This window comes from Laceyella sediminis (genome assembly GCF_003003125.1).
Taxonomy (GTDB): Bacteria; Bacillota; Bacilli; order Thermoactinomycetales; family Thermoactinomycetaceae; genus Laceyella; species Laceyella tengchongensis.
Genome location: NZ_PVTZ01000013.1, coordinates 1 through 57671, shown reverse-complemented (window position 1 = coordinate 57671; position 57671 = coordinate 1). Strand labels below are relative to the sequence as shown.

The window sequence follows — 57671 nt, the reverse complement described above, 5'->3', positions numbered from 1 at the left end:
CTGACACCCATCACCGGCGTCCCCAACGGTGGTCGTGCATCGGCTGGAGCTTGACCGGTCAACACCTGATACAAACCCATGCCGATCATAATCATCAGAGACAGCACAAACAAATAGACAGGATAAGCTAGAACCGAAGCCGATTCAGTCAATCCCCTCAGATTCAACAACGTGAGCAACGCCACCAAGCCAACGGCAATCACCACATTATGGGGGTGTAGCGCCGGAAAAGCGGATGTGATGGCATCAGTGCCCGCTGACACGCTAACGGACACAGTCAAAATATAATCGATCAGCAAAGAGCCTCCGGCCACCAAACCATAGTGTTTCCCCAGATTCTCTTTAGCCACCATATAGGCGCCCCCACCCTGGGGATAAGCGTAAATGATTTGCCGATAGGACAAGATCAAGGCACCCAACAGAACTAACACCCCGACTGCGATCGGCAAGGAATACCAGTAAGCCAGCATGCCGACCGCCGCCAAAACGATCAAAATTTGCTCCGGACCATAGGCGACCGATGACAAGGCATCAGACGAAAGAATGGCCAATGCCTTCACATTGCTTAATTTTTGACTATGCAACTCATTGGACCTGAGTGGTTTTCCAATTAATATGCGTTTAAACTGACTTATCATGCGGTTATTTCCTCCATTCACATGAAAACAAATCCTCTAACTCGACTCAGCATTAACCTGCCCCAGGCAAAAAGAAAAAACCACGAAAAAGAGAAACTCTTTTTCGTGGCTTGAATGCACGAAGTTTCCCTCCTCTCATTTGCGCTTACGAGGTTAGCTGACGGATTCGGGTCATGAGAGTAACCCTACCCAAGCATTGCCTGGGATTCACCCCTGTAGATTGGTTCCCCCGCTCACTAGGATTCAGCGACGATGAGTATATTATGGAATTAATCGTATATTACTCCCATCAACTAGCGTTGTAAAGAGGCAAGTTAGTTAGTGCCATAGCGATCTCTGCCCTTTCATCCCCTAGGACATCTAGGCTTGGCGATCGGTGCCAAAAAGAAAAGGCCCGCTTGGGCCTGAGAGGCTGGTTACCTATGATTTTTTGGCGACTCTCAACACCTATGAGACAGGCGGTAAGCCATTCAAGTGGCCATTCCAATCACATATAGCCGACCGTTCAAGGCAAACGAAGCGCGCCCGGTTTCTTCGGACACCACAATCACAATCGCATCGCTCAATTCGCTCAATCCCAAGGCGGCCCGATGCCGGGTGCCCAATTTTTGGTCATCCTCTACCTCTTTGTTTGACAAAGGTAGCACGTGAGCGGCGGAAACGATCTTGTCATCTTGAATCAACACCGCGCCATCATGCAAGGGGCTGCCCGGATAAAAAATCGACTCCAAAAGCGAGCTGGAAAACTTCGCCTGAATCATCGTCCCATGGGCAAGCAATGAAGATAACGGGTCTTGGCGTTGCACCACGATCAACGCTCCGTGCTTCCGCTCCGACAGATGGGCGATACTTTGTAGCAAGCCTACATATTGGTTGGTGAAAGGCGATAGATAGCATTGCAAGTAAAAAGATGAAGCCAACGCTTCACTCATCACGATTTGATTTCTTATGCTTCTAAACTCGCCCAGCAAGCATTTGTCCTCATCATCTACCACTTCCAAAAAGCGGTTGATCTGATCGGCAACAGCCAACAAATTCTGGACAAGCTGCTTTTTCAAAACCGACGTATCGCAATCGTTCACACTCATGTCTACACCTCAAACATAACAGATGGGAGGGGATGCACCTGATCCACTCATCAACCAGCGTTCCCCCGCTCCTCCCACCTTATCCACGAGTGGCAGATCTTCACCGCGACTAAGCTTCTGACAGGGTCTTAACCATCAGCACATGGGGAATACCGTCTTCCATGAACACGGCTGACGCAGTAGTGTAGCCCAACTTTTTGTAAAAGCCTTCCGCATGCGTTTGCGCATGCAATTTGGCAGAGGTGGCGCCTTGTTCCCGCGCCACTTCCTCCAACGCGCGGATGATCACTTTGCCCAATCCGTGTTTGCGGTACGCGGGCAAAATGCAGATACGTTCCAGCTTGGCAACGCCTTCCACCATTCGCACCCTACCCGTTCCAACCGGTTGCCCCTCGGCATGCACGAGGATGTGCACGGCTTGTTCCTCATGCTCATCAAATTCGTCTTCCAACAGCACGCCTTGCTCTTCAACAAACACGGTCCGCCTAATCCGAAATGCCGCCTCCAATTCCTCTTTTCCGACTACCCGTTTCGCTTCCATCATTGCACCATCCCTTTCTGCCATAGGCATGCCCGCAACTTACCACTTCAGTATAATCCATACCCATATTTTTGAGAACGTGACTGCCAGCTGCTCGCCAACCTTTGACACGTATAAAACGCGCCTGCATCGAGCGGGCGCGTTTCACCTAACCATTCCTTTATACTTTAGTGGGGCTCTCATTGTTCGCATGGGCGCGCAACACATACTTCAACACCTTGCCCATGCTGTTTTTTGGCAACTCATTGATAAATTCCACATCGATCAACTTATAATCGGCCAGATGGCGCCGCGCATGGGTCATAACGTCATCCTCTGTCAACGAAGCACCGTCGGCTTTAACCACATATGCCCGGGGGAGCTCACCCCATACAGGGTCTTTGACCCCTACCACCGCCACTTCCGCAACGCCGTCCAGTTGATGGATTACGTCTTCCACTTGGGCGGGGAACACTTTCTCTCCCCCGCAGATCACCATGTCCCGCAGGCGGTCGATCACATACAAGTAGCCGTCTTCATCCAATTTCCCCACATCTTTGGTATAGTACCAGCCGTTTTTCAGCACCTTGTCCGTTTCCTCTTGATTGTTCCAATAACCTGCGAACACCGAGTCGCCGCGCACCACAATCTCCCCGATTTCCCCCGTCGGGCATTCTTGGCCTGTCAGCGGATCAAGGATTTTGATTTGGGTCAGATACAGCCCCTTGCCGGCCGAATGGCATCGATTCAAGTCCATCTCCGGCAAGAAGTACGTAATCGCGCCCGTGTATTCCGTCGCGCCGTACACCTGGATGATAGAGAAGCCAAGATCGTCAAACTCCCTGATAAGCCGTTCGGGCACCCGGGACCCGCCGCAGACGATTCCCCGCAGGCTGAACAAATCCTTGTCGATCGTTTTCAACATTTCCAACATAAACGGCAACATCGCCGGCACCGACATCATGTTGTTGATCTTCTCTTCGTCAATCAGCTCCCACAATTGGGAAGGGGTGAAGTTGGGCGCCATCACCAACGTGATACCGCGAATCAAAGCGTTGACGATAAACACCATCCCACTGACGTGAAACAGTGGCGTCACAAACAAAAAGCGATCAGCAAAACGCAAATCAAGCGTGTTGACATTGGCTACTCCCGCCGCGTACACATTGGCATGAGTACACATCACGCCTTTGGGCTGGCCGGTGGTACCAGAGGTATAAATGATCATGGCAGTATCCCATTCAGTGACCGTCGCGGCCGGCTCCTTAGTGGAGGCGATTTCAAAGATGCTCTTGAAATGCTCGTCCATCTCTTCTCCCACCGCTGCGCGGATCACTTTTTCGACACATGGAGGAAGCGAGGTCAGTGCCTCCCTGAACTCTTCATCGTAAAACAGGATTTTCGCTTGGCAGTCCTCAACGATGTATCGAACCTCGGCCGGTTTCAACCGTGTGTTGATCGGCACGGCAATGGCACCGATCTTGGCCGCAGCCAAATATATGATAGGAAAAGCGTATGTATTTTTGCAAATAAATGCAACGCGGTCACCAGGTTCCACGTGCAAATCCAATAGATAGTTAGCCAATTGATTAACCTTTTCTTTATATTCCTGGAACGTGATCCGTTCACCGTGACTCACCAAGGCTTCCAGTCCTGGTGATAATGCGGCACGCGCATCTAACAATTTTCCAATCGTTGTCATGTTGTTAACCTCCCCCAAGATGCATGTCCGATATAAATGATAATAATACCTATCCAAATAATATACAAACCAGAATCTTTCCGTTCGATGGACTGAAATCTATCACGATCATCTATACATACAAAAAAGTCCTTTTTCCGAAACTTCTCGAAAAAAGGACTTTTCGTTTAGGGGTATAGTTGATAAAAACGCATTTCCATTTACTTCACGCCTGATGAAGCACGCGCCCACTTGTTTTGCCAGACAGTCCTAGAGTCTTCCTTGGTAATAAGGTGATCGCTCCTTAAAATTGCAGGCACAGATAGCTCAATGTTCCCAAGTCATAACTACGGTGTAGCACTTTGGCTTCCGCCTGCGGACTTCCGCTACCCATGGCGATGAAAAGCGGGACAAAGTGTTCCGGTCTGGGGACGGCCATGCCGGCATAAGGGGCCAACTCTGCGTATCGGAACAAGTTGTCCCAATCCTTGGCTTGCACCTTTTCCACCAGCCAATCGTCAAAGGAGACGGCCCAAGGTTCAGAGGTGGTCTGTTCCCACTTGAGCTCCCGCAAATTATGCACGGTCACACCGCTTCCGATCACCAAGATCCCTTGGTCTCCGATTCCGCGCAAACATGCCCCTATATTGAACTGTGTCTCAGGAGGCAAAAAAGGATGGACAGAAAGCTGGATTACCGGTATATCGGCTTGTGGGTACATACGATGCAACAGCGTCCATGAACCATGATCCAATCCCCGTGAGCGGTCTTTACGAACCTCGATCCCACCATCAGCAAACATCTCAGCCAACCGTTCGGCTAACTGTACCGATCCTTTGGCCGGATAGCGAATGGCGTATAGCTCTTCTGGAAAACCATAAAAATCATGAATCGTTTCATACACGCCATCAGTGGAGGAAATGCTTTGCACTTCACTTTCCCAATGCGCTGAAAAAATGACAATCGCTTTTGGTTTAAACGTTTGGCCGAGCCGCTCAAGAAACTGCGTGTAATCTGTCTGTTCGATAGCCAACATCGGCGATCCATGTGCCAAAAATAAGGCGGGAAGCATGAAAACCCCTCCGAACGTACGATGATTTAAAATTACTTTATGTTAGTTACTTTATATAAATAAACCATCTGCGTCAAGAAAGAGCGCTTCACAGCTTCCCTCTATTGTGCCCAAAACGAACCAGAGATGAGCAAAGAGATTTTCCCGATCAACCCAATCATGGCTGAATAACGCCACAGGCAACCCGTTTTCCCGAATTTCCCGCAGGATCGGTTTTCAAATCATCTGGTCCTTCATGAATTACCAAGGACGTCCCCCCGCTTTTAAACAACGAATGCGGCTGGCCTTTGGCCAGAGTGACTCCCTTGGCCACTTGCTCGCTGTGCACATTGCCCTTTGCATCAGCGACGATATTATCCAAATCGCCGGCATGGGCGCCGTTGGGGTTCAACTTTCCATGCGCTTTGTGATGAGGATTAAAATGTCCGCCCGCCGATTTGAAATCGGGCGGTGTGCATTGACCCGTTTCATGAATGTGGAAGCCATGTGGCCCTGGAGAAAGCTTGCTCGCCTTGAGCTGGATTTTCACCCCTTCTCCGGCCTTCTCTTCTGTTAACACCGCGGTGCCGATCTTGACTCCTTGCGAATTCAACAGGTTGACGGTGACAGACGGCTTGTCATCGCTAACAGGTACATCGCTGGCACAACCCGTCACGGCTAAGCAAGCCCAAACAAGACAACCCCATTTAATATGCAAACTCCCCAACCCCCTTGACTTTTCCATTTATTCATTATTTTAACAATATTGATCGCGTGTCAAGCGGGAGTTGGGAAATCACTCTCACTACAAAGCAGCTGTCCAGACCTTTTACCAAGATTATTTTCTATAAAATAATATTTCTAAAATTGACAAGCCACGTTATTTCTTCTTTTCGTATAATAAAAAGAGAAGCTGCAAAGGAGGCGCCACATGGATCTGCACATCATTTTTTGGGGGTGTCTAGCCGGCGGATTCCTGTTCGCCATTGTCATGCTTTTGATTGGAGACGGCCTCATGGATGTCGACATCGGCATCCCAGCTATTCATCCGGTCACCCTGGTTGGGGCGATCACCGTGTTCGGCGGAGCTGGATTAATTCTAAGCCAAGCCACCTCGCTCTCCAGCATTGCCAGTCTAGCCGGGGCGCTAATCTCCGCCGTGCTTTCCTCCATTCTGTTGTACATCGGGATTGTGCGGCCAAGTAAATTAACGGAAAATTCCACTGGGTTTCGCTTGGCCGATTTGCGGGGTAAAAAAGGAGAAGTGACCGTCACCATTCCCAGCCATGGTTTTGGAGAAGTCATGATTCTTACCGCCGCTGGCCAAACCAATCAAATTGCCGCAAGCTACGAGCAAACAGAAATTCCCATGGGTTCCACCGTAATCGTCATCGACGTGAAAGACCAAGTTTTATATGTATCTTCACGCTAGCTATCGAAATTGAAAGGAGATTGATGCATTTGGCAACATTCGAAATTATTTTGGTCGTATTCGCTGCATTGGTTTTTCTTGGGATAGCCTTTTGGGCCCGTTACAAAACCGTAGGCGCAGATGAAGCCATGATTGTCACCGGAAGCATGTTGGGAAGCAAAAATGTATTGACCGATGACGCTAACAAGAAAATCAAAATCATTCGCGGCGGTGGCGCTTTTATCGTTCCCATCTTCCAACGGGCCGAAAAATTGAGCCTACTGTCCCATAAGTTGACTGTTTCCACCCCTGAAGTCTACACCGAACAAGGCGTGCCGATCATGGTGGACGGCGTCGCCATCATCAAGATCGGCGGGGCTTTGGAAGATGTGGCGACAGCAGCTGAGCAGTTCATGGGCAAAAGTGATGACGTATTGAACGACGAAGCCCGTGAAGTGCTGGAAGGGCATCTGCGCGCCATTCTTGGCACGATGACAGTAGAAGAAGTGTACAAAAACCGGGAGAAATTCGCCCAAGAAGTGCAAACCGTCGCCGCACGCGACCTGAAGAAAATGGGCTTGCAGATCGTGTCGTTCACCATCAAAGACGTGCGCGACAAAAACGGCTACCTCGAAGCACTCGGCCGGCCCCGCATCGCCATGGTGCGCCGCGACGCCGACATCGCCGAAGCCAACGCCATCCGCGACACAGAAATCCAAACCGCCAAAGCGCGTGAAGAAGGAACCAAAGCTTCTCTCATTTCTGAAACCAACATCGCTGAAGCGCAAAAGAACAAAGAACTGCGCATCTCCGAATTTAAAATCGAACAGGATATGAAACGGGCGGAAGCAGACCAAGCTTACCATTTGCAAGAGAACCGTTTTAAACAACAAGTGGTTCGCGAACAGATGGAAATCGAACTGGTCAAAAAGCAAAAAATGATCGAATTGGAAGAAAAAGAAATTACACGCCGTGAAAAACAATACGATGCCGAAGTACGCAAAAAAGCAGACGCCGACCGCTACGCCAAAGAACAGGAAGCCAAGGCTCTCCGCTTTGAACAGGAAGCCCGCGCCCTAGCAGAAGCCTCTACGATCAAGGCCAAAGGGAATGCCGAAGCGGAAGCAGTCAAAGCCAAAGGATTGGCTAAAGCGGAAGTAGAGAAATTGGAAGGGATTGCCCAAGCAGAAGTCATCCGTGCCAAAGGGTTGGCAGAAGCAGAAGCCAAACAAAAGCTGGCGGAAGCGTTTGAAAGTTACGGGCAAGCCGCTGTGCTTGATCTCATCGCCAAAATGCTGCCTGAACTAGCTAAACAAGTCGCTCAACCGCTGAGCAACATCGATAAGTTGACCGTGGTTGACGCTTCTGGCGAAAACGGCCAAGGTGCCGCCAAAGTGAGCAATTATGTCACCAATTTGATGGCGCAAACTCCGGAAATGCTAAAAAGCGTCTCCGGCATCGACTTGAATCAAATCATCCAAGGGTTGACCCAAACCAACCATATTCCGGTCAAATCGGCGGAACCGACTGCGAAATTAACAGAGAAAGAATAACAAAAAACTCCAGGCACGCTACAGTGCCTGGAGTTTTTTCATCTATTGTGCGGCTTAAGCGGCTTGTTTGTCTTCCCGTTGCTCACTTAAGCGGATTCGTTTTAAAAACAGTGTGAACACAGCTCCTACCACAACAAAGATCAATCCATACAAAAACACTTGATGAAGAGAAGAGACAAGGGCGTCCTTCAGAATGGGGACGATCATGTCTGCCACCTGCGCCGGCATTTGCCGCAACATGTCAGGGTTTAACAAGCCAGAGTACAACCCTTGCGGGTCCGTCTCCACCATCTTTTTGAAGTGAGCCGTCAACTGGCTCGCCCCCGCCGGCAACTTCTCCAAATGGGGCAACAACTGGTCACTCAGCGTTTTAGTAGAGTGATGGTTCATAATCGCCCCCAACACCGTCATGCCAAAGGTGCCGCCAATCTGACGGAAAAACTGGCTAGACGAGGTGACTACCCCCAACTGGTTTTTGGGAAAGCTCTCTTGCAACGCCAGGGTAATGGTTGGCATGACCAGACCCATCCCCAATCCCACCACCATCATGTACAAAGTGGCCACCAGCTGTGTAGTGGTTTCGGTCATGGTCGTCATGAAACCAAAGCCGATGGCGATGATAATCATGCCCGCGACGATCTGCGCCTTGACGCCGATTTTATAAACAATGCGGCCGCCAATGATGCTGGACACAATCATCGTAATCATCATGGGTGTCATGATCGTCCCTGATTCGGTCGCGCTCACACCCACCACGCCTTGCATGAATAACGGAACAAACATGATGGCCCCAAACATGCCCACGCTCATGAAAAAGCCGATTCCGTTGAGCAAGGTGAAAATCTTGTTTTTAAACAAGTGCATCGGCAAGATCGGTTCTTCCACTTTTGATTCGATCACCACAAATGCACTGAGGGAAACAAACGCCACAGCGAACATCCCTAGAATTTGCCAAGAATCCCAATCATAATCGACTCCACCCAGCGTCAGAGCCAACAACAAGCTGACTACCCCGATCACCATGGTGAAGATACCGCCCACATCGATCTTGACTGGGCCAGTTGCCTTATGCGATTTCAAACCCTTGGCGATCAAGATTGTCGCCACAATGCCGACAGGCAAATTAATATAAAACACCCAATGCCAATCCCAATAATCCACAATCCAACCGCCCACTTGCGGCCCGATCACGGAAGAAATCCCATACAGCGCGCCAAAAACACCCTGCCATTTAGCGCGTTCTTTACCGACAAATAGATCCCCGATGATAATCATGGCCATGGGCATCATGATCCCACCACCAAGGCCTTGGAACGCACGGAAAATGATCAGTTGTGTCATATCCTGCGCCAGTCCGCACAAAGCGGAGCCGATCATAAATACCACCAAACCGGTGATATAAATCGCCTTTCTCCCCATCAAATCCGCCAATTTACCGGCGATGGGCACAATCGTGGTCGATGTCAGCATATAAGCGGTGGTCAGCCAGGTCATCAAGCTCAAGCCGCCCAGATCTCCGACGATCCGCGGCATCGCCGTTCCCACAATCGTGCCTTCCAATGCTGCGAACAGCATGGCGATAATCAGTCCCGCAATCAACCAACCGCGGTTGGCCTCGTTCGATTGCGGCGACTCAATCGTGGCTTGCTGCTGAGAAATTTCTGCCATATGAGTACCTCATTTCAAATATATAATTTTGACAAACGATGATTTCTAATCGTTCGCGGATGAGAAAAAACATCTTGTTTTGCTCTTCCTCTTGCGAACTCCTTTCTATTCAGGCGTAATGCCCGCGATTTTTTCACACAAGTCCGTAAGCATCCGAATCTCCGCCTCGGACAGATGCGTCAACTGCTCTTTGAGAATGTTTAAGCGCTTGCTCTTGATCCCTTCCAATCGTTCCTTTCCACCCTCGGTCAAGCGGATGCGGACAATTCTGCGATCCGCCTCGTCATGTTCCCGTGAGACAAACCCATGGTGCACCAGTCGGTCGATAATCGTCGTCACCGCACTGGGTTTCACCTCCATCCACTTGGCCAGGTCGGACACTTTGCTTCCCCCGTTCTTCAGCAGATAGAGCAAAATGTAAAATTGGGTCGAAGTCACTCCTTCCTCTTCCAAGCTCTTTTTCAACCCAGGCTTCATCTGCTCCATCGCCAGCATGATTGCACGGAACAATCGGTTGATGTAGGAGTCCATATTTTGAATGATCATCACCCCAAATATTAAACCGCACAATTAATTATATGACATGAATATAACACAAACCTAAATATTAATGTCAGTTAACCTTTTTGTCAAGAAAATAACTTCTCTCCACACAGAAAAACCCCGCGCGGCAAAAGCCAGCACGGGGAGTGCTCATCGATTAGGGGGATTTTCGCAATAGATGCCAGATGATCCCAGAGAAAACGGCGAATGGAATTAATTTGAGAACCACTTTGACAACAAACACTAATTTGAGATCCAATAACACCCGATAGACGATGTCCACCACCGCCACCTGCCGCCTGAAAGTATATTTCCGATAACCCATGGCGTAAAACCACAAGATCAGGATGGAAATGACCGCGGTAATATTCCACATGGTCAAGCCATCGAACTGCTTCAAGAGCCACCCGCCAAGAATCGGGCCCACGCACAAACCCAGCTGTGCGAAATTGGCCGCCCCATAATAAGCACCGCGGTATCTCTCATCTGCCAATTGATCCGTCAGTTGGTTGGTGACGGGAAAGATAAACATCTCGCCAAAGGTGAGAAATGACATACCCGCTATAAACATGAATGGATTTTCATTCACTGAAAAACAGTAAAAGCCCAGTGTATACAAACAAGAACCCAACACGATGCTACTGAGCGGATGTTTCTTTTCTGACCATTTGGAGATCAGCCGTTGCATTAAAATCACCAGGCCCGCATTAATCACGAGCAAAATGGGATAAATCTTGCTGCCGTCCGGAATTTCATTGGACAAGTAGATGGGCAAATTGGATTCCATTTGGGAGTAAACCATAAAAAACAGCGTGCCTCCCAAGATATAATAACCCAATGCCCGATCTCGGGTAATAACCCGCAGGCAGTTGACCAAATGCGCCCGCCGTTCGGCTGGAGGCTTGTTCAACCGGTGACGGTAGCGGGAAAGCCGAGACCGGAGCATCACGCTATACAAGGCAAAAATGGCTCCCGCGACGGCAAAGGTTTGAATGCCAAGCCAGTGAAACAAATACGCCCCTAGCATGGGACCCGTCACCATCCCCACATTCAGAGCCACATAACGGTAACTAAATACCTGCAACCGCTTTTCTTCTGACGTCAAATCTGACATGCATGCTTGAGAAATCGGGTCAAAAAATGACCGGAACAATCCATGCAAAAAACTCAACACAATAAAATGCACATACTCCGACGCAAACAAATACATGAAAAAAATGCTTGTCCAACCGATCATGGTCAGGTTTAATATACGCCTACGCCCGAACAGATCGGACAATCCTCCGCCAATGATCCCCCCGATCGCCCCTCCAAGGCCGGACATACCGATAACAACCCCTGTTTGAAAGGAGTTAAAATGGAATGTCGACGTCAAGTAAAAGGCTAAAAACGGCAAACTCATAAAAGCGGCAACACGGATAAGCGCCGTTCCAAAAAGGAGAAAGATAACAAGCGGATGCAAGTGATTTTGTAAATATCTGTCTGCGCGCGATGGGTATGATTTCGTTTCAATCATTACAAATATCACCCCGCAGCCCCTATTTCAATTTTAATGTTTCAATAAAAAATATCGCCGATGATTTTTTCATTATTTGTGAACAGTAAAATGAAATTCGATGACAGAGAAACTTTTTCCCCCTTTTCTCACAGCGAAAAAAACCGCGCTTCGTCCAAAACTCTTCTTGTCAATGAAACGAAAAGAACACCCAACCGCCAGGGGATTGGATGTTCTTTTCAGTTCATTTTGAATCTAGCATGCGGTCGATGTAGCGGATGACCGCATCGGGATTTCCCAATAGAGAACGGGCACGTTCTTCATCTTTTGCCAATTTGTCCAACGCTTTTTGCAATACCTCCTGTTCTGACGCGCGCGGAATCACGATCACCCCATCCGCATCACCCACGATCATGTCCCCCGGATGGATCGGAGCCCCTCCGCAGGAAATGGGCACACCCGTTTGTCCCGCCCCCGCTTTGCCGCTGGCGGCCACAGTCGTCCCCCGACAAAAGACGGGGAACCCCAACGCCTTGATGTCGACCGAATCGCGAATGACACCATCCACAACCAGCCCGCCCAACCCCATCGTTTGGGCCATGCCCACCACAAAATCACCGGCTATGGCATTATTCATGTAGCCTTTGGCATCAATGACCACAATATCGCCAGGCTTTGCCTCTCTGATCGCCTTCAGGACGGCCAAGTTGTCGTTCGCCGGCAGATTAACCGTATACGCCCGGCCAGCGATCTTATACTCTTCTTGTAGCGGTTTGATGGCAGGATCAAGGCTGTTCATCCCTTTCATCGCATCAGAGATGCAAGTGGTGGGAATTTCTTTAAATTGGTTGACGATCGGCTCCATCTCGCTTCCTCCTTGTCTAGTTCGTGATGAGAAGTCGGTTGATCACAACCGCAACGGTTTCTCTATTATAACATTTTTCAGAAAATATATTTTATTTTGCCTAACATGACTTTCTTGATGTCAAAAGAAAATTCACCGATCAAGGTGTTAATTTGCGGTAGACTACGATACGTACCCTATTTGCAAACAGGTCTATGTATGAAATATTTTTCAGCAAAGGAATGAAACCATGCGAGTGTTGATAGCAGATGACGAAAAGCCGATGCAATTGATTTTAAAAGCTTATTTTGAAAAAGAAGGATATGAGGTGATGACAGCGGGAGACGGCGAGACCGCCATGCGCCTGTTTTATAGCAAGCCGATCGACCTGGCCATTTTAGATTGGATGATGCCCAACGGCTCTGGGATTCAGGTGTGCCAGGAAATGAAAAAAATCAGGGAAACCAAAGTGTTGCTGTTAACTGCCAAGAGTGAAGTGGAAGATGAACTGTTGGCTTTGGAAGCGGGGGCAGATGATTACCTCCGCAAACCCTTTGATCCGCGCATCTTGTTGGCTAGGGCCAAACGGCTTCTCGGCGCCGATCAGCGATTATGCTATGGAGCACTCATGATCGATTTGGGGGCAAATAAAATTTACCGCGACGGGGTTGACGTAATGGCGACCAAAACCGAATTTGAACTGGTAAAATGCTTGGCCACCCATCCGGGACAAATCTTCGGGCGCAAGCAACTGCTGGACACGGTGTGGGGACTTGATTACATCGGGGAAGAGCGAACCGTAGACACGCACATCCGCCGTGTCCGCGAAAAGATCGGAGCAGGCTGGATCAAAACACATCGCGGCTTGGGATATAGTTGGGAAACGACCAATGAATAAGCTGGGTGCAAAGATCGCCATTAGCGTGTCAGCGGTCATCTTAAGTTTGCTGGTGTGCTTGTTGCTGGTCTCCCATTTCTTCCTTCGTCCCTATTACCTGCATCAGACCAAACAACGATTATTGCAAATCTCGCAAGAACTAGCAGATACGTCCACAGAAAATCTGCCCCGTAAAATCGAATCGCTCAACCAACAAAGTGACGTGGCCATCGTCGCCGTTCCCCGGTCACAGTCACTTGACGCATTAAATGAATATGCGTCCCACTTGCTCGCACGGCAGGGAGTTTCCCTCAATCGGTTTTGGATCACGGCCGAAGTGATCAGTCAACTTGATTCAAGACACTCCGTCAACAAAATTTATGACCAAAAGAAACAAAAATCCAGCTTTTATGTGCGATATATAACAAAAGGAAATGACATCATCTTGATCGGCATTCCCTTGGCACACATGAATGAAATCATTCAGATGATAAATCAATTCAACGGGTTGTTGTTCACCTTGGCGCTTGTCATCGCGTTGATTTGGGTGTGGGCCTTCTCTCGGCGCATCAGCAAGCCGTTGGATCAGCTTAAACGGGCAGCGCAGGAGATCGCGGACCTGAAATTCCAACAAGTGGCCATCCAAACCAACGATGAAATCGAAGAGCTAGCCCACTCCATCAATCAGATGAGCCAGAAGCTACAACAGGCGCATCAGGAGTTGACCCAGAAAAACCAAGACTTGAAGCGCCTGACAGCAGATGTGACGCATGAATTGAAGACCCCCTTGGCTTTGATCCAAGCCTACTCCATGGGCATCAAAGATGATCTGGATGACGGCACCTATCTCGACACGATCGTTTCCCAGGCCGAACGGATGTCCAGCTTAATCGATCAGTTATTAAGCTATGCGAAGTTGGAGCAAGACCCGCTTCACTTGACCCTTTGTCACCCGGTGGCGCTATGGGAATCCTGCCTGGCCCAGCATCGGGTCATCTTCGAAACAGAGAAAATCACCTGCCGTTATGCTGAGCCGTCTCAGCCGGACCAATGGCAAATTCGGGCCGACCCGGAAAAATTGAAAATGGTTTTTCACAACTTGCTTCGCAACGCAACAAAATACACGGATAACGGACAGATTAAGATTCACTGGTCTGCCGGAGAACAACACCTTTTCCTGCATATTGCCAATGGGCTGGCGCAGGAAACGAAACACTTGAACCATATTTGGAAACCGTTTTTCGTCTTAGACGAAGCAAGGGACAAAGGACGCTCCGGAACCGGTCTCGGCCTAGCAGTAGTGAAAACCATTTTGGAACGCCATGGCTATAGCTACAACGTCGAGCAACACGGTGGTTGGATCACGTTTACAATCGGCATGACCCTGGTGCCTCTCACTGACCAAAATTGATCCGGCGAATGCCAAACTGATGTAACATTCACCGCTTAAAGTGGTCTGGCAGGAGGTGCTGAAATGAAAAAGTTGATTTCTGCATGTCTGAGCGGTGCGCTGGTTACAGCCCTGCTCAGCGGATGCCAGAGCGTTGACACAATCAATCCAAAAACAGAGGTGCATGATTACGATTTTACATTTCAGGTTCAGCCTGAAACCTTTGACATCACACTCACCCGGAACGGCGTGAAAGAAAAAGTGTCCAAGCCACTCACCCCGATGCGCGTCACCCGGTTTGAACAGAACCAGACGCAGGCGTCTTGGGAATACCCTGATCAAAAAATCCGCGTAAACCTGACCAAGCAAAAGACTTATTTAGATGTACGCATTCAATCAACCGGCGCGTCAAAATTTGAATGGCCCGTGTTGAGCGGGAAAAGCTACACCCTCCCTTTGTGGGAAGGGAAACAGATTCCCAGCCGAGACCCCCATTGGCAGGCGTACCTCGGTGGCGAAACCTATCACTTCAGCGAAGATTTCTCCATGCGGTTTTTGGCGGCCAATCTAAACCGACATGCCGTTGTGTTCATCGCTGATGACATTTTCAACGATCAAGTGACGTTCCAAAACAACCCGAACCTGGAACTTCATTTTTCACATGAGTTTCCGACCATCAACAAGAAAAAGACGTATGGTTTCCGCCTATATCTGACAGATCAAGACCCGACTCAAATCGTCAAAATCTATCGCCGGCACATTCAGGAGCTTGGCGAGTTCAAAAGCCTTGTCCAAAAAGCAAAAGAAAACCGCAACGTGGCGAAGCTATTTGGCGCTCCCCACATCTATCTGTGGAACGATGGGATACTGACCGACTCCGATTTGCGCTGGCAGAAACTCGATCCACTCTTGAAAGGCCCCACCTTCGGTCGGATGGTGGAAGTGTTGAATGCTAACGCTTCTGACAGCGGACAAGAACTGGCCCAAGTTATAAAAAGTCATACCCCAGGGGCTTGGGATCGTTACCAAAAGCAAGTCATCGTGAGAGCGTTAAACACCGCCCTGAAACTGAAGACATTATACGAACCCAAACACTTCCCACATCCCGATAAAGAGGCCCGCGCCCTTTTGTCCAAAGGGATCGACAAGTTAAGCGAGCAAGAGCTGTATACGTTAAACAAGCACTTGCTAAAAAGCGCTTTGGGGGAAAGTGTGACAGATGTCCAGACATGGGGGGAAGGCATTTCTAATCTCATTCGTGAGATGTCCCGCTCGGGGCTGAACCGAGCATGGATCGGGCTGCCCAACTGGGCTGACGGGCTTATGAATCCGGTTGCCGTGAACACCGCCAATAAAACAGGTTATCTAATTGGCCCTTACGATTCTTACCATTCGATTCATAAAGAGCAGAACATGGATTGGAACACAGCCAGTTTCAAAGACCCCATTCTGTACGAACGAGCTACCATCACGGATGTGAACGGTCAAAAAGTGAAAGGATTCCTGGGCCGGGGTCGCAAGTTGAACCCCACCCTCTCCCTGCCCGCCGTAAACCAACGCGTCCGTGACATCCTCAAAAACGGCATCGCCTTCAACTCTTGGTTTGTGGATTGTGACGCCACTGGTGAGATATATGATGATTACACACCCGAACATCTCACCACACAAGCGCAAGATCTACAGGCGAGATTGAAGCGGATGAATGTCATCGCCACACGCTATCGCATGGTGGTTGGTTCGGAAGGTGGAAACGACTTCGCCAGCCGGGTCATCGCCTTCGCGCATGGAATCGAAACACCCGTGATCGCCTGGAGTGACAAAGATATGCGCCAACACAAACAAAGCCCGTATTATATCGGCGCATATTGGTCTCAGCAAGGCGGAACCCCCGATCGGTTTGGCAAACCCGTTCCCATCAAGGAACGTTATCAGCACATCTACCTTGATCCCGTCTACTCCATTCCACTGTATAAGTTGGTGTACAACGACTCCGTGATCACGACGCACCATTGGGAATGGGGAAGCCTGAAGATTAAAGGAGAAGTCTCTGACCGCATGTTAAAGGAACTACTCTACAATGTCCCGCCCCTTTATCATGTGGATGAACGATCTTGGCAGAAAGACAAAGAGCTGATTAGCGCCTTCATCAAAGTGTGGTCTCCCTTTCACCGAGAAGCCGTGCAACGCGAGTTGACCTCTTTCAACACATTGAGCCCGGACCGTCTCGTACAAGAAACTCGCTTCGGCAAGGACATGCGAGTCATCGCCAATTTTTCCACCCATGCCTACTCTTATCAGGGTGAAACCATCCCTGCCAAATCGGCAGTGATTTACACCGGAACACAAAAACAAATCTTCAACGCCGCCCAATTTGACAACTGATAATCTTCACCCCCATGGTCCATGTCGATCATGGGGGTTTTCACATGGCAATGCAACCGTTTTTTCTCTTGATCTTGTTTATACCGACCATTACAATCATATATGAACATATGCTCATATATTAAAATATAGGAGATGAAGGAGTGTGCATCATGAAAAAAGAGGAGCATAAGACGCTGGCAGCACGATCGGTGGAAGACGCTGTCATGATCTTTAAAGCGCTTGCAGATCCCACTCGCATCCGGATCTTGCATCTACTGTCCGAAGAGGAGTGCTCCGTCAGCCACATCGCCGAAGTGTTAGGTCTTTCCCACTCAGCCATCTCCCATCAACTCAGCTTCTTGCGTTCCTTGCGCTTGGTCAAAACACGCCGCGAAGGACGCATCATTTTCTACAGTTGTGACGATGAGCATGTGGTTGACCTGTTGCGGCAAACGATTAGCCATGTTGAACATTTATAAAGGAGAGATGGCCGATGCACCACCATCACCACCATCACCACCATCACCACCATCATCACCATGCCCACGGGCACGATCACGGTCATACCCACACCCGCAATGCCAATCGAAAAGGGCTGACCATCGCCTTGGCCATTACAGCCGGCATCATGCTGTTGGAGTTTGTTGGCGGACTGTGGACCAACAGCTTGGCTCTCTTGTCCGATTCAGGGCACATGTTGAGCGACGCCGGCTCACTCGCCCTCAGTCTTGCCGCCATGTGGTTCGCCGTTCGCCCTCCTTCCGCCCGCAAAACATACGGCTATTACCGCTTTGAAATTTTGGCCGCCCTCTTCAACGGCCTATCACTGTTTGCCATTGCCGGAGTGATCATGTGGGAAGCATTCCACCGCCTGCTGGAGCCTCCGCGCGTGGCCAGTGGCTCCATGATGGCTATCGCCGCCGTCGGTTTGATCGCTAACTTGCTGAGCGCCTGGGCCTTAATGAAGGGAGACACGGAGGGCAATGTCAACGTGCGCAGCGCTTACCTCCACGTGCTAGGCGACGCCTTGGGCTCGGTCGGAGCCATCTTCGCCGGCTTGTTGATGCACTACTTTTCCTGGTATATGGCCGATCCGCTGATTAGCGCGGTGGTGGCCGTCTTAATTTTGAAAGGAGCCTGGGGTGTGATCGCCCACTCTGTGCACATCCTGATGGAAGGCACGCCCATCACCGTAGATCGCAAAAAAGTAGAAGAGATCTTGATGCGCATTCCCGGAGTTGTTAATGTCCATGATTTGCACATCTGGACTATCACATCCGGCTTTGATTCCTTGTCTTGCCATCTTCTCATCCAAGACACCGCCGACAGTCAAACCGTTTTGCGACAATCCATCCAACAAATCGAAACGCATTTCCTCATCCGGCACACCACCATCCAAGTAGAAACTTCCGACTTCCACCAAGCGTGCCAACATGACGTTTGCGGACAGCGCGCGAGCACCTGACTGCTTTGCGCCAACAAGCCCACTTTCGCCTTAAAGGAAAGTGGGCTTGTTGCGTTGTAGCCATTTTCGCTTACATGCTCGTCCACAAATAAAAGAACGCCAACCGGGCAACGATAAAGGATGATCATTCGTCGCGAGGGGGTGACCGGCATCCGAAGACCGAGAAAAAACAAACAGGAAACGGCTGAACCGCCATCCACTTGGGCTGAACCTTTTTGGGAACGCGGTGATTTCACCCATACCCATCATGCGAATGCAACTCATCCGTACTGGATTACACACATCACCTCGTTGGTGGACACGGAAGTGTTGCACCGGGACATCTTGCCTTACTTAAACAAACTATCTTTTCCGACCTTGCAAGAAGTCGAATCCGTGCTTCCCATCGAGGAGAAAGAGATCACCGATGATCCTGAAAAGATCAAAGACTTGTTGTTGCGCGGGTACGTATGGATTCGATTTAGTGACCGGGTTCTGGAAGGAGTGTTGGCGCGCGCCGAATTGGACAAATCACGGGCCGTCTCCATCCCCCAAGAAGAATTTTCCGTTGTCGGCCCGAAGGAGTCGTTTGTCGAGTCATTGACAACCAATTTGAATATGGTTCGCAAACGCTTGCCCATCAAAGAGTTGCAGTTACAAGAGCTCACCGTCGGCACTTATTCCAAAACCAAAGTGGCGGTTTTATATATCGACGGAGTGGCCAATGAAGAAAATGTCAACACGGTATTGCAACGGATCAAAGCGATCAAGTTCTACCAAATCCTTGACAGCTCCTACATTTCCCAACTTATCACGGACAACAGCAACTCTATTTTTCCACAGATGTTGGACACTGAACGGCCTGAACGCGTGGCCGCTGTTTTGGCCGAAGGGAGCATCGTCATCATGGTGGACGGTTCCCCCCATGCCCTGATCGCTCCTACCACGCTAGTCGAATTTTTCTCAGCGTTTGAAGATTACTTCATTAATTGGCAAATGGCGTCCTTCTTCCGGATTGTCCGTTTGTTTTCCGTCTTGTTTTCCATCCTGATCACCCCCATTTATGTAGCGGTGGTCACTTACCATTACGCACTGATTCCAACTGATTTAATGGTCACCTTGGTGACGTCACGGAGCATCGTCCCGTTTCCCCCGATATTGGAAGCGATGATATTGGAATTGACGATCGAATTGTTGCGTGAAGCGGGAGCCCGTTTGCCGACGAAAGTAGGCCAAACCATCGGTATCGTCGGCGGGATCGTCATCGGAACCGCCTCCGTGCAAGCAGGCCTCACCAGCAATGTGCTGTTGATTTTCGTCGCGCTGGCGGCGTTGGCATCCTTTACAACACCGGTTTATCGCATGGGCAACGCCATTCGCCTGCTCCGGTTTCCGTTTCTTTTGTTTGCCCAGTTATGGGGATTGATAGGGGTGGCGATTGCGTTCATCTTTGTGATGGGTCATCTGCTGAGGCTGACTTCTTTGGGGCGCCCTTATCTGGAGCCCATTTATCCTCTCCGCTTGAAAGACTTGCGCGACTCTTTCATTCGGTTACCTTTCAATACACAATCTCATTGCCCTGCATATCTCCAGACGCAGGACAAACAGCGCTTCACACCCCCATGGAGGCAGAAACCGCGGGACATAGATGAATGATTCCGCAAGAAGGAAGGCTGATCCTATGCAAGCGCATGTGAATCGACAATATCGCGTTTCACCCTACCTAGCGTTTTTCTTGATATACAAAACGCAATTCGGCGTGGGGGTGTTGGGATTCCAACGCTATATCTCAAAAGCCTCCGGGCATGACGCATGGATCGCCGTCATCCTGTCCGGGCTCATCATCCATTTGCTGTTATGGATGATGTACCAAATACTAAACAAAGAACAAAACGACTTGATCTCCATTCATCAAACCGTCTTTGGCAAATGGATCGGCAACCTGCTTAGCTTTCTGTTCATCCTCCAAGTATTTATCTCCGGGACGACGGTGTTGCGGACTTTCATTGAAGTGATTCAGGTGTGGGTGTTCCCCCTGTTCAAGACATGGCCGTTCGCCCTGGTTTTTTTGACCTCCGCCTACTATATCGTGAGCAACGGATTTCGCACCGTTGCGGGAGTTTGCTATTTTGGGTCCATCATCCCGCTCATTTTGATACCCACTTTTTTGGCCCCTTTGGAATTCGCCAATTTCCGGAATTTGCTACCGGTTATGGATCACTCCATTACAGACTTGATTAAGTCCGTGGAAGAAATGACATTTACCATTTTGGGCTTCGAGTTGTTGCTGCTCTATTACCCTTATTTCATCGAACCAGAGAAATCGCAAAAATGGACGCATTACGGCAATCTGTTCACTACATTGATCTATGCGGGAGTCGCCATCGTCACCTTTGCCTATTACGGCGAAGATCATTTGCAAGTTGAAATATGGCCCACCCTGACCATGTGGAAAGTCATAAAGTTGCCGGTGCTCGAGCGGATTGAGTATGTCGCCATTTCCGCGTGGACCATCATCATCCTACCCAATATTTGCACCGCGTTCTGGGCTGCTAGCCGCGGGGTGAAACGGATTTTCCAAATCACTCAACGCAGCGCCTTGCTCATTTTGCTTGCAGGGAGCTTCATCATCACCTGCCTGTTGAACAACCGGATGCAGATTGACCATCTCAATTCCTTCGTCTCCATGATCGGCATCTATCTTTTGTACGCTTACATCCCCATTCTGTTCATCATCTACCACATCCGACACAAAATGAGGAAGAGATCATGAAGAAGTGGATCAAATGGATGAAACCCATCACATTGGTTGTTATCGCGATCTGTATTATCATTTTCGGCAATGTGAGAAAAAACGTATTGGATGAGATTCAACTGGTCACCGCCGTCGGCTATGATTATATCGATGAACAAACGGCAACAATGACCGCAGTAACACCCGTATTTAGATCCGATGCCTCGATCGAAAACAAAACGCTTTCCATCACCGCCAACTTAGGGAAAGAAGCCTTGATTGCATTGAACAGAGAAAGTAGCGCCAACCTGGCCAACGCAAAATTGGAAGTCGCCCTATTCAACAAGGAAATGGCCAAGCGCGGGATCCTCCACATGATCGACACCTTGCATCGCGATCCCAACATCGGAACCAGCCTCAGCTTGGCCGTGACGGAGGGAGTCACCAAAGAAATACTGAACCAATCGTTCGGCACGCGCGACACGGGCCATTACATCGCGTCCTTGCTTGAACACAACACCCAAAACGGCTCGATCCCCAACAACAGTCTGCATTATTTCTTGTCTGCGTATTACACCAAGGGCAAGGACCCCTTCTTGCCGTTATTGAAATTAACTGATAGGGAAATCACGCTGACAGGGTTGGCCTTATTTAAAAAAGACCGCATGGTCTTCGAACTGGACCGTAGTCACCTGTTCACCTTCAACACCCTTTACGGTAAAAATCGATTTCCCGGTATGAAAGTGCAAATCGGGGATAAATTCGTCGCGATGCGGGTGATTACCTCAAACCGAAGGATCTCCATCCGCAACACGCAAACCACTCCCGAAATCACCATCTACTTAAACATCAGAGCTTCAATCAGCGAGTTTTCCGGGAAACACTTGAAACCCCAACATGTGAGCCAGACAGAACATGCATTGAAAAAGCAGGTTTCACAACAAGGACACCAGCTGATCCGCAAGTTTCAACAATTGGGGATCGATCCCCTGGGACTCGGGGATCACGTGCGTAGCCACACCCGAAATTGGGACTTCAAAACATGGCAAAAACAGTATCCGCGAGTCAAAGTGCGAATTGTTCCCCGGGTGAACATCGTTGAGATCGGGGTGGTCGACGGATTGGATTAACCCAAAAATACGACAAATCGCCTGTTCAAGTCTTCACTTGAACAGGCGATGCTTATGAACCTGTTCCCAGATGGGAAGGGAAAAGAGCTCGTTGTGTTAGTGAATATCTTTCTTTTTAAATCTTCCGCCTTGCACATCATGAATATGGCCGATCGCCAGAAAGGCTTGGGGATCCACATCTTCTACAATCAACTTCAGTTTGGCTTCTTCCAAACGGGTCACGACGCAAAAAATCACTTTTTTGGAGTCACCGGTGTAAGCACCTTCACCATTTAAGTAAGTAACGCCCCGACCCAGACGTTGCAATATGCAATTCCCCAGCTCTTCCGGTTTGTCACTGATGATCCATACGGATTTCGTTTCATCAAAGCCCTCGATCACTACATCGATCATTTTAAAAGCGATAAAATAAGCCATCAAGGAATACATGGCCCGATCCCAACCAAACACAAACCCTGCACTACCAAGGATGAACAGGTTGAAAATCATCACTGTTTGACCCACGGAAAGCGGCAATTTTTTGTTAAACAGAATGGCCAAAATCTCCGTTCCATCCAAGGAACCACCGTTGCGGATAACCAAGCCGACGCCAATCCCCAAAATGATTCCTCCAAATACCGCCGCCAACAAAGGATCATCTGTTAAACCCGGTACCGAGTGGAGCAAGTTGGTACCAACAGACATGACAATAACGCCCAACAGAGTGGACAGGGCGAAGGTTTTCCCGATTTGTTTATATCCGATAAAGAAGAAGGGAAGGTTGAGTACAAATAATAAGACCCCTAAGTTTAAACCGGAAAGGTGGGAAACAATGATGGAAACGCCCACAATCCCTCCGTCAATTACATCATTGGGGACCAAAAAAATCTCCAGTGCCACGGCTACAAGAATCGCACCCAGCAAAATGAAGGTGATCCGCTTCAAGCTTTTGAGCCATGCCAACTTCTTGCGATCTTCTTCTTTGATTCCTTCATTTCTTTTTTCAGCAACAGCAATCAAATGCCATTCCTCCTTTGACTAGTGGTTTGGTTAGGTTTGGGGCGGACGGCACCACCCATATTTTGCCATCACATGTCCACAGTGTATCCATCGGATGCAGGCAGCATGGGAATCCCCCGAAGGGGTACCGTCAGCACACCTTTTGTATCCAAAAAACACTTAACATATTACTTTCTTTTGTTTTAGTTTAACACAAATTTGCACTTGACGCTGGCTACACCTTGTCCAAAATCATCCGTGATCCCTTGTGCCACCGCACCACTGATACCCCAAAAGCCTTTGATTGCATAGATTTTCGCTTTTGGAGCAGACATCTCTTCATAAAGAAATTTTTTAACCTCCACTATCCACAGTTGTCCCAGCATTGTCACCAATTCACCCTCCTTCACCGCTATGTTTCTCTTAATTACGGATGATATAATGTTTTATATAAATATAAATAAAAATGCCTATAGTCCGATGTATTGCTTTATTCCGCAAGCAGGAGAGTGAAATATGAAAACATTCACACGCATCTTAAGGGTGAACTCCCATGGTTGTAGCCGCGCGGTGCAACGACTCTTTGCCCGTGCCTCGCTCACATTGTCTTCTACTGCCTTCTTGCTGTCATTGTTCGCCTTGCGGCAAATTCTTAAAAAATTCAGCTAGCGCCATTGAGCCTGATTAAGCCACAAATTTATCTAGGACACACTCGGTTTCGACGGATAGACAATGCAATCAGTCATGAAACCGCCCGCCTTCTATCATCTGATGTGGAGGCGAGCGGTTTTTAATTGGTTAACGGCATCTCTTGCGCCAAGCGGCATTAATCTTGTTTAAACAACTTGGACAGTGCTTCTTTCAAAGCAGGATGCCCTTCTTCTTGTTGCTTATTTTGCTGTTTGATATAGTTGGCAATCTCCCGTCGCGACACCTTGCCTTTTTTCTCTTTCTCTTTGCGTTGTTGGAATGCTGCGTACTTCTCGCGGTGGCCGCAGGTGCAGACGAAGATCCGGCCCTCCCCTTCTCCGCGCAGTTCCAGCTTCTTCTTGCATTCGGGGCACCGAGCATTGGTGACGATAGAGACGCTCTTGCGGTACCCGCATTCCCGATCCTGACAAACCAGCATCTGCCCTTTTTTGCCCTTCACTTCCAACAACCGTTTGCCGCAGTCCGGGCATTTTTTGGTCGACAGATTATCATGCCGAAACGTTTTCTCGCTTTCTTTGATCTCGTTGACCACGGCCTTGGCATACCCCCTCATCTCTGAGACAAAAGCGGCTTTGTTCAGCTTCCCTTTGGCAATTGCACTCAGCTTTTGCTCCCATTTGGCCGTCAATGCCGGCGACTTCAGTTCTTCCGGCACCAAATCGAGGAGCTGCTTTCCTTTGGAAGTGATACGGATATGCTTGCCGTTTTTTTCGATCAGGTAGCTGTCAAACAATTTTTCAATGATGTCGGCACGGGTAGCCACTGTGCCCAACCCACCGGTTTCTCCCAATGTTTTGATCAAATCTTTCCGCTCATTGCCCATGAACTTGGCTGGATTCTCCATTGCCGCGAGCAGACTGCCCTCCGTAAACAGTTCCGGCGGCTTGGTTTCCCCTTGGGTCGGGTTGATCGCGCGGATGGCGAGTCGTTGTCCTTCAGTCAGCTTCGGCAATATTTGCTCTTTGATGCCTTCCTTTTCTTCTTCCTCTTCCACCAAATCGCCATAAACCTGTTTCCAACCCTGCGCCAAGATCACTTTCCCTTTGGCGACAAACGTCTCGCCGCCAATGTCCGCCCGCACCGTGGTTTGCTCATATTCAAACGGTGGGTACATCACCGCCAAAAACCGTTTGACGACAAGGTCATAGATCTTCCGCTCCTTAACGCTCAACTTGTCCAGAAACACCGGTTCTTCCGTGGGAATGATCGCGTGGTGATCCGATACTTTGCTATCATCCACAACATGTTTACCCGGTTTCAGATGGAGGCGGGCCTGCTGGGCCAGCTGGACATACGGCCCGACCCGGCAAGCCTCGATACGATCCTTCAAGGTGCTCACGATGTCGGAAGAGAGATACCTGGAATCAGTACGGGGATACGTGACCACTTTATGATATTCGTACAGCGATTGCAGGGTGGACAGCGTTTCCTTTGCGGAATAGCCAAACCGCTGGTTGGCTTCCCTTTGCAATTCGGTCAGATCATAAAGCGATGGGGCAAAACGTTTCTTTTTGGTCTTCCGCACTTCGGTGACAACCGCTTCCCGATTGCCCAACATGGAAAGCAACCGATCGCGCTTTTCTTGCGAGAAGATGCGCCAATCCTTCGATTTGCCATCCTGCCAGACCAACTTGAGACCATTTTCGGCCTCCGCTTCCATCCCGTAGAAAGCTTTTGGCTTAAAGTTCTTGATCTCCGCTTCGCGTTGGGCGATCATCGCCAACGTAGGCGTCTGCACCCGTCCGCAAGAAAGCTGGGCGTTATGCTTGCAGGTCAGGGCCCGCGTTGCGTTAATTCCCACCAACCAATCGGCCTCCGCCCGCGCCGCAGCTGAATGATATAGGTTCTCGTACTCTTTGCCGTCCCTAAGGCGCTGAAATCCTTCCTTGATCGCCTTATCCGTCACGGATGAGATCCACAGGCGCTTAATCGGCTTTTTAACATGCGCTTTCTCAATCACCCAGCGCGCCACCAATTCCCCTTCGCGCCCTGCGTCGGTGGCGATGACGATCTCTTTCACATCTGGTCTGGACATCAATTGCTTCACCTGTTGGAATTGCCTACCTGTCTTCTTGATCACCACCAATTTCAAGCGGTCAGGAAGCAAGGGCAAGTCCTCCAAGCGCCATTTCTTATATTGCTCACCGTACGCTTCCGGGTCAGCGTGGGTAACCAAATGGCCAAAGGCCCAGGTCACCACATACCGGTCCCCCTCGAAATACCCATTACCTTGTTTATGGCAGCGCAACACCTTCGCTATGTCTTTACCAACGGAAGGCTTTTCAGCCAACACCACTGTTTTGCTCATCTTTAACATCCTTTCATGCATCCGCGCCTGCTGTTTCTACCATCTTGTGAAGTCATCAACAATCAACATTGTATAACAAAGAAAAGACGGAAACCAAACCCCATCTCCCCTTTTCCCAAAGCAAACACCAAACAGGTAAAAGGAACATTAATCAAACATTAGGAGCACATGCGGCAAAGACGGCTCCCTCTGTCCTTTGCGGTTGGCGGTTGATTTTCACGCATTTATAAAAATTCAAGCCCTTTCTGTTACTCCCTTTATGATCCCTTCACCTGTGCTTTCCGTCGATTTAGCGTGGGGTATTAAATAATAACATACTTCTGATTAAACTTATTTTTATAGAAAATATAAACGCATCCCCTTTCCATCGTACCGCTTGGAGGCGCACATCACCTCGGGAATGGAAATCGACGAGCAAACAGACAAACACCACCTGTCGAAACAAGTGGTGTTTGTCTGGCGCAATGTAATCCATTGCTTCGGTGGCTGGAAGCGCGTGGGCTCCCTACTTCTAACACAATGCCCGTAGCACACGGCTATAAAAAAAAAAAGCCCTTCCCTGATTGGCGACAATCAGGGAAGGAAATCATTTTTGTATGGAATTATCTGTTTTTCCAAGTGTTCAGATTATTAAACACCTCTTGAGTAATACGGGTTCCCCGATTGTAAGGGTTGCCGCCATATACGCCATTGGTGTGGATAGCGATGCTACAAGTGCCGCAACTGCTGGAGTTGTAAACCGGCGAGCCACTTTGTCCGCCGTAGGTATCATTGGCATAGTGCACTTTATATGTGTAAGTTTCACGAACTTGGTCGGCATCCTCCCACTGGGTACCGTAGGTTTTGTCACCGGGGTACCCGCTGATGTTTTGCGCCATCCCATTCAACGAACCGGATACCACGCGCAAACCAAACCATCCCGTGCTGTCGCCGATGGGCTTATCCAATTTGATCGCACCATAATCATAGTTGGTGTCGCCATTTTGCGTCCAGCCCGTGACGGAGAAGAAGTTTACCGCATTGGCGTAACCATACGGAGCGGTGCTTCCGTTGCGTCCGGGGTATACTTTGGCCCAAGAAGCCCATTTGCCGGAACCCGGATCATAAATGCAGTGACCCGCCGTCGCCACAGTGTCGGCGTCAATCATCCAACCGGTACAACCACCGATATCGCTTTCAATATGAGCGATAGCGCGGTAGGGATATGTAGTAGTGGTGGTCACCCGGGTGCGCTCATCCGTGCCGATCACGGATTCGGTGCTCACGTCGCCTTCGTTCCCCTCTGCGGAACGGACGGGAGCCACGTTGCCTCCTTTGATCTTAACCGGGGACTTTTTGCCTGTTCCTTCATACCCTTTCACATAGGAACCATTGGCCTCGGTCACAACACCGCTAAAGGTCTTCGCCGCTTCAAAAATAGTGCCGTCACTGGACACAGGCGTATGTGGTGAAAGCTTGCCCGATGTCGCACTTGCGGTTGGTGTGCCTACTGCTAGCGGCAAAGCGAGAACAGCCGAAAGGGACAGAGAAACAATCGACAGCCCTATGCGCTTCTTTTTGGCCAATATATTCACACCTTTCTAAAATGTTAAACTCAACTTCCAAAAATATTATTCATCAGATAACTATTATTGTCAAGATATATTCTATAAATTCTAAATTAATTAACTGTTATAATAATAAATTAAGCTAAAAAACAAACATCTCCTTTGTACTTTTGGCATTTTATAATGAAATATATGGATGAAACATTGAATATTTATCCTGATCCACCTTTTTTTGTTGACTGGTTTATGCTACTCCAACGACAACCAGCGGCCCAATCCCTTGCTTTGGGATTGGGCCGCTAGTTGAGCACGATATTTATCTGTGTCCCCAGATCGATCCGTGAACCCAAGGCTCTACCCCGGATGCAGAACGAACGGAGGGCGCGGATTTGAGAGATTTGGTTTGGTTGTCAATATATGCAGGCATGTGCGTCTCATCAATAAATAAAATTCCGTCATACTGTTCGCGTGGTACCAACTTCTCATCCCACAGCCCCCAGTCTAGGGCTTGGCGTTCCGTGTACATCCATTTGGTACCTGGTTTGTTGCCTTGACGCAACAAATCCACAAACAAATTGGTGTGTCCGGCTTTCTCCAGAATGGACTCCAGATTGCCTTCCGGATGAGGATAGCGCACCGGCGCAGGCTCCCTGTTGTTAAGCGCGGAAACCCCACGATTCATGTACAGACCGACCACATACGATTTGTTTTTCATGCGGTGTGGCAACAGCTGCCCCATGGTAGGTACGGAAGTTCTGTATGGGTTGACGGTCTTGGTGTTGGCTTTTCGAACATGGATATTATGCGCCCATACAATGATCTTTTTGTTAGGATACAGTTTTTCGGCCAACCAAGTGAGGTGCTTCGCCATTGCTTGATCCCGCAACACGGAGGCTTCATCCAACGCCTTTTGAGCTTCTTCGTATTTCTCCTCTTGCATATACTTGGCAAACAGGATATATTTCTCCAAAATGTGATCGATGGTGTGAATGCGGTCTCGCAACGCATATTCAGTAATTGCGATCAATTTGGGATGTTTCGGGTAACGGCTGGACAATGCTCGTTTGTTATCCCGAACAAACTTCAGCAGATCCTTATAAGCGTTGATCAATGACCCTTTTTCAGCGCGGAACCGCTCCACATCGGTTTCTGTGGCATAGGTTTGCAGAAAACGACTTTCCGTTTGATACGCTTTTTCCGCCATGGCCGGATCGACAGACTCGAACCATTTCTTCAAAAATTCTTGATAGTTGCCTTGCGGTTGCATGTCAAACCCAGCAAGCGTGAGCGGATCTTTGCTGTTTTTCTCCTTTTTCAAATATTCGAAGAGCGGGAGCGTTTCTTTTGTGTGCCATATGCCATAAATGGCGTTCTGCATTGTATTTAGCGGAGTCGCTTGTCCTGCGTGCAAATCGGCGGCGGCCGTTTCAACCAGACCGGATTCAAAAGCGATGACATCATAATCCAGCTCTTCATGCAAATACTGGATCAATCTCGCTTTGGCGGAGTTGAACTCAGCGGCACCATGTGAGCTTTCCCCCAACATGACGACTCGTTTGCCTTTCAGGACCTTTTTCAAAAAGCGTAAATCGCGATAAGTGTCCCCTTGGCTAGGAGCCAGCTTTTCCACAGCATGAGAACGCTTTTGCAACCAAGTTGTCCATGCAGGATCTTCTGTCGATGCAGTCGTTTCAGCAAAACTGACGTTACTTGACAAGATCGTTGTTACAGATAAGCAGGCTGCCATGGCAAGGGCAAATCTTTTTCTCTTGTTGTTCATGAAAGCACCCGTTTCCGAATCCTTTATTACCCGAATTTCCTTAACATTAAATTAACAATAGTTGAACAAATGGTAAACTTGCGCAGATTTGCTACAAGGCGATACAAAACGAGCAGGCCGCGGGCATTTCTATCGTGAATACCCACGGCCTGACTATTTCATTTTACAGATGTCAAGCGGTTAAATGACATCATACCCTTGCTCTTCAATCGCCGCTTTGATTTGTTCCATATTGGCCCGACTCTCATCGTATGCCACAGTAACCATGCCGGCTTTTAAATCAACCGTCGCTTCCGCTGCCAATTCCTTAAGTGCCCCCGTGACGGCATTGGCACAATGGTTACAAGACATGCCTTCCACCCGCAAGGTTTCTTTGATCATGCGCATGCGGAATCCGCCTCTTTTCTTCATTATTTTCAATAGGAGCTCAACCTCTCATCGCTCACTCTGCCGCATATATAGTAGATCGCATCGAGTGACACATCAGCTCCTTTTCACCCATGGTACTATACCCCACCATAGTATGTAAAGAACGTTTTTAGGCAATGGCCGACGAAAGGCGACGTTGGAACGGTTTTATGTTATAACAAATCAAAAGGCATGTAAGATGGAAGTCATTTATTGGAGGATTTTAATGGAAAACTCATTGGCGCACCTATTCTCTGAGCTCGGATATTGGGCGATTCCCGCCAGTTTGTTGCTCAATGGCATCATTCATGTCCTCGGTTTTATCCCTTCGGTGTTTCTCACCACCGTCAATGTGTTGATTTGGGGGCCTTGGCTTGGCGGATTATTATCCTGGCTGGGGGAAGTGATCGGCTCAGTCGCCGCTTTTCTCCTTTACCGCAAAGGTATTCAACTAGCAAAGGTGGAGCGACATACGCATTGGCGATGGATGCAGACCTTAAACAATCTATCCCCCCTAAGACAATGGCTCGCGCTAATCCTGGCCCGGCTCACCCCGTTCATTCCCGCTGGGGCCGTCAACCTCGTCGGTGCGTTGACCACTGTTCCCTTGTCGGTGTTTTTCTTGTCCACCGCCATCGGCAAGCTCCCCTCAATGGCTTTGGAAGTGTGGTTTAGTCACGGTCTCATCCACATCGAGCAAAATGTGGTGCAAGTCACACTCACACTGATTGCCGTCGCAGTGGGATACGTGGCGTTGAAAAAGCGCGCCAAAGTCAACGACGGGCAGTGAAAAAATGCGGGCTCCGCTCCATCTACTCGCAACATCAGCGAGACGATGGACAGGCCGATGCCCGCCCCTTGATTCACAGCTCCCCCATCGACCATGTATTGCTTGGCAGACATCTCCTCTAACCCCTCCTGTTTAATCACGCCATTCCGCCGCAAAAACAAAATTCAAGCCTAAAGCGTCGTTAAGCTGTCATAGTGATTATGAGTATTAAAAAAAGAAGCTACAGGTACATCCCCTTTTTTTCTTCACAGCAGGTGATGCAGGAGATGTACATCATGGAGAGAAAATAAAAAGACCGGGGAATGCTCCCTGGTCTCCGTTTTATTTTTCTTCCAAGTATACTTTTGTACCACCTTTGGAACATTCAGGGCAGATGGGGTTGCTCGTTTCCGTTTCATATTCTTTTTCACATTCTGGACACTCATATTTCTTTGCCATTTTCATCCACTCTCCTTGGAGGTAGTAAAATGAACAGTTTCTCAGCCTTTCTCCGCGGTCTAAAACCCGCCTATCTCGCCACACACATGTACGAGCTAAAAGAGATAGAAGAACTAAAAGCAAAAGGATATCCAAATGTCTTCATCGATCATGAGTATGGTGGTTCCACCATCTTCTTTAAATCTGGTAAATTGAAAAACAGGTATATTGCAGAAATGGTTGGAGTGGAAATGAATTCAAGAGAGGAAATATTGATTACCGGGAAGTATTTAGGATACCCACCTATTGCAAGTAAATTTTTTGCGGATGCACGCCACGATGAAACCCTTAGGCCTAAACGTGCAAGTTTCAATTACTATGGAATCAAGTTTGCAGGAAATATTGAAGATAAAACGGAGATCTGTGAATGGTTGTGGGCCAATGTTCCGGCACCAGTGGCAGCGGTTGAAGTAAAATATCGAAAGGAAATCAAACAGGTTAAACCCGTACATAAGGCGGTAGTTTCCAGATAAATTCATACTATGAGGATCCCGGCGCAGTGGTGCGCCTTGTTTCTTTTACATCAGTGATCAGGTGGCTCTTGCATTTCAATTACCTCCCCCCAATATTTTGTGTAGATAGCAACTGAAAAACATACGTTGCAACTACAGTTTGATTATATGCGCATTTTTATAAATATTCAATCTAATATAATTGTGTTTATTATCGTTTTAATCAACTGTATATCACTGATATTCACAGATAATCATATGATTATATGCAATATACACATCATTTTTTATGCAATATCAATATAACAGGGAATTCGGCAATTATCCGAACTCCCTTATATATTGATATTACTTAATCTTCAATGGGTGGATCATTTATAAAAAGTTGCGTTTTGATTTGTTTCATTCTCTTTCTACCTCCCTTTGATCTCGTAATGATAGCGCAGACTGTCTAAATTCGTCTATATATTTTTGATAGGTGGGAAGATTGTTTCTTTTGGTTATTTCTGTAATTTCTAATAAAATATCGAATCGCAACGTGTCAAATGAGTGTTTTTCAGTTAACTTGAGCGCTTCTTGATAATGTTCTAGTGCTTTCATGTCATACCTTTGCATCAATCGACAATCTGCCAGGGCTATTAAAGCTTTGACTAATCGATAGCTATCTTTATGTTTCTTTCCCTGTCTGACTGCCTCTTCTAAAGCAGTGTGAGCGAGTTCCATCTGCCCTTGATCTAAGTATAGCAAACCTAATTGGGTATAGGTGGTGATTGCTATTTGTTTATCCTTGATTTTTGGCTTTTTATTCTTGTTAAAATAACCTTCTCTTAAGATCCAAAAGACATCGTTTACCATTACAACGCGGAATTCAGTGCGGTTTATCGGGATACGATAATTTCGCAAGCATTCGCAAAACAAAATATAAGACCACTGGCGGTGTACTTGTTTGCAAGAGACTCGTTCATTTTTGCAAAATGACATTGCCCGAATCTGTTATCACATGCAACTGGGCGCTATTGTCGGATTGCTCCCCGATATATCCCTTCAACCCTGCATGTACTTCAACCAATTCTTTTTTGCCGCTCGTCACAGCAGTCACGGGAAAGTCGGTATCAATGCTGCCCAAGTTGGTTGCCAAATCGACATATAGCGATTTTGGAAGCGATTGGAGTTGCACAGTCACATCACCGAGATTGCTTTGAATGCGGTTATCCTTTTTGGCGTTGAGAAGCGGGCGGACTTCGATATCGCCACTGTCCGCTCTCACATCGACCGTCGCGTCGATCTGGCGCAACTCGATGTCGCCGAGATGGGAGCGGACGTTCAGTTGGTCGCCACGGTAGCCAGAAAGCGAAATATCGCCTGATGCGGTATTCACGGTCATTGTTTTGGCCAACAATGCTTGATTCGCATGGATATCGCCAAGGCGAGTCTTTACATGCAGGGACTCATACATTTTTTCGGGAATGTAGACATTAAGCACAGGTGGCTCACTTATCTTTCCAAATGAGAAGTCAAGCAAACGCTTCTCTCTCTGCTCCATGGTAACCGTGATTTTATGATTGCTTTCAAATACCTCAAACTTCACTTCATTACCTTGCGGCACCTTGCCCGTCATTTCTGCCAACACTTCATCCCGCTCGCTGAGATGCAGGTTGATGTCCCCAACATTGGAGTTGATCTCTATCTGCGTAGCATTCTTCGCTTCAACCGTTTTATGCAAATTCACGTTTTTAACGTCTTCCAAAAAGAAGTTATATCCCAAGAAGAACACCATGCTAACTACACCGATGATGCCGACAGCCATGGTGATGGCCCCGATACGAACGATTTTGTTCATACTCATTTTTCCCCTTTGATTATTTTCAGGTTAGCTTGCAGATAACGGGTAAACCATCGAATCACTGCTTTGGAAGCGCGATTCATGCCTGCATATAGCATCATCCCCGCGCCTGCTAGAATCAGTGTCACAAACAGATTAAAAATTGCTTTGGCAACCGAGCTTTCCCAGGCGAAAGCGGCGACCGCCACCAGCGGTGTCAATACAAAGGCTCCCGACAAGACATACAACGAAAAAATGAAACCGACAACGGCAACAAAAGGCACAAGCACCAAAATGAGATTAAACAGCCCCAATCCCAGCGAAGCGAATACTGCGCGCGTCAGGCTGGGCAGTGAATGGTTGGCCTTCGCTTCTCCCAGATGGTAGTCGGCGGTAAACTCCTTAGCAATCGTTTTGGGATTGCCGAGCCTTTTGATCACTTCTTCATCCGTTCGGCCTTTTTCCTTAGCATGGCGGAAGTGCTCTTCATAATCAGAGATGATTTCTTCCCGTTCAGCCGCTGGAAGATCCTTTAGTTGGGCGCGGAGTTGGTTGATGAACTCATTCTTTTTCAAGTTGGAGCCCCTCCTCTATGATTTGGTCGACAGCACGGGAAAACATCTTCCACTCCTCAACCAATTCCTTCAAATATTTATTGCCGTCCTCCGTCAGCTGATAATATTTGCGCGGAGGACCTTCTTGAGACTCGACCAAATAAGTAGTGAAATACCCTTCTTTGGTCAACCGTCTCAGGAGCGGATAAATGGTTCCTTCCGCAATCATGAATTTCTCGGAAATCCGGTCTACCAATTCATATCCATACCGGTCTTTACTCGAAGTAAGCACCATCACGCACAACGTGAGGACTCCCTTTTTAAATTGCACATTCACATGATCACCCAACTTCCCCGAAGTATTAAACAATAACAGGTACTAATCTACGACTAGATTGTATCATCAGCTATTAATCAATGCAAGGTACTATAGAAAAATTCTCTCCCTTAATCCATTCACCTTGCAACAACAGCCGACAGGCCCTCTCACCAGCTGGGTCCGTCGGCTGTTGCAGTCTGCGCATTTGGCGCGGCACCTTTTTGATTACGATGAAAATGTTCCTCTATACATAACGATACCAACAGATGGATTCCGCACATCCTTCCACAAATGGGCTTTCTCAGATGTCCCTAACTGTGAACGAGCGAATCGCAATACCTAAAGCAATGAGGCCGTATAAGCAAGCGTAAATAATCATCAAATCACTGGGCACGGACATGCTGCCCAACAATCCTTGGGAGACAAAGGAGATCGGATTATCCGCGGAGTCAAACAGGCAGATCATCATTTTGCGAAACACAGAGTCCAAGGGAAAGATCAAGCTGATCACAATGCCGGTGTCAATCAACACCTGTTTTTTCAGCACAGCGCCAAATTGCTCAATAAACCCGCCGATCATGCTGATGATGTACAACATGATCATGATGATGCCACTGTTCAGCGTCGATATCCGCGCACTAAACGCCAGCGAAACGGCCGCTAAGATCAGAACTCGCAGAAGAAACAAGCCGGATGCCTGCATGAGTTGGCCAAAGTCCAAATCGACGCGCAATTGGCCTCCAAACCATTGATTGATGAGCAGAACGCCGGCAAACAAAAACGCGGCGAACAACAGAAGAATGCCACCCAATCCAATCAGTTTCCCCAACACAAACGAGTGGCGAGGAAGGGCACGGCACAAGACCGATTCAATTTGGCGGCTCTCTATTTCCCTGGATAGGCTGCCTACACTACTGAAAATCGCAAGCAAGGATGTGATAAACGCGGCAAAATACAACCCAATGCCCAAAAATTGCGTCGCGAAAAAATTGTTAGCCAACACATTCTGGATGTTTCCCATTCCTGAAGACGCCATTTCTTTCCCCGCATAATACGTTCCAATGCCATAAAAACAAAGAAAGGCAAAAGACATCAAAAAGATCACGATAAAAATGCGTTTATACAAGATTTCCTTTACCGATATTTTAGCGATTATCCACATGTTCCGCGCCTTCTTTCTTGTTGATCCAATACATGAAAAGCTCTTCGAGGTTTTGTTGTTTCGGAGTGACTTGGTACACATCTATTTGCCGGGAAGTCAAGGTCGAGACAAGAGCCGGGATCTGGGAGGCCTCAGACAGGGTCAACAGCCACGCACTTTTGCCATCCCAGCTACTTAACCGTTTCCACCCGGTAACCAAGTCGGACAAAGAGGCCCACCACTCGTCCTCTACATCGGAGATCGTCACTTCCACCTGCGCCTGCACGGTACGAAGCTCCCGCCAATCCCCTTGGACAACTAACCGTCCTTTGTTGATGATGGCAACATGGTCGCACACATTCTCCACTTCACTCAACAAGTGGCTATTCAGAAAGACCGTCTTCCCCTCTGCCCTGAGATCGCTGATCAACTCACGCACCTCTTTGCGGCCAATGGGATCGAGCGCCGAGGTTGGTTCGTCTAGAAACACAAGCGCCGGATCCGAGATCAGGGCGCATGCCAAGCCGATCCGCTGTTGCATGCCTTTGGAATAGCCACGAATCTTCTCCTCCCCACGTTGATGAAGACCTACTCGCTCCAGCAAGTGATGGATTCTCGCTTTTTGTTCGGTGTGCGGCACCTTGCACAAATCGGCGTGAAACTTCAACAGCTGTATTCCCGTCATCCAATCCGGATAACGAAACAGCTCCGGCAAATATCCGACTTGCTGCCGGGATGCGACAGATGAAATGGGATGTTCCAATACCGAAGCCGTTCCGCTGGTCGGCCGGATCAACCCTAATAAGGTGCGCACAAATGTACTTTTCCCCGCTCCGTTCGGCCCCAGAAACCCATACACCACGCCGCGAGGCACTTGAAGAGTGATCTCGCGACAACCTTTGTCACCAGCATATAACTTGGTCAAATCTTGGGTTTTAATCACATAATCGCTCATGAGCATTCTTCCTCCTGAAACAGCAAGCAGAGCCACCCCGATTTCGGAGTCACTCTGCCAGCATGCGTTCATAAATTGTGCGTATCTGATGGGCTTCCATCCATAATCCAGGTACACCCTAGTTCATTTGTTGTGCAAGTCGCACCAATTGTTCGTAATCGCCATTAGTTTGATAACTGGTTAAGACGCGGAGTTTCCCGTCTTTTTCCCAGAACACGGAGCTCGTCATCTGATCCGATTGTACCATACCCTTGTCGCCATTGATTTTCACTTCTTTGATTTTTCCTCCTCTATCAAAGACGGGAACAGGTAGCGTACTATCAAAATCATTAATATCAATCAACTGTTTTTTGATGTTTTCAGGAAGGAAGGGAAATGAAAGCAACGCTTGGCGCAATTCCGCAAGATCGACGCCTTTATCCGCTCTCAGATTTACTGGGTCGATCTCCGTAAATTCGAAATACACACCTCGCTCATCTTTGATCTGCATCTGCACTTGCTTCGGCACATCCAGCGCAAATACTTTTCCATTCAGCTTCGCGTCGATGCTGACACCTGTTTGCAATTGGCGCAACATCTTATTCACTGCATCAGTGTTCAGTTTGAAATTCACCGTAACAGGCTGTTGCACGTTCACCTCAATCACTGTGTAGCCTTTGGGCAGGCTTGGCACGGCATGGCCCACTTTCATCGCTTGCTCAGCCGTTTGATAAGTTTGGTTTCGATCTTGTTTTGCATCACCTGCATCTGTCCACACTTTCCCTAACCCTTTCAAATCCAGCGTGCCGGCCTTCCGTTCATCAAGCCAGTTTGCCATTTGGCTTAAATCGTCTTCCGTCACCTTGACGAACTCCACCTGCTTCACACGGAAAATGGATAAGAATTCACTGGCGGCCGCTTGCACTTGTGGAATGCTGAAGCTTCCCACGATGATACCTGCTGCGGCAATACCGGAAATCCACCGTTTTGTCCCATGTTTCATGTTTTTCCATCCCCATTTCATTTTTTTGTGTGTATGTGTTGTGTGCGGCGACGGCTTCTTCGCCTCTGATTCTTGCAGATGGCGGTTGAACCGTTCCCAAGCTTGATCGGTTTGGATGGTCAGCGGTTGGGATGGAAGCGCAAAGCTTCCCTCCAGGCGAAGCCGCACCCAATCATCCAACGTTTTCATTTCCTTCAGCAATGTTTGACACTGCCGACAATGCTCCAGGTGGACGGCGATTTCTTTCCGCTCTTTGCGTGAAACCTCTCCATCCAGATAAGCTTGCAATCGCCCTTGATCCAAGCATTTCATCCCCCATCCCCCCTCACTTGTTGCAACAATTTGCGAAATCTGTTCTTCGCCCGAGACAAAAGGGTTCCCACATACCCTTTTTTTATTTGCATCACCTGTGCCAGCTCTTCATAACTAAAGCCGGCGTACTTCATCAGCAAAAGGGTTCGCTCCCGATCATCCATCTGAAGCAGCGCACGGCGTACCATCACCACATCTTCCCGACTCAGCCACTCGCTTTCTGTTGAAGGCAACGAATCCAGCAAATAAAGAGATTCCTTTTTCACCCGAGCCAGATGCCTTTTTTCTGAGCGCAAATGATTATACGTGGCGTGAATCGTTGCTTTGGCCAACCAAGCAGGGATATTCTCAATCACGGTACGGTCGGTATGATAAAATTGGACAAACACCTCTTGGGCGATATCCTCAGCGATCGATGGCGACGGCAGGATTCGCATCACTTGCCGCACCACAAAGGGATAATAAGTCCGAAACAATCCTTCAAATTCGCTGTGATCGTCCATGGTTTGATCCGTTTCTGAAGGAGATGGCTTTCCCATAGTTGGAACCTCCTTTCTACCGTCTTCATTTTATAGAAACCACCAAGCGATTTTTTATGACACACTCAGCCAAAACATTTTTCCCAACCCCTCTGTAACCTATTGCACGCGTTCAATACAGCGTAACAAATAGCCTTCTTTAAAAACAGCAAAAAGACTTGAGCGCACTCACTCAAGCCACGGGGATCAATCCGTCTCCATTTGTCTCTACTCCGATCTTAACCTGGAAATGTCCTTTGCTACTGACAGCAAAAAAAATCCTCCTTATCGCCAAGGAGGATAGTGAGAATATGGGTCATTACTTCAGGCCTTGCTCAATTTCCCGTACCATCTCAGCGACAGAGGCGAGCCCCCCGCCGGCCACTGCACCAATCAACACGGGTTTCAGTGGGATCGCCGCCAATCCTTCCCCTACCTTCCCGATCATGTCCAATCCGGAGAAAGGGGCCGATTTCTTACTCGTTTCTTTGATAAGATGGCCCGTACCTTTTTGGGACGTATCAAACCCCTTCAAGGAGGAGAACGATGATTCCTGTGGTGCCTTGTTCCTCACAAGGCTCCTCCTTTCTTTTATTTAGAGTTTCTCACCAATTAATATTCATTATAATATTTGTTTAATAATGAATGATTCGATCGTTATTGACAACCTATTGTCATTTCTCCGATGCACCTCATCTTTAACTGGCAGGTGTGAGAGAAAAAAATCCCCTCTGAATATTATAAATCAATTTACTATATGCATTTTATCATTTATAATACAAGTGTCCAAACACTAGCTTTCACATCTGCAGACGCGTCAATCCGTTCAAGTCAAAACACCGCAACCCAATCAACCAAATCATCTCAGCTTCTCACGTAGCCACAATCAACATGAGTCATCAACCTACTACTCCTAAAGGAACCAACATTTCTGCTGACGTTGAGAGAATCGTTGAGACTCTCCAACGCCTTGTCCAAGACACTGCCAAAGCCGAAAAGGATATGCAAAAGGCCGATCACGATATGAAGTACACCAAACGGAATTGGATGATCGCCGTCTTTACTGTATTGATCGCATTTATCTCGTCCATCAACCTCATCATCTACTACCATGGCACCTAGCCCAAGGTCTTTGGACAGAGAAACACCTGAATCACCAACAGCATCAAGCTGTGATTCTGTTGAAATGCGCACGTTCCTTCAGTGAGTATGAAGATGTAGCAAATCGTTTCGGCAATCGTTTCTTGTTTTTTTTCAGCAAACAAACATAACAAAAAACAAAAAAAAGTGCCTGCGGTGGAACATTCGATAAAAAGAATGGACTGCTTGCAGGCCAAACTTATGCCTTCATTCCCGAAACCCAGTTCAATTTCGCGCCATTCCTTAGGAACCGCGCTCCTTACTCATTAATTTAAACATTTTTCCTTTTAATCAGGCATTCCATTAACCCTAATGGTTGCCGGCCTTCAGAATACCCAAGCAAAGCTTATCACTAGAGCGTGTCCGATGAATAGGCCAGCGGCTCCAAAACTATTTTCTCATTCGCTTCACGCGGTGGCGAGGCGCTCCTCGAGAAAAGGTTTTTCCGCCAGTCCTACCCTACCAACTTGATTCACCAGACACGCCCTAGTACTACTTATGGGAAGAGTGGTAAAACCGTATGGCATTCTCCAAAAATCCTTTGGCTGATCCAGTGTTGGTCACAACCCCTTACAAAAAGGGACAAACCCTCAGCAGAGGCGAGGTTCGCGCTTTGTTCGCCCATTAAGGTACACGCCAAAAAACGATTGACCCATCCCCGCTTTTTAAAGATTTATCGCGATCTGCTATCCAGCCACGGGAACCTCATCTTCAAAACGGATCATACCAGATTTTATGACTTCTCCATGGAAGCATTCGCCGAGTCAGGCTGGGAAGTGTTAGAACAGACGGATGATCTTCTTCACAGCGAGTGGCACGATCCCGATGTGACGTCGGAGTGGGAAGAGATCACCACTGACACGGGTTGTAACATTTTTTACGCCCGGGTTGTTCCTCCGCGATAAAAAACCATCCCAAAAAAACCACCCTTCTCCCAACGGGAAAAGGATGGTTTCAGTTGAACAATCCTGCCCAACTTACCACGCAACCCGGATGATCAACCCTTTTGGATCGCCAACTTCCAGATACGCAGCTTGATTGTTCACATCGTCATAGGGAAATCCGTAAGCCAATCGGTCGATGCTGTGATTATGCCAAAAAGCCGCGTAATGGTTAGCGGGAGCGGGATTTGTGGGGTTCTGGGGCCCGTTCCACTGGTCATCGTATCCGTTGCGGTTAAGATTGGCGCAAGTCCGAGGATCGGCGGCTGCACCTATACAGCGGAAAATGTCTTGTGTTGGTATAGAAGTGACACTGGCGAAGTAATTGCTATGTTCGCGGCCAGGAGCAAAAGGTCCGTAAATGGGGGCAACAATGCGGTAAGGAGCTTGCAACGTGGCTAACGATTTGAATTCGGAAGGCACTTCATTCACATATTTGCTAAATAAGCCCGCACGGGTCTCCGACTCAAGTTCACCGACTGTTCTGTCATAATTTCCTGCTTTATTCACCAATCTGTGTTGAATAGGGAACCCAAACCCGTCCACGCGAGTGGTATTGCCATGATAGCCGGCATTATCCACTGTAAACTCTACAAAATCCAAGAACACATCTAAGTTGGGATCAGTAGGGTTGTTGAAGTCCGGTCCAGCAAAGCCGTTGTCATATGTTTTGATGTAACACGGCGATCCTACGCAAAGAAACATTCTACCAGAAGTGATTTTCGGCAGGCTGACCCACTCGGCATCACTCACTCTGTGATAAATGTTGGCATAGTTCACGCCATTTTTCGTCAAATGCCCAGGGGTGTCATTCAATGCAGTGGAGATTGGATGCAGGTAGCCATTCAAGTCCAAATAGCTCCAGCGGCCTGTGGCTGGATCAATACCAATGACACCCCAATAAATTTGATCGTCCCGATAAGCACCATTGGTTCCATTCATCACTTTCACCGTCATGACGCCATTGCCAGTCGGAGCAGGAATGGAAGACGCCGGAATCGATCCGACTGAAGGAGATGCAGCTGACGTAGGGGAAGTGATGGACAAACTCATTCCTAGCACAGCGAGACCCAAACAGAGCGAGCGGAATCTCTTTTTGAACATCCACTTAACCTCCTTGTGATTCTCCTTGAAGAAATGTTTCATCCATGATTAAACGCATAGATGCGAATAACCATGAATCTGTAAAAAATAATATGATATTTCAAATAGTTAGTCAATAATTTCTTTTTAAATATCAATAAATCAGTAAACGTTTTACAATTTTTGCTGACACTCATCTGCATTTTTTTGTCATTCTCGCCAATTATGGCAAATCGCCATTTTAATTTTTAATGGTTTATTCACAAAAATTTGTTACCTGTTCAACCAGCCACCGTTATTGAGAATGGGCCCCGCACCGCCAAACGAATCGCCCTTACTTTTGATGACGGGCCAAACGCGCAATTCACTCCGCAAGTTCTGGATATCTTAAAAAACGGTGATATCCATTGCACAAAACGGAAGCATCATCCTCATGCATGATGCCGGAGGCGACCGTACAAGCACTGTACAAGCCTTGCGTACCCTCATTTCCCAGCTCAAAAGCCAAGGATATGAACTTGTCACCGTGAACCAATTGCTGGGCAAACCGGCTTACAAATAAAAAAGAGTTATCTCATATACCTTCATTGAAAACAAAACCCACCTTTTTCGCATAAGCGACAACGAGGTGGGTTTTGGCGTTTATCCGGTCAAGGTTGTAACTTTTGGATCAATTCTATCAGATCGTTCAATCCGCTGATCATGGCAGAAATGGTGACCGCGACAGCAGCGATGTGTCCATAGTTGATCTGGAATTCACCTAATTTTTTATTAAGCTTGACCAATTGGTCCTTATCGATTTTTCCATGCTTCAACTGCTGTTCGACCTGTTCGGACAAATGGTGAAGTTCTTTGATCGCTCCCCTTGCCTTGGGCCGAAGGGCTACGGACGATGGATGCTCAACCATGCGAGCCCGTTTAAACATCATAACCGGACGATTTTGGAAAAACACGCGTGCCTGAACCGGTTCATCGGCTTGGCTATCCACATTCAGAGTGCGAAAATCTAATTGACTTACCGCATGTGCCGGCTCGTTTTGTTCATGCAAGCTTTCCGTAGATAATTCAGATCGATCTTCTTTTGTATAAGCTGTGGTCGGCCCGTTCTCCACGACAGCTGTCCCATCTTGCCCATCTTCTTTTATGTATGCTGAGATTTGCTCCAGTTCCACACGAAACTGCGCCAGCCGCTCACTCCAAGCCAATCCCTGATCAAGATCAATGGTAATGCTGCTCATATTGCACACCCCGTTCATCTATCTATATATGGTAAACAGCCCGTTTACATTATATCAGAAGAATATTCTTATTCGGATAGTTTTACAGCCTGCCCTATTTCTAAACGGATGAATCGGTGGCAATATCGGGTCAATTTCTACACCTTGCAACTTTTACTTTAATTTGCCCAATTCCTCCAACCAATCCTCTACCAGTTCGGCAACGAACACTTCCTGAAACAATTTATGTCCCTTTTGCGCCATCACGTTAGTTAGTGAAGCATCCCAAGGTATCTCCATTCTTTGCAAACGATCTATTTCCTCTTGCGAAAAAGCCGGGCCTTTACCAGACCAGACATTATATGTTTCAGCATCCATCCGCCAAGGAGCAAAAGCCGTCGCAAATCGTTTAGCCATTGCTTGTGCCATCTGAAGGCCCGCCACATCAAAATCCCCTGAATAATGGAGCCGAACCTCAGAGTTTGCTTTTTCTAACAAAAGTTCAATCAATTGTAGTGTGGCCACACTGGGTTGTCCATTGGTGCAAAGCAAGATGGGACATGCCTTCTCCTGCCAACCATGAGGAGCTACCTTCTTCAGCTCGCGAAATTGTTGCGTAACATCCAGTAGTGTAGAGAACACGGACGGATTTTCAACAACATATAAACTAGCAAATATGTTCAGCTCAGGTTGTTGATTGACTTGACGCAGAGTCCATACTGTCGGTTGAATATCAAACCGGAGGTCGGGGATACAAAACAGCACTTGTGATGAAAGATCATCATCCCCGATCCCAGCTTTCCGGTATCCTTCTCTAATCGTGAATGGATCAAGCGCTAAATCTTGATCATCTCCCCATACCACCCTTTCGTCATGTGAATCACGCCACATCTCTGTTATTCCATACCACAAAAGTCGCCCAGCTGGCTCCTTCCAGTCAAATGCATGTGAATCTCCTGTAATTTTAGCTGCTAACACAGGCAAACGCACTGTGTCCAATTGAATTTCACCATCATATGAGCTGTAAAAAGCATCACCCGAACGCAAGTGGATTAAAGCATTCACCACTTGAAGAACTATTCTCTTGGCTTCTTCTGGATGAGACCGATATACTCTCCGAATGGTGTGATAACCAGGCGTTTCCCCAGTGTATAAACGATTAAGCCATTGCTTAAGTTCGTCTACATTCTCCACTTCACTACTAATGCTACGGAACATGTCTTTCCACTTATCTTCTTGTTGCAACAAAGACTCAGACCGTGTAAGGAGCGGTTTCCCCATCAGGGTCAGATACAGCTCAGGGATTGTAGAAGGAAAAGGTGAATTTTGCAACTCTTCTTCAAAACGTGTCAACGAAACCTCTACTTTTTCTCCACTTTGCTTGAACAGGCCAAAAAAACCGTTTATTGCCTCGCATTCTTCATCAGATAGCCGATCTAACACAACTTTGCCGCCGACACGTCCCAAAGAGGTGTATTTTTTCCAAATCTCTTGTAGTAAGCGTGTAAAACCCGGTTGCATAAAATATTGTTTGGTTCTTTCTTTCTTTTCAAAAGAGCTCATCGACCATTCTCCTGTTGCTAATCATTATTCAATCGGGATCGGACTCTTCCACATACGTCCGCTGATGACCATTCCAGTGATATCGTATTAGGGTAATAACATCTGCATCTTTAGGGCGATAAATTTCATAGATTGCCAGATTAGGTACAACATCATAGCATCCCCACAACACCTGTGACGTCATCATATAGTCAAATCCCATCTCTGTTAATAATTGAAACATATCACGCATATTCTCTTCGTCTACCCCCGCAAAGGCTTCATCAAGTGAAATGATTTTGGGTGCCTCTTCCTTCGCATCCATGTAACGCGAAGAAATCGCTGCAAACAAAGGAATATACATAGCCATCGCTTTTTCTCCGCCGCTTAATACATTAAACTTGGAGTCAGTCAACTCGCGATACCCCACTTGATCTCCTTTACGATGGTACAATACAAATTGGAACCAGTTTCGATAGTCTAACACCTCATAAATATATTTACGCAGTGACTCACGTTCTGTTTGCGCTTCTTGTTTTGCATATCCGATATAGGAACGAAAATGTGCGACGATCTGTTCAGTTTCCTCCTCAAGCAAGCGGTGGGCATCGCGCTTTAACAGGTGTACCAACCGTTCAGTATTTAGTTGACTTTCATTCTGTGGCAGTTTAGGAACCCACTCTAACTTTAGTTGCAATCCACTTGATGTATTCCGCTCTGCCATCAGCCGGTTCATCTTAGCTACCCACCTTTCCGCACGCTGAATGCGTTGACGGATGGCTTTACCCACACTTCGCAAAATAATTTCTTCATATAGCTCGCGATCTTTTTCACTCAATAAACTCCGTTGCTCTGCTTCCCAAAGATTCAATTCTTCCAACAACACACCGGGGGGTTGTGGGTTTGAACGATCTCTCATCGAAAAAATGAGTAAGCGGTCTGAGTCCTTTTCCTCAATCAAAGTTAAAGCATAGTCCGCCAAATCATGACGTACCGCATTAAATCCTTCCAATAATGAGTTGGCCACTGACTCCCGTGTCCGATTGCCGAGTGTGCTCCCATACGACCGTTCCACCTCTTTGCACAGTCGTACAATCTCTTCGATTTTTGCGTTTGGTTTGTACACTTTCTGCCAATCTTGTACCAAGTTTCTTTGCATCTCATGATTCCATTGACACAACGTTTGTTCTAATTCTCCACTTCGCCGTTCCAATTCAATCTTTTGTAGTCGAAGCCGCTCAGATAACTTCGTTGCTTGCTCATACGCTCTTCTTTCTTCCTCCTGAACCCCTTTACTCTCTTTTCTCAAGCGCTCCTTTTCCTCTTTTAATTGCTCTATTTGGGTAATGACATCACTAATCCCCAGTTCCTCCATCAAACTACGCAAGCGTTTGGTTTGCGCTTTAAGGCTCCGAACACGCTCTTCCTGCTCTTCCAACACTTCTTCATCTTGCTCCAGATCTTCTTGTGCTACCTGCACTGCTTCCTTCCAACGAATCTGGTCTTGCTCCGCATCTTGATAGCGGCGCCAAGCAGCGTGTAGCAAAGAGAGCAAACCCTCATAGTCGCGGCAGCGCTGAACAGCTTGGTGCAATTCCTCTTCCTGTTTAAGCCGTGACCAACCAGATGTTTGTTCTACTAATTCCTGCTGCAAACGCCGCCAATCTCCTCGCACTTTTTTGAAACGAGCTTGTGCTTCTTCCTCCTGTGACAAAGCAGCTCGCAGATGATAAATCGTTTGATTCAATTCTTCCCATGCTTTCTGTATTAACCGATCAGCCGGAAAGCGATTCAACTCCTCACTCAGTTCAGCTTCTTCCCTACGACAAACTGCCAATTGATCATCCAACATATCAAGCTCTTTATCGTAGTTAGCAATTTTGGTCGCCAGCTGCTGAATCTGCAACTCTCTTGTTCGGCGTCTAGTTTCTTTGCCAATGTACTCAGCCCGTTCTTTTGGTGCTCCCTTCCCAAGCAAAGGTCCGATTCGAAACGAACCTGACGACCCAATGACAGACTCTTTTATAGCAGTATCCTTTGGGAGCTGATCGGTTTCCTCCCACAAGAAGGTGCGAAGAACTACGTCGATCGTCTCTGCATCCAGGCCACTCATGGCTGATGGTGTGGGCTTAAGTATATCTGCCAAGGTATAACCCAATTCTACTGGTGCCGGCACGATCCATACTTCTTCTTCATCCTCAGTCACTTGACCAACCTGACCATCCGGCGCAATCCAAGCATCCAATAACCCAGCTTTCTCCAATGCATCTTCTACACGCGCTTTCATCTCATCATCAAGTCCCGGCACAAACTCGCACACTTCATACAACGGAGCCCCCGTTCCGCTTGGCCGGGAAGAGCGAGCCTTTTTTCGGGCTTCTGACCGCGCAGGCTCCGGCTCACGACTCGACTCCCAAGTTGCTTTCTCTTGGATTAACTTCTCACTCTCTGTTTCCATTTGTTTTCGTTTTTGCACAAGATCCAAGCGACGTTCCACCAGTTCTTGTTGCTGAAGAGTAAAGATGTTAACAACATGCTGTTTCACTGTAGAAAACTCTCTCTGCTCCCTATCTAACTCGTCCAATGCTTCAAGCATTTGGTGTAATGTCTCATCTGGTACACGTAACAACCGGACACTTTGCTTCCATTGAACCAATTGTTCGCGTAAGGCTTCTCTTTCTGTTTCGACGCGCTGTTCACATTGGAGGCGGTGATGCTCAATCTGGTCTCGCTTTTTGCGAGCCTCGCTTAACTGCTGTTCCGCGTCCAGAACCCGCTGGCTCCATTCGCGCTCTTTTTGGGCAATTTTCCACACTTTCTCAAGCCTGCTTCGATGATTCACCACATCCCGGTGCCATGCTTTCAGCCAACGATCATCTTCCGGAATAGCTCTGTGCCACATTCGATGATATAAATCATGCTCAATCAATTCTGTTTCCCTGGCTATCTCTTCTAGTCTTTCCAATTGCTCATGCTGTTCATGTTGGCTGTGTTCCATCTGCTGTATGGCTCGATCAAGGCTTTGTTGCGCTTTCAGAATACGCGTTTGCAGATGTGAAATGCGGTTGGCTGTTCGCTTCCTATTCTCATCCGCTTCCTTTAAACTAGATTGGATGGTAGCTAACTCTTGTTGCTTTCCAATCGCTTCACTTTTATAGATAACTTCCAACTCTGCGTCAATTTCTTGCAATCGATGCCCCATTTCCTTTCGTTGTTGCTCTTTGAATGTTTGCTCTTCTACTGCTTGTTCGAGTTTTTCGTTTAATTCAGAGACATTCTTCTGCATCTCTTGAACAGTGTGGTAACAGCGAAGCAAGCGGCGGGAATGCTCCATGAGCAAATACCGATTATACTTGTCATACACCGTTTGAAGCTTCGACATCTCTTGACGATGGCGGGATATTTCGTCCAAATGGTCTGCAATTTGATCCATATCTTCCAGTACCTCTGACAAGGGACGCAGTTCATCTTCCATTAAAGGAGGCAACGCTTGAGTAAGTATTTCATAGATGGAAGAAGGCTTAAAATCCTTGGAAAGCTTCGGACTGCGAAGCTGAATCATCAGTTGAAGAAGGTCTTGATAGGCTTCAGCGTCACGAAAGCCGAATAAAGATTTATTCACCAAATCTCGATAAGCTGCTTGTTCGTGCACCACTTTTCCACCAGAACCGATATTCTCTTCCAATTTGCGTCGATCAAGTACTTGTTTAACTTGTTGCGCCAACCACAAAGACCTATCATACAGCCAAAAATTCTTATTCACCCGTCGCCCATCATCGAGCAGAAATCCCCAAAAATGGATGCGCGATGTACCGCGGCGTGCTTTTATACCAATGCCGATTGTCTTATAAAGCTTCTTCTCAGGATGCACAAACTCCATCCAAATATATCCTGTGCGCTCTACTGTATCGCTATCAGCATCCCCCAACAGATAATACTCAATCTTGCGATCCCTAGATCCAAACGGATCCAAGCGATTCGGACGCTTATCCCCATCCAGCACAAGCGGCAAAAAGCTTTGCATAGTCACAGATTTTCCAGAGCCATTGGCTCCTCGCAGGATTAACCGTCCCTCTTCTAATTGAAATTCTTGATCTTCGTAATGCCAAAAATTAAACAAACCAGCCCGATTCATCTGCCAACGGCGTACTGTCAATTTCTAATCACGTCCCTTTCACTCGACAAATTGGCTTATCTGGTATGTGGCCTCCCACCGGCCCAAAACTGGATAGATCAGAAAAAGTTGTTCATCTTCCCATTCGCCTAAGCTCCAATCACACAAATGAGAAATTACCTTCTCCGCCAACACTTGCGAAGAAGCTTCTCTAAGCTCCTTACTCCAATAATCTTTATGTTTCTCTCTTATTTGAAGCAAAAGTGATTCCAGTTCATTACGAGTGACACAAATGGTTCCATCAGCCTCGACAGAGAACGCCCCTTCTCCGGCATGGAGTTGCCGCCTAATCTCTCCCGCTACCAGCAAAACCAAGTCAGATACAGCTTGTGGAGTGGGAAACAATTGCGCTTCTCCTGTCAAATCAGGGTGAAAAAATAACAACCCTTCGCGGTAACGATGGCCTTCAAATCCTAACATGTGATTCATCTGTTCAATCAGTGAACTTCGCTGGGTTGTGACATAGTACTTATCTTCCTCGCTCCATTGCCGATCAAGCACAACTGGTTCCATTAAAAAACGTCGATATACTCGATGACGGCGGCGCAAGGATGCTCCATCCGGCGTGTCCGGATAATGAATTGGGTCACTCAATTCTTCCATGCATTGATAAGAAGACAAATCTTGCGGAAAGCGGCGCAAAACATACCGAGCGTGTGGCGAACACTCATAAAGCACATTGCCCGCTTCGGCATCCCTGACCCAGCTGTCTTCATCTCCGTCTACGACATGCAACACTCCCAAGGAATTCAACTTTTTCAAAGCACGAACCATCGATTGGCGATGACTGTATACTGTCCAGTTAACAGTCATCGCCTGGCTCATCATATGCTCTTTGATTTGCTCAACCATTTCTTGCAAAGTGAATTGATCCATTTCAGTTCTTCCTTCAAGAAACCACAGCCCATAAGTAAAAAAAACATAATCCATCGGATCTCGGAATTCAGCGAACCCCATCCATGGGTGGGCAATTACAGGCACTTTGTCCAATTTGACAAGTGTTCTGGTGCTAATCAATGAAAGTCCCGCTTGTTCCATGAACCAATCTTTGAGCTGCTCAAATCGCTCTTTGATCTGATAATACATTTCTGGATCTTGCTCTTTGGCGATCCACGGTCGATTAAGCAATGCATGGACACATTCCCTCAATCGCTCTTCTAGCACGGCAGCGTTTGTCATCTTTGCCGAACGACGCTTTCTCCATGCGTTTCCCATCCTGTTTCTCCTCTTTTCTCACTCATTTTCCGCAGTTACGGCCGCTTCCTTGAAAGCAAAGAGGCTGGACTCCATCACAAACCTAAGTTCGTAATTCGGCAAAGTCAAAACTCCATCTTCACAGCGAAGCACCGCCTCTTGTTTGGGTGAAGGGAATTTCAAACTGACAATCATCCCTTCCGGGGTGCGAAAAGACTTAGAGGAAGTAGCCATGCATCTTCCAATCCACTGTAACAAACGTAAACGGTTTTTGGCTGTCATCATCCCCAGCTCGTCTATGCGTACTCGCCCTAGTCTCAACATCTCTTCTAACAATGCACGCTCTTCCTGTTGCTGTGCGAGAATTGCCTGTTTCAGCATTTGTCGCCGCTCGTGCTGATCCCGAACATACTCTCTTTTGTGGCCACTAATACGTTTGCGGCTTCGGGAGCGGATCGATCGGGTGGTCGGTATTTCTTCCCACATCGACATGTCAGATCGATCAGATTCGCGCCGATCCTCTCCTTGCAAGTGCCGAGTCGCAAACAATCCATATGTATAAGCAGCCAAACGATGTGCTTCATCCATATCATCGATGCTGTAAAACCACTTTGCCAAGTAATCTAATTCTTGACGACGACTTAACCCCTTCCGCTTTCGCTCTTGGATTCTGCGCGCACAATGCACAATTCGCGCAATAGCCTCCTTAGTAGCTTGCTCCAATAACGTTGATTCGCTTGGTTCATCCCCTGCTCCGACAAACCAGCGGTGAAGATTCTCCCACCCTCTTTCATATTCTTCTATCAATTCCTCTTTGGAAGGCATCTCTTCTATGCGCGGTTTATTAATTGCGTCTTGGGCTACATATGCTAAAAACCGCTTTCTCATCTGCCTGGAAATATGCAATAGCGAGTCTTCGATTTTGTAAGAGCGGTGTTGCAACGCCTGCATGAAATTTTGCAAGTAATCCCTCAATCGCTCTTTAAAAACAAGGAACTCCTCCGTCATCATCATGGTTTCAGCATGGACGGTTTGCAAACTAGCAATATAGTCAGCCGAATTTTCGTGCAACCTCACAAAAGACTGATAAAGCCTCTCCCACAGCTCTAACGCTTCACCAGGCTCAAACATATCTACTTTGTTTCTTACTTCAAAAAGATCTTCTGCAATAGTATCAAACAATGTCGGTTCCAGCGATCCACCGTATCCAGAAACACTTTCCAACGTCTCCAGCAATCGTTCAATTTCAATGGAGTATGGAGTAAGGGAATATTGATACTTTTTACGCATGTACTCTTCAATTGTAGTTGCACGTCCCCCGTCATGTCGAACTGTGAGGTTTTTCCACTCTACCAATTTATCCAAATCAGCATGGCACTGTTCCAAGGTATACCCTTGCAAAACACCCCATAAGCGGACGCCTTCATACACTTCTGCTGGTTTCATCCAATAGCGCAATCGCTGGTATTCTTGATAGAAAAAACGCATAATCGCACGATATCGAGCAACATTTTCGGCATTGACATAACTTAGTTCAGGGACCTTCCGCAACGATTGCATTATGAGCCGATGATTCATGGAACCCCCCCTTCAAATCTTTAAACCAAAAAGGAGATTAACACATTCATTCAAGCTTTTTATTAATATACGATTCTATATAAAACTTCCTTAACCTCCATAATTTAAATTATATAAATAATCATAATATCATTCTCGAAAGCTGACAACTAACTGCACTTGTTCATCGTCGTTCAGAGGGAAAGGTTTTTTTACCGATTCTCCACTTCAACTCATACGCCAGAATCTCTGGTCACAGATCATTTATCCAGGCCGGAGATTCAACACACTTGAACAAATGATTTTATAACACGCGACGAATTGCCATCCCGAAATTAGGACACAATTTATTATATACGATGTTTCGAACGCAAATGGGGAGCGACAATGAGATCCATATTTAGAGGAAGAAAAAAACGAAAAAGCGAGCCAACTACCAAAGTGGGGGACACTACCACGCGCGTGTCTTCTTCTTTGCAGGAAAATATCGATAACATAAATGAAAAACTTTGCCGTTCGCAGGATTTGGTTTTCCGTTCCATCGAGTTCAATGGCAAAAAAGGCGTACTTGTGTTCATTGAACCCTTAACGGATCAAAATCAGGTGCTAAAAGCGATCATTCAGCCCCTGTTAAAAGTCCGGGAAGGCAAGCTGGAAGAAGTGATCATCGCGAACTATCTGCGGCAGACTGAGAGCTTTGATGAAATCATTGAACATTTGGTGCGCGGAGACAGCATCTTATTGTTTAGCCGATCCGAACAAGCCTTCATCGTGGGAACGGAAGCCACTGAAAAAAGAAACCTGACTGAACCCGACAACGAAGCCGTGGTTCGCGGACCGCACGACGGATTGGTGGAAAACATCAAGGTGAATTTGTACAATATCCGCCACCGAATCCAAAACCCAAATCTCACGGTGAAATTTTTCCGCGTAGGAGCGGAGACCAGATCAAAACTGGCCATGCTCTATATACGCAATCTGGCCCACCCTGATTTGGTTAAAGAGGTCGAAAAGAGGATCAACGCGATTCGGACTGACACCATCATGTCACCCGGTTTTGTGACGGAATTTATGGAGGACTGCCCGGCGTCCCCCTTCCCTCAGGTATTGTATACGGAAAGGCCCGACCGAGTCGTCTCCAATCTGATGGAAGGGCGCATTGTCATGTTGGGAGAAGGAGATCCCACAGCGGTCGTAGTTCCCGTAACATTATTCGCCTTTTACCAAACACCGGACGATTATCACAGCCGGTGGATGATCGGATCATTTGTCCGATTTGTAAGGCTGATGAGTTTTTTGATCGCTTTTTTGCTTCCTTCCTTGTATATCGCCATTGTGGAGTTTCATCCCGAAGTTCTCCCTATCTCATTGATTTATAGCCTAAAAAGCTCGATTGATACAATTCCGTTTCCCGCCATCATCGAAGCTTTATTGATGGAGTTGACCATTGAATTGATTCGGGAAGCGGGAATCCGGCTCCCCAGCCGCGTCGGGCAAACGATTGGTATTGTCGGCGGTCTAGTAATTGGGGACGCGGTTGTCCGAGCGGGCTTAGTTTCCAATACCATGTTAATTGTTGTAGCAATCACGGCGATCTCTTCGTTCGTGGTGCCATCCCACGAATTGAGCACGGCCATCCGGGTGATGCGGTTTCCGCTAATGGTTGCTGCATTCTCCTTCGGCTTTTTCGGCATTGTGGTGGGGCTGATCATTATTTTCATGCACCTGGTTAAGCTTGAGTCTTTTGGCACGCCGTACTTAGCACCCTTTGCACCGCTTCGCGTCAAGGACCTGAAGGATACCTTTATCCGGCTACCTATTTGGAAACTGAACCAACGCCCGCATGATCCCCATCCCCAACGCATGAAGCAAGAGGAGCCATCGAGAGGATGGAAAAAAGATGAAGATAGCTGATAACACCATTACACAAGGCCAATTTATGTTTTTTATTTTGCAAACCCAGATTGGGGTAGGTGTGTTATCCCTGCCCCATCAAGTTCAATCTTCAGCAAAAGGTGCTGGCTGGATTTCTGTTATCATCGCCGGGTTGGCCAGCCAACTGATCATTTTGTTCCTCTGGGCATTAAATAAGCGCTTTCCTTCCTCAACAATCTACGAATTCCTCACGCAACTGTTTGGAAAGTTCACAGGCACCATTCTGGGATTGGCATATGTATCGTACGCCATCTTCACCTCTGCTGATATCCTCGTCTTGTTCAGCGACATTGTCAGCCGTTGGATATTGCCTGCAACCCCGAGATGGGTAGTCATATTGATCGTAATCGTCACGTGCATGTACATGGCGGTGGAAAACCTGCGCAACATCGCCCGCTTTTTGGTGGCAACCAGTATTTTGATCCCCGTGTTCTTGGCATTGGCCATTTATTCAATGATGGTAAACATGAATGTGGATTACATCTTCCCGCTGACAGAAGCAGGGTGGCTCGATATTATCAAAGGCTCGCAAAAAGCGCTTTTTTCCATGGTGGGATTTGAGCTAATCCTATTGGCTTATCCATTAGTCGAGGGGAATAGTGGCGGGAAACTGAAAGCCATTTCCTTGGCTAACTTGTTGGTCACTCTCTTGTACAGCTTCTTGACGTTCACCTGCTTAGTCATCTTCAGTCCCAGGGAGATTGAAGTGATTCCTGAACCTCTTTTGTACATGTTAAAGAGCTTCACTTTCAATGTCATTGAGCGCATTGATTTGATCTTTTTGTCCATCTGGAGCGTGAGCGTATTCACCACGTTCATCTCTTACATTTTTATGGGCATGATGGGCCTGGGACAATATTTTCACAAAGGGAATCATAAAAAAGCGGCGTGGTGGGCGGGGATTATTTGTTTCGTACTTGCCGTGTGGGCCGGGCAACCTGAGAAGATTCGGTTGTACGACAAAATCTTCTCGATTGGAAGTTTCATCATGATTATGGTGGTGCCACTTTTGCTACTGGGATGGTCTTATCTGTTCAAAGTGAAAGGGGAGACAAGTACATGAAGCAAATCATGTTGTTTCTGGCCGGCGTCAGTCTCCTGCTTTTGCCCGGATGTTGGGATCAATCCTCTTTGCGGGACGCCCGTTTAATCTATGGGGTGGCGTTTGACCAGGCGCCGCAAGGAAAAGTGAAAACAACCATCGTAATCCGTAACATGCCCTCTGGGGATCGCAAAAATCCTTCAAATGAAGTTCACAGCGTGATTGGAAACACGGCACGCCAGACGCGAGATCTGCTGGACAGCAATATCTCTGAAAAACTGGAAACCTATAAGGTGAGGGCGTTATTGTTTGGAAAAGAGGTCGCCAAAAAAGGGATTTATCCCCACTTGGATGTGTTTTACCGTGATCCCCGCGCCTCCCTCAACTCCCGGATAGCCGTTGTTGACGGAGAAGCTAGCCAAGTATTCTACTTGCGTCGCGTGGGTGATACCTTGATTGCCGAGCATGTGGACGAAGTGTTGGAAAGCGAAGAAGACGCCGGCATCCTCCCCAAAACCAATGTGCAAAGCATTTGTTCCCTGCTTCTGGAACCGGGGCAAGACTTCTTGATCCCGCTGTTGAGAAAAACAGAGAGTGAGGAAGTGGCCGCAGTGGGAACGGCGCTATTCCACGGGCAGAAATGGACAGGCGAGTTTAACCGGAAAGAATCGGTTTTGTATTTGATGCTGACCAATGAAATAGAAAAGAAGGCGCAACTGACGATAAAAATTCACCCCCAACACGGGGAAAACCCCACCAGTTACATCACGATCGACATGCTCAAGCCCCGACTGAAGAGAGAAGTGAAGATCTCCCCCAGCGGAGGGGTCGATGTCATTTTTTCTGGCACAGTCTATGCGAAAGTGGTCGAATTTCCGGAAAACAATTTAACTGATTCGGACCGTCTGGAACAGATTAACCATGAATTGTCCCGCGCATTGACCCTTGAAGTCAAGAACATGTTGGACAAAATGCAGCAGGCAAATTGTGATGCCTTGAGCATCGGGCGTCATCTCGCTGCATTTCATCCCGAATTCTGGAAGAAACAAGATTGGGAAAAAGATTATGCCAAGGTTCGTTTCCATCCTCGTATAAAAGTCAAAATCCTGGAAACCGGGATCACTTATTAGCTGCCTGAGTCAGGCGGCTTTTTTGATGCCAAAGGCCCTCTCTCCCCGTTGGCTTCCGCGAGAGACTTTTGATCGACGATGAAACGACAACCAACGCTACGATAGCCGGCTGGGCCGGTGTTAACCTTCCATCTCGGGCGTTTCCCCTTTTTGCCGCAATGCCTCAATCCATGCCAATTCCTGTTCAACCTGGGACTTTTGAAAACGAATGACTTCAATCACAAAAGGTTTTTTAGGATGAATAGCTTCGATATGGTGGTAGAAGTCAAGCTTTTTCTGTAGCACTTCTTGTCTCCTTAGCAGAATCTCCTGTTGCACGTCTTGTTCCAATCGGTCAAACAATGCCACCCGCACCAGAAATTCAGATTGGCTGGCGGCCAATTTGCTTGGGAAATCCCGGATCATTTCATTAAATATCTCTTCCCCGACATCGGTTAAAAAGTAGACATGACGATTCGGTTTGCCTTCAACCTTGACAACTTCTTTGGAGATGGCGCCCATCTCCAGAAAACGGCGCAAAGTGGGGTACAACAGATTATTATTGATTTCAAATTCCTCACCGAGCGCCTCTTGAATGTTTTTCTTTATCTCATAACCGTGTTTGGGGCCTGTCAGGAGTTGTCCCAAGATTAAAATCTCCGCATACACTGTCATCACCCATTCTGAATTCTTTGTGAAAATGGTGTCAAGCACTTATTTACTATGTTAAATTAACATAGGTAAGCATATGTATAGTTAACATAGGTTATTTTAACACAAGGAGGGATTGTGATGCGTTCAACGAGTAAAACCATCCTTTTGCATGAAATATCCAAACTCAAATCAAAGCAAGACCAATGGAACCCTTTTGCCTGGTATAAACAAATGAGAGAAAATAACCCAGTGTTTTATGATGCCGAACAAGACGTCTGGAATGTGTTTTTGTATGATCATGCCAAACGCGTACTTTTTGATCACCAACTATTCTCCAACAAGAAAGAGCGCAGTTTAATTCCCGTTCCCAGAGTTAATAACCGAAGCAATGTTAATTTTTCCGATCCACCGGAACACCGGCATCGCCGAGCCCTCCTCGCCCAAGCGTTTACCCCTCGAAGCCTGAAAGAATGGGAACCGCGGATCCAAGCCATTGCTGACGAGTTGGTCGCAGATATGGAAGGTCAGACGACGGTGGACATTGTGCAACAGCTGGCTATTCCCCTGCCCGTGATTGTCATCGCTAAATTGTTGGGTGTCCCTTCCCAAGACAGAGAGAAGATCAAAGCCTGGTCAGACATTCTCTTTTACCCCTATGAGAGAGAAACGTTTGGTGACATCGCCGACCAAAAAGCGCGAGCCATGAAAGAATTTCAAGAGTACTTATACCCTATCGTGCAAGAAAAACGGAAACATCCCGCCGATGACATCCTCTCTGACTTAACGAAAGCGAATTTAGAAGGCGAACAACTGACAGATATGGAAGTGGTGATGTCCGGCATAGGACTCTTAGGCGCGGGAAATGAAACCACAACCATGCTGATATCGAATATGTTTTACTCCATGTTGTTTGACCAACCAGGCATCTATCAGGAGATGCGAGCCGATTCAACAGCGATTCCCAAGCTGGTTGAAGAAGTGTTGCGCTTCCGGTTTCCTGTTGCCATAGATCGCCAAGTGGCTCAAGATACCACCGTCTTTGGGCACAAGATGAAAAAAGGACAGATCATCATCGCGTGGATGGGTTCCGCAAACCGAGATGAATCGCAATTTGCCAATGCAGAAACATTCGATATTCACCGCCATAACAATCAAACTCATCTCACTTTTGGCGCCGGTCCGCATTTCTGCTTGGGCGCTCCGCTGGCTCGTATGGAAGCGAACATCGCTTTGTCCACCTTTGTAAAACGGTTTGCCGACATTCGCCCGGTGGAAGGGTTTGAGGTGACCGAACACCTGATTCAATCGGCCACAGGCCAATCCCTGAAGAGTTTGCCTATCTGCGTAGAAACGGCTTAACAGCACGGGGCAAATGACTGTGTAACAACCGCTAGTCAACTACTCCAAACCATATTGTGAACAAGTATAACCAACAAGCTAGACGCTTGTTGGTGAGAATGTTGACAAACCCTGCGAATCAACTTTGTTGATCGCAGGGTTTTTGTATATAAAAGGGATATAAACAATTAATGGATGAATATCAACCCATATAAACTTAAAACCACCTCCCTTACCTGCTCTCGAAAGCAGCATAGCCA

The 57671-nt window shown here is 47.5% G+C and carries 53 protein-coding genes and 1 riboswitch (1 of these 54 running past the window's edge); of the genes, 21 read left to right on the top strand and 32 right to left on the bottom strand.

Going from position 1 to position 57671, the window contains the following annotated elements; translation table 11 throughout:
* The 6 genes from CLV36_RS13945 to CLV36_RS13920 form a co-directional block, all read right to left on the bottom strand.
* On the bottom strand, positions 1-638 hold the beginning of the coding sequence (locus tag CLV36_RS13945; RefSeq protein ID WP_106343078.1) for an APC family permease. The gene continues 1192 nt to the left of window position 1, outside the view; 638 of the gene's 1830 nt are visible here — the first part of the coding sequence; it begins with the start codon at positions 636-638; the stop codon falls past the left edge of the window.
* Between the two features lie 127 nt (positions 639-765).
* A riboswitch (cyclic di-AMP (ydaO/yuaA leader) is annotated at positions 766-897 on the bottom strand.
* A gap of 211 nt (positions 898-1108) precedes the next feature.
* On the bottom strand, positions 1109-1726 hold the full coding sequence (cdaS, locus tag CLV36_RS13940) for a sporulation-specific diadenylate cyclase CdaS (RefSeq protein WP_102991706.1): 618 nt from the start codon (positions 1724-1726) through the stop codon (positions 1109-1111).
* 109 nt (positions 1727-1835) lie between these two features.
* Positions 1836-2267, bottom strand: coding sequence for a GNAT family N-acetyltransferase (locus CLV36_RS13935; protein WP_106343105.1), 432 nt, complete (start codon positions 2265-2267; stop codon positions 1836-1838).
* A 160-nt stretch (positions 2268-2427) separates the two neighbouring features.
* Entirely contained in the window at positions 2428-3948 is a 1521-nt protein-coding gene (locus CLV36_RS13930; protein WP_106343077.1) for a class I adenylate-forming enzyme family protein, read from the bottom strand.
* 283 nt (positions 3949-4231) lie between these two features.
* Positions 4232-4999: a dioxygenase family protein gene (locus tag CLV36_RS13925; RefSeq protein ID WP_022737221.1), complete on the bottom strand. Its 768-nt coding sequence runs from the start codon at positions 4997-4999 to the stop codon at positions 4232-4234.
* Between the two features lie 157 nt (positions 5000-5156).
* Entirely contained in the window at positions 5157-5696 is a 540-nt protein-coding gene (locus CLV36_RS13920; protein ID WP_022737220.1) for a superoxide dismutase family protein, read from the bottom strand.
* Between the two features lie 213 nt (positions 5697-5909).
* On the opposite strand from CLV36_RS13920, the gene CLV36_RS13915 reads away from it, so the two are divergent.
* Complete coding sequence (locus tag CLV36_RS13915; protein WP_106343076.1) at positions 5910-6410, top strand: NfeD family membrane protein; 501 nt, start codon at positions 5910-5912, stop codon at positions 6408-6410.
* Positions 6411-6433: 23 nt separating this feature from the next.
* Complete coding sequence (locus CLV36_RS13910) at positions 6434-7942, top strand: flotillin lipid rafts scaffold protein FloT (RefSeq protein ID WP_102991700.1); 1509 nt, start codon at positions 6434-6436, stop codon at positions 7940-7942.
* Between the two features lie 54 nt (positions 7943-7996).
* Here CLV36_RS13910 and CLV36_RS13905 read toward each other — a convergent pair whose 3' ends face one another.
* From CLV36_RS13905 to CLV36_RS13890, 4 genes are all read right to left on the bottom strand, one after another.
* Positions 7997-9610: an MDR family MFS transporter gene (locus tag CLV36_RS13905; protein ID WP_106343075.1), complete on the bottom strand. Its 1614-nt coding sequence runs from the start codon at positions 9608-9610 to the stop codon at positions 7997-7999.
* A gap of 105 nt (positions 9611-9715) precedes the next feature.
* Positions 9716-10156, bottom strand: a complete 441-nt coding sequence (locus CLV36_RS13900; protein WP_106343074.1) for a MarR family winged helix-turn-helix transcriptional regulator — start codon at positions 10154-10156, stop codon at positions 9716-9718.
* Positions 10157-10310: 154 nt separating this feature from the next.
* Positions 10311-11669 carry an MDR family MFS transporter gene (locus CLV36_RS13895; protein WP_106343073.1) on the bottom strand — a complete coding sequence of 453 codons (1359 nt, stop codon included), beginning with the start codon at positions 11667-11669 and terminating at the stop codon, positions 10311-10313.
* Positions 11670-11892: 223 nt separating this feature from the next.
* The gene (locus CLV36_RS13890; RefSeq protein ID WP_106343072.1) at positions 11893-12513 is read right to left on the bottom strand and encodes an RraA family protein; all 621 of its coding nucleotides are present in this window, start codon (positions 12511-12513) and stop codon (positions 11893-11895) included.
* Positions 12514-12742: 229 nt separating this feature from the next.
* On the opposite strand from CLV36_RS13890, the gene CLV36_RS13885 reads away from it, so the two are divergent.
* The 8 genes from CLV36_RS13885 (at position 12743) to CLV36_RS13850 (ending at position 22431) form a co-directional block, all read left to right on the top strand.
* Positions 12743-13390, top strand: a complete 648-nt coding sequence (locus tag CLV36_RS13885) for a response regulator transcription factor (RefSeq protein ID WP_106343071.1) — start codon at positions 12743-12745, stop codon at positions 13388-13390.
* Positions 13383-14780: a sensor histidine kinase gene (locus CLV36_RS13880; RefSeq protein WP_106343070.1), complete on the top strand. Its 1398-nt coding sequence runs from the start codon at positions 13383-13385 to the stop codon at positions 14778-14780. Before CLV36_RS13885 ends, CLV36_RS13880 begins: the two co-directional genes overlap by 8 nt.
* Before the next feature lie 63 nt (positions 14781-14843).
* Positions 14844-17141: a glycoside hydrolase gene (locus tag CLV36_RS13875; RefSeq protein WP_106343069.1), complete on the top strand. Its 2298-nt coding sequence runs from the start codon at positions 14844-14846 to the stop codon at positions 17139-17141.
* A gap of 152 nt (positions 17142-17293) precedes the next feature.
* Positions 17294-17602, top strand: coding sequence for an ArsR/SmtB family transcription factor (locus CLV36_RS13870; protein WP_102991692.1), 309 nt, complete (start codon positions 17294-17296; stop codon positions 17600-17602).
* Positions 17603-17616: 14 nt separating this feature from the next.
* Positions 17617-18588, top strand: a complete 972-nt coding sequence (locus CLV36_RS13865) for a cation diffusion facilitator family transporter (RefSeq protein ID WP_106343068.1) — start codon at positions 17617-17619, stop codon at positions 18586-18588.
* Positions 18589-18708: 120 nt separating this feature from the next.
* The gene (locus CLV36_RS13860) at positions 18709-20223 is read left to right on the top strand and encodes a spore germination protein (protein ID WP_106343067.1); all 1515 of its coding nucleotides are present in this window, start codon (positions 18709-18711) and stop codon (positions 20221-20223) included.
* Between the two features lie 25 nt (positions 20224-20248).
* The gene (locus CLV36_RS13855; protein ID WP_181353071.1) at positions 20249-21340 is read left to right on the top strand and encodes a GerAB/ArcD/ProY family transporter; all 1092 of its coding nucleotides are present in this window, start codon (positions 20249-20251) and stop codon (positions 21338-21340) included.
* The gene (locus tag CLV36_RS13850) at positions 21337-22431 is read left to right on the top strand and encodes a Ger(x)C family spore germination protein (protein ID WP_106343065.1); all 1095 of its coding nucleotides are present in this window, start codon (positions 21337-21339) and stop codon (positions 22429-22431) included. Before CLV36_RS13855 ends, CLV36_RS13850 begins: the two co-directional genes overlap by 4 nt.
* Positions 22432-22527: 96 nt before the next feature.
* On the opposite strand, the gene CLV36_RS13845 is transcribed toward CLV36_RS13850, so the two are convergent.
* Positions 22528-23397, bottom strand: a complete 870-nt coding sequence (locus CLV36_RS13845) for a YitT family protein (RefSeq protein ID WP_102993769.1) — start codon at positions 23395-23397, stop codon at positions 22528-22530.
* Between the two features lie 215 nt (positions 23398-23612).
* Positions 23613-23801, bottom strand: a complete 189-nt coding sequence (locus CLV36_RS13840) for a hypothetical protein (RefSeq protein WP_102991687.1) — start codon at positions 23799-23801, stop codon at positions 23613-23615.
* Positions 23802-23925: 124 nt separating this feature from the next.
* On the opposite strand from CLV36_RS13840, the gene CLV36_RS17410 reads away from it, so the two are divergent.
* Positions 23926-24078, top strand: a complete 153-nt coding sequence (locus tag CLV36_RS17410; protein ID WP_154986281.1) for a hypothetical protein — start codon at positions 23926-23928, stop codon at positions 24076-24078.
* A gap of 157 nt (positions 24079-24235) precedes the next feature.
* Here the strand turns inward: CLV36_RS17410 and CLV36_RS13835 are convergent, their stop codons facing one another.
* The 4 genes from CLV36_RS13835 to CLV36_RS13820 form a co-directional block, all read right to left on the bottom strand.
* Positions 24236-26428, bottom strand: a complete 2193-nt coding sequence (locus tag CLV36_RS13835) for a DNA topoisomerase III (RefSeq protein WP_106343063.1) — start codon at positions 26426-26428, stop codon at positions 24236-24238.
* A 602-nt stretch (positions 26429-27030) separates the two neighbouring features.
* Positions 27031-27993 carry a trypsin-like serine peptidase gene (locus tag CLV36_RS13830; protein ID WP_245888375.1) on the bottom strand — a complete coding sequence of 321 codons (963 nt, stop codon included), beginning with the start codon at positions 27991-27993 and terminating at the stop codon, positions 27031-27033.
* Positions 27994-28291: 298 nt separating this feature from the next.
* Entirely contained in the window at positions 28292-29755 is a 1464-nt protein-coding gene (locus tag CLV36_RS13825) for an erythromycin esterase family protein (RefSeq protein WP_106343062.1), read from the bottom strand.
* A gap of 180 nt (positions 29756-29935) precedes the next feature.
* Entirely contained in the window at positions 29936-30136 is a 201-nt protein-coding gene (locus CLV36_RS13820; protein WP_106343103.1) for a cation transporter, read from the bottom strand.
* A gap of 253 nt (positions 30137-30389) precedes the next feature.
* Here CLV36_RS13820 and CLV36_RS13815 point away from each other — a divergent pair, with 253 nt between their 5' ends.
* Entirely contained in the window at positions 30390-30953 is a 564-nt protein-coding gene (locus CLV36_RS13815; protein WP_181353070.1) for a TVP38/TMEM64 family protein, read from the top strand.
* Positions 30954-31420: 467 nt separating this feature from the next.
* Positions 31421-31903 carry a hypothetical protein gene (locus CLV36_RS13810; RefSeq protein WP_106343060.1) on the top strand — a complete coding sequence of 161 codons (483 nt, stop codon included), beginning with the start codon at positions 31421-31423 and terminating at the stop codon, positions 31901-31903.
* Between the two features lie 381 nt (positions 31904-32284).
* On the opposite strand, the gene CLV36_RS13805 is transcribed toward CLV36_RS13810, so the two are convergent.
* From CLV36_RS13805 to CLV36_RS13765, 9 genes are all read right to left on the bottom strand, one after another.
* Positions 32285-32863: a tetratricopeptide repeat protein gene (locus tag CLV36_RS13805; protein ID WP_146130645.1), complete on the bottom strand. Its 579-nt coding sequence runs from the start codon at positions 32861-32863 to the stop codon at positions 32285-32287.
* Positions 32844-33722 carry a DUF4097 family beta strand repeat-containing protein gene (locus CLV36_RS13800; RefSeq protein WP_181353068.1) on the bottom strand — a complete coding sequence of 293 codons (879 nt, stop codon included), beginning with the start codon at positions 33720-33722 and terminating at the stop codon, positions 32844-32846. The genes CLV36_RS13805 and CLV36_RS13800 overlap by 20 nt, the downstream gene beginning before the upstream one ends.
* A 2-nt stretch (positions 33723-33724) precedes the next feature.
* A complete protein-coding gene (locus CLV36_RS13795; RefSeq protein ID WP_106343057.1) occupies positions 33725-34279 on the bottom strand; it encodes a DUF1700 domain-containing protein in 555 nt (184 codons plus the stop codon).
* The gene (locus CLV36_RS13790; RefSeq protein ID WP_106343056.1) at positions 34266-34595 is read right to left on the bottom strand and encodes a PadR family transcriptional regulator; all 330 of its coding nucleotides are present in this window, start codon (positions 34593-34595) and stop codon (positions 34266-34268) included. Before CLV36_RS13790 ends, CLV36_RS13795 begins: the two co-directional genes overlap by 14 nt.
* Before the next feature lie 283 nt (positions 34596-34878).
* Positions 34879-35739, bottom strand: a complete 861-nt coding sequence (locus tag CLV36_RS13785; RefSeq protein ID WP_106343055.1) for an ABC transporter permease subunit — start codon at positions 35737-35739, stop codon at positions 34879-34881.
* Positions 35723-36673: an ABC transporter ATP-binding protein gene (locus CLV36_RS13780; RefSeq protein ID WP_106343054.1), complete on the bottom strand. Its 951-nt coding sequence runs from the start codon at positions 36671-36673 to the stop codon at positions 35723-35725. The genes CLV36_RS13785 and CLV36_RS13780 overlap by 17 nt, the downstream gene beginning before the upstream one ends.
* Positions 36674-36791: 118 nt before the next feature.
* Entirely contained in the window at positions 36792-37967 is a 1176-nt protein-coding gene (locus CLV36_RS13775; protein WP_106343053.1) for an anti-sigma factor family protein, read from the bottom strand.
* Positions 37964-38506, bottom strand: coding sequence for an RNA polymerase sigma factor SigX (locus CLV36_RS13770; protein ID WP_106343052.1), 543 nt, complete (start codon positions 38504-38506; stop codon positions 37964-37966). The genes CLV36_RS13775 and CLV36_RS13770 overlap by 4 nt, the downstream gene beginning before the upstream one ends.
* Positions 38507-38804: 298 nt before the next feature.
* Positions 38805-39059, bottom strand: coding sequence for a hypothetical protein (locus CLV36_RS13765; protein ID WP_106343051.1), 255 nt, complete (start codon positions 39057-39059; stop codon positions 38805-38807).
* Between the two features lie 317 nt (positions 39060-39376).
* Between CLV36_RS13765 and CLV36_RS13760 the strand changes: the two genes are divergently transcribed.
* Both CLV36_RS13760 and CLV36_RS17925 read left to right on the top strand, forming a co-directional pair.
* Entirely contained in the window at positions 39377-39607 is a 231-nt protein-coding gene (locus CLV36_RS13760; RefSeq protein WP_106343050.1) for a hypothetical protein, read from the top strand.
* Positions 39608-40092: 485 nt separating this feature from the next.
* Positions 40093-40530 (top strand): class I SAM-dependent methyltransferase, encoded by a 438-nt coding sequence (locus CLV36_RS17925; protein ID WP_281257262.1) that lies wholly within the window; start codon positions 40093-40095, stop codon positions 40528-40530.
* A 72-nt stretch (positions 40531-40602) separates the two neighbouring features.
* Here CLV36_RS17925 and CLV36_RS13745 read toward each other — a convergent pair whose 3' ends face one another.
* Entirely contained in the window at positions 40603-41670 is a 1068-nt protein-coding gene (locus CLV36_RS13745) for a glycoside hydrolase family 64 protein (RefSeq protein ID WP_245888374.1), read from the bottom strand.
* 249 nt (positions 41671-41919) lie between these two features.
* Between CLV36_RS13745 and CLV36_RS13740 the strand changes: the two genes are divergently transcribed.
* Positions 41920-42090: a polysaccharide deacetylase family protein gene (locus CLV36_RS13740; RefSeq protein ID WP_245888373.1), complete on the top strand. Its 171-nt coding sequence runs from the start codon at positions 41920-41922 to the stop codon at positions 42088-42090.
* Complete coding sequence (locus CLV36_RS13735; RefSeq protein ID WP_181353064.1) at positions 42047-42211, top strand: polysaccharide deacetylase family protein; 165 nt, start codon at positions 42047-42049, stop codon at positions 42209-42211. Before CLV36_RS13740 ends, CLV36_RS13735 begins: the two co-directional genes overlap by 44 nt.
* 88 nt (positions 42212-42299) lie before the next feature.
* On the opposite strand, the gene CLV36_RS13730 is transcribed toward CLV36_RS13735, so the two are convergent.
* The 5 genes from CLV36_RS13730 to CLV36_RS13710 form a co-directional block, all read right to left on the bottom strand.
* Entirely contained in the window at positions 42300-42887 is a 588-nt protein-coding gene (locus CLV36_RS13730; RefSeq protein WP_106343045.1) for a hypothetical protein, read from the bottom strand.
* A gap of 153 nt (positions 42888-43040) precedes the next feature.
* Positions 43041-44429 (bottom strand): TIGR02679 domain-containing protein, encoded by a 1389-nt coding sequence (locus CLV36_RS13725; RefSeq protein WP_106343044.1) that lies wholly within the window; start codon positions 44427-44429, stop codon positions 43041-43043.
* 28 nt (positions 44430-44457) lie between these two features.
* Positions 44458-48564: a TIGR02680 family protein gene (locus CLV36_RS13720; protein WP_245888372.1), complete on the bottom strand. Its 4107-nt coding sequence runs from the start codon at positions 48562-48564 to the stop codon at positions 44458-44460.
* An 18-nt stretch (positions 48565-48582) separates the two neighbouring features.
* Positions 48583-49797: a TIGR02678 family protein gene (locus CLV36_RS13715; protein ID WP_181353063.1), complete on the bottom strand. Its 1215-nt coding sequence runs from the start codon at positions 49795-49797 to the stop codon at positions 48583-48585.
* An 18-nt stretch (positions 49798-49815) separates the two neighbouring features.
* A complete protein-coding gene (locus CLV36_RS13710) occupies positions 49816-51354 on the bottom strand; it encodes a TIGR02677 family protein (protein ID WP_106343042.1) in 1539 nt (512 codons plus the stop codon).
* Between the two features lie 366 nt (positions 51355-51720).
* Here CLV36_RS13710 and CLV36_RS13705 point away from each other — a divergent pair, with 366 nt between their 5' ends.
* The 3 genes from CLV36_RS13705 to CLV36_RS13695 are packed head-to-tail and all read left to right on the top strand — an operon-like array spanning position 51721 to position 55440.
* Entirely contained in the window at positions 51721-53247 is a 1527-nt protein-coding gene (locus CLV36_RS13705) for a spore germination protein (RefSeq protein WP_106343041.1), read from the top strand.
* Positions 53234-54331 carry a GerAB/ArcD/ProY family transporter gene (locus tag CLV36_RS13700; RefSeq protein WP_106343040.1) on the top strand — a complete coding sequence of 366 codons (1098 nt, stop codon included), beginning with the start codon at positions 53234-53236 and terminating at the stop codon, positions 54329-54331. Before CLV36_RS13705 ends, CLV36_RS13700 begins: the two co-directional genes overlap by 14 nt.
* Complete coding sequence (locus CLV36_RS13695; protein WP_181353061.1) at positions 54328-55440, top strand: Ger(x)C family spore germination protein; 1113 nt, start codon at positions 54328-54330, stop codon at positions 55438-55440. The genes CLV36_RS13700 and CLV36_RS13695 overlap by 4 nt, the downstream gene beginning before the upstream one ends.
* Before the next feature lie 120 nt (positions 55441-55560).
* On the opposite strand, the gene CLV36_RS13690 is transcribed toward CLV36_RS13695, so the two are convergent.
* Entirely contained in the window at positions 55561-56088 is a 528-nt protein-coding gene (locus CLV36_RS13690) for a PadR family transcriptional regulator (protein WP_106343038.1), read from the bottom strand.
* Positions 56089-56211: 123 nt separating this feature from the next.
* Between CLV36_RS13690 and CLV36_RS13685 the strand changes: the two genes are divergently transcribed.
* On the top strand, positions 56212-57432 hold the full coding sequence (locus CLV36_RS13685) for a cytochrome P450 (protein WP_106343037.1): 1221 nt from the start codon (positions 56212-56214) through the stop codon (positions 57430-57432).
* The last annotated feature ends 239 nt before the right edge of the window (positions 57433-57671 follow it).

What these genes read in the sequence shown, in the direction of transcription:
- cdaS (WP_102991706.1), bottom strand. Translation starts at nt 1,726, where the DNA reads ATGAGTGTGAACGATTGCGATACGTCGGTTTTGAAAAAGCAGCTTGTC.
- CLV36_RS13935 (WP_106343105.1), bottom strand. Translation starts at nt 2,267, where the DNA reads ATGGAAGCGAAACGGGTAGTCGGAAAAGAGGAATTGGAGGCGGCATTT.
- CLV36_RS13930 (WP_106343077.1), bottom strand. Translation starts at nt 3,948, where the DNA reads ATGACAACGATTGGAAAATTGTTAGATGCGCGTGCCGCATTATCACCA.
- CLV36_RS13925 (WP_022737221.1), bottom strand. Translation starts at nt 4,999, where the DNA reads ATGCTTCCCGCCTTATTTTTGGCACATGGATCGCCGATGTTGGCTATC.
- CLV36_RS13915 (WP_106343076.1), top strand. Translation starts at nt 5,910, where the DNA reads ATGGATCTGCACATCATTTTTTGGGGGTGTCTAGCCGGCGGATTCCTG.
- CLV36_RS13910 (WP_102991700.1), top strand. Translation starts at nt 6,434, where the DNA reads ATGCATTTGGCAACATTCGAAATTATTTTGGTCGTATTCGCTGCATTG.
- CLV36_RS13905 (WP_106343075.1), bottom strand. Translation starts at nt 9,610, where the DNA reads ATGGCAGAAATTTCTCAGCAGCAAGCCACGATTGAGTCGCCGCAATCG.
- CLV36_RS13900 (WP_106343074.1), bottom strand. Translation starts at nt 10,156, where the DNA reads ATGATCATTCAAAATATGGACTCCTACATCAACCGATTGTTCCGTGCA.
- CLV36_RS13895 (WP_106343073.1), bottom strand. Translation starts at nt 11,669, where the DNA reads ATGATTGAAACGAAATCATACCCATCGCGCGCAGACAGATATTTACAA.
- CLV36_RS13890 (WP_106343072.1), bottom strand. Translation starts at nt 12,513, where the DNA reads ATGGAGCCGATCGTCAACCAATTTAAAGAAATTCCCACCACTTGCATC.
- CLV36_RS13885 (WP_106343071.1), top strand. Translation starts at nt 12,743, where the DNA reads ATGCGAGTGTTGATAGCAGATGACGAAAAGCCGATGCAATTGATTTTA.
- CLV36_RS13880 (WP_106343070.1), top strand. Translation starts at nt 13,383, where the DNA reads ATGAATAAGCTGGGTGCAAAGATCGCCATTAGCGTGTCAGCGGTCATC.
- CLV36_RS13875 (WP_106343069.1), top strand. Translation starts at nt 14,844, where the DNA reads ATGAAAAAGTTGATTTCTGCATGTCTGAGCGGTGCGCTGGTTACAGCC.
- CLV36_RS13870 (WP_102991692.1), top strand. Translation starts at nt 17,294, where the DNA reads ATGAAAAAAGAGGAGCATAAGACGCTGGCAGCACGATCGGTGGAAGAC.
- CLV36_RS13865 (WP_106343068.1), top strand. Translation starts at nt 17,617, where the DNA reads ATGCACCACCATCACCACCATCACCACCATCACCACCATCATCACCAT.
- CLV36_RS13860 (WP_106343067.1), top strand. Translation starts at nt 18,709, where the DNA reads ATGATCATTCGTCGCGAGGGGGTGACCGGCATCCGAAGACCGAGAAAA.
- CLV36_RS13855 (WP_181353071.1), top strand. Translation starts at nt 20,249, where the DNA reads ATGCAAGCGCATGTGAATCGACAATATCGCGTTTCACCCTACCTAGCG.
- CLV36_RS13850 (WP_106343065.1), top strand. Translation starts at nt 21,337, where the DNA reads ATGAAGAAGTGGATCAAATGGATGAAACCCATCACATTGGTTGTTATC.
- CLV36_RS17410 (WP_154986281.1), top strand. Translation starts at nt 23,926, where the DNA reads ATGAAAACATTCACACGCATCTTAAGGGTGAACTCCCATGGTTGTAGC.
- CLV36_RS13835 (WP_106343063.1), bottom strand. Translation starts at nt 26,428, where the DNA reads ATGAGCAAAACAGTGGTGTTGGCTGAAAAGCCTTCCGTTGGTAAAGAC.
- CLV36_RS13825 (WP_106343062.1), bottom strand. Translation starts at nt 29,755, where the DNA reads ATGAACAACAAGAGAAAAAGATTTGCCCTTGCCATGGCAGCCTGCTTA.
- CLV36_RS13820 (WP_106343103.1), bottom strand. Translation starts at nt 30,136, where the DNA reads ATGATCAAAGAAACCTTGCGGGTGGAAGGCATGTCTTGTAACCATTGT.
- CLV36_RS13815 (WP_181353070.1), top strand. Translation starts at nt 30,390, where the DNA reads ATGGAAAACTCATTGGCGCACCTATTCTCTGAGCTCGGATATTGGGCG.
- CLV36_RS13810 (WP_106343060.1), top strand. Translation starts at nt 31,421, where the DNA reads ATGAACAGTTTCTCAGCCTTTCTCCGCGGTCTAAAACCCGCCTATCTC.
- CLV36_RS13805 (WP_146130645.1), bottom strand. Translation starts at nt 32,863, where the DNA reads ATGTCATTTTGCAAAAATGAACGAGTCTCTTGCAAACAAGTACACCGC.
- CLV36_RS13800 (WP_181353068.1), bottom strand. Translation starts at nt 33,722, where the DNA reads ATGAACAAAATCGTTCGTATCGGGGCCATCACCATGGCTGTCGGCATC.
- CLV36_RS13785 (WP_106343055.1), bottom strand. Translation starts at nt 35,739, where the DNA reads ATGTGGATAATCGCTAAAATATCGGTAAAGGAAATCTTGTATAAACGC.
- CLV36_RS13780 (WP_106343054.1), bottom strand. Translation starts at nt 36,673, where the DNA reads ATGAGCGATTATGTGATTAAAACCCAAGATTTGACCAAGTTATATGCT.
- CLV36_RS13775 (WP_106343053.1), bottom strand. Translation starts at nt 37,967, where the DNA reads ATGAAATGCTTGGATCAAGGGCGATTGCAAGCTTATCTGGATGGAGAG.
- CLV36_RS13770 (WP_106343052.1), bottom strand. Translation starts at nt 38,506, where the DNA reads ATGGGAAAGCCATCTCCTTCAGAAACGGATCAAACCATGGACGATCAC.
- CLV36_RS13760 (WP_106343050.1), top strand. Translation starts at nt 39,377, where the DNA reads ATGAGTCATCAACCTACTACTCCTAAAGGAACCAACATTTCTGCTGAC.
- CLV36_RS13745 (WP_245888374.1), bottom strand. Translation starts at nt 41,670, where the DNA reads ATGTTCAAAAAGAGATTCCGCTCGCTCTGTTTGGGTCTCGCTGTGCTA.
- CLV36_RS13730 (WP_106343045.1), bottom strand. Translation starts at nt 42,887, where the DNA reads ATGAGCAGCATTACCATTGATCTTGATCAGGGATTGGCTTGGAGTGAG.
- CLV36_RS13725 (WP_106343044.1), bottom strand. Translation starts at nt 44,429, where the DNA reads ATGAGCTCTTTTGAAAAGAAAGAAAGAACCAAACAATATTTTATGCAA.
- CLV36_RS13715 (WP_181353063.1), bottom strand. Translation starts at nt 49,797, where the DNA reads ATGGGAAACGCATGGAGAAAGCGTCGTTCGGCAAAGATGACAAACGCT.
- CLV36_RS13710 (WP_106343042.1), bottom strand. Translation starts at nt 51,354, where the DNA reads ATGAATCATCGGCTCATAATGCAATCGTTGCGGAAGGTCCCTGAACTA.
- CLV36_RS13705 (WP_106343041.1), top strand. Translation starts at nt 51,721, where the DNA reads ATGAGATCCATATTTAGAGGAAGAAAAAAACGAAAAAGCGAGCCAACT.
- CLV36_RS13700 (WP_106343040.1), top strand. Translation starts at nt 53,234, where the DNA reads ATGAAGATAGCTGATAACACCATTACACAAGGCCAATTTATGTTTTTT.
- CLV36_RS13695 (WP_181353061.1), top strand. Translation starts at nt 54,328, where the DNA reads ATGAAGCAAATCATGTTGTTTCTGGCCGGCGTCAGTCTCCTGCTTTTG.
- CLV36_RS13685 (WP_106343037.1), top strand. Translation starts at nt 56,212, where the DNA reads ATGCGTTCAACGAGTAAAACCATCCTTTTGCATGAAATATCCAAACTC.